Annotated in this window: 51 protein-coding genes (1 of these 51 running past the window's edge); 17 read left to right on the forward strand and 34 right to left on the reverse strand. The window is 64.4% G+C overall.

Translation table 11 applies throughout. The annotated features are described in order from the left end of the window. Nucleotides 1-85: 85 nt before the first annotated feature. Complete coding sequence (locus AC5RTS_RS12040; RefSeq protein WP_493992261.1) at nt 86-2,083, forward strand: APC family permease; 1,998 nt, start codon at nt 86-88, stop codon at nt 2,081-2,083. Between the two features lie 54 nt (nt 2,084-2,137). Here AC5RTS_RS12040 and AC5RTS_RS12045 read toward each other — a convergent pair whose 3' ends face one another. The 14 genes from AC5RTS_RS12045 to AC5RTS_RS12110 all read right to left on the reverse strand — a co-directional run bounded on the left by AC5RTS_RS12045 (nt 2,138) and on the right by AC5RTS_RS12110 (nt 16,166). After that, a complete protein-coding gene (locus AC5RTS_RS12045; RefSeq protein ID WP_493992262.1) occupies nt 2,138-2,779 on the reverse strand; it encodes a hypothetical protein in 642 nt (213 codons plus the stop codon). 52 nt (nt 2,780-2,831) lie between these two features. Then, nucleotides 2,832-4,214, reverse strand: a complete 1,383-nt coding sequence (dnaB, locus tag AC5RTS_RS12050) for a replicative DNA helicase (RefSeq protein WP_227903081.1) — start codon at nt 4,212-4,214, stop codon at nt 2,832-2,834. Nucleotides 4,215-4,886: 672 nt separating this feature from the next. After that, nucleotides 4,887-5,336, reverse strand: a complete 450-nt coding sequence (gene rplI, locus AC5RTS_RS12055; protein ID WP_227903082.1) for a 50S ribosomal protein L9 — start codon at nt 5,334-5,336, stop codon at nt 4,887-4,889. 18 nt (nt 5,337-5,354) lie between these two features. Continuing rightward, a complete protein-coding gene (gene rpsR, locus AC5RTS_RS12060) occupies nt 5,355-5,594 on the reverse strand; it encodes a 30S ribosomal protein S18 (protein WP_007269381.1) in 240 nt (79 codons plus the stop codon). 149 nt (nt 5,595-5,743) lie between these two features. Further along, complete coding sequence (locus AC5RTS_RS12065) at nt 5,744-6,304, reverse strand: single-stranded DNA-binding protein (protein ID WP_227903083.1); 561 nt, start codon at nt 6,302-6,304, stop codon at nt 5,744-5,746. 36 nt (nt 6,305-6,340) lie between these two features. Continuing rightward, nucleotides 6,341-6,691, reverse strand: coding sequence for a 30S ribosomal protein S6 (rpsF, locus tag AC5RTS_RS12070; protein WP_227920298.1), 351 nt, complete (start codon nt 6,689-6,691; stop codon nt 6,341-6,343). Nucleotides 6,692-6,893: 202 nt separating this feature from the next. Next, a complete protein-coding gene (locus AC5RTS_RS12075) occupies nt 6,894-8,174 on the reverse strand; it encodes a M18 family aminopeptidase (RefSeq protein WP_493992263.1) in 1,281 nt (426 codons plus the stop codon). A gap of 162 nt (nt 8,175-8,336) precedes the next feature. After that, entirely contained in the window at nt 8,337-9,212 is an 876-nt protein-coding gene (locus AC5RTS_RS12080; RefSeq protein ID WP_493992264.1) for an ABC-2 transporter permease, read from the reverse strand. Between the two features lie 4 nt (nt 9,213-9,216). After that, complete coding sequence (locus tag AC5RTS_RS12085; RefSeq protein WP_493992265.1) at nt 9,217-10,170, reverse strand: ABC transporter ATP-binding protein; 954 nt, start codon at nt 10,168-10,170, stop codon at nt 9,217-9,219. Between the two features lie 116 nt (nt 10,171-10,286). Next, the gene (locus tag AC5RTS_RS12090; RefSeq protein ID WP_493992266.1) at nt 10,287-11,279 is read right to left on the reverse strand and encodes an ABC transporter ATP-binding protein; all 993 of its coding nucleotides are present in this window, start codon (nt 11,277-11,279) and stop codon (nt 10,287-10,289) included. A gap of 15 nt (nt 11,280-11,294) precedes the next feature. After that, complete coding sequence (locus AC5RTS_RS12095; protein ID WP_493992267.1) at nt 11,295-12,140, reverse strand: ABC transporter permease; 846 nt, start codon at nt 12,138-12,140, stop codon at nt 11,295-11,297. Next, on the reverse strand, nt 12,137-13,198 hold the full coding sequence (locus AC5RTS_RS12100; protein WP_493992268.1) for an ATP-binding cassette domain-containing protein: 1,062 nt from the start codon (nt 13,196-13,198) through the stop codon (nt 12,137-12,139). Before AC5RTS_RS12100 ends, AC5RTS_RS12095 begins: the two co-directional genes overlap by 4 nt. A 68-nt stretch (nt 13,199-13,266) precedes the next feature. Further along, nucleotides 13,267-14,475 (reverse strand): MFS transporter, encoded by a 1,209-nt coding sequence (locus AC5RTS_RS12105; RefSeq protein WP_493992387.1) that lies wholly within the window; start codon nt 14,473-14,475, stop codon nt 13,267-13,269. Nucleotides 14,476-14,483: 8 nt separating this feature from the next. Continuing rightward, complete coding sequence (locus AC5RTS_RS12110) at nt 14,484-16,166, reverse strand: ABC-F family ATP-binding cassette domain-containing protein (protein WP_493992269.1); 1,683 nt, start codon at nt 16,164-16,166, stop codon at nt 14,484-14,486. 82 nt (nt 16,167-16,248) lie between these two features. Between AC5RTS_RS12110 and AC5RTS_RS12115 the strand changes: the two genes are divergently transcribed. Beyond that, entirely contained in the window at nt 16,249-16,569 is a 321-nt protein-coding gene (locus AC5RTS_RS12115) for a putative quinol monooxygenase (RefSeq protein WP_493992270.1), read from the forward strand. Between the two features lie 3 nt (nt 16,570-16,572). Here AC5RTS_RS12115 and AC5RTS_RS12120 read toward each other — a convergent pair whose 3' ends face one another. The 5 genes from AC5RTS_RS12120 to AC5RTS_RS12140 form a co-directional block, all read right to left on the reverse strand. Next, nucleotides 16,573-16,842, reverse strand: a complete 270-nt coding sequence (locus tag AC5RTS_RS12120; RefSeq protein ID WP_493992271.1) for a hypothetical protein — start codon at nt 16,840-16,842, stop codon at nt 16,573-16,575. A 61-nt stretch (nt 16,843-16,903) separates the two neighbouring features. After that, nucleotides 16,904-17,932, reverse strand: coding sequence for a hypothetical protein (locus AC5RTS_RS12125; protein WP_493992272.1), 1,029 nt, complete (start codon nt 17,930-17,932; stop codon nt 16,904-16,906). Nucleotides 17,933-18,209: 277 nt separating this feature from the next. Further along, nucleotides 18,210-19,664, reverse strand: coding sequence for a phytoene desaturase family protein (locus AC5RTS_RS12130; protein WP_493992273.1), 1,455 nt, complete (start codon nt 19,662-19,664; stop codon nt 18,210-18,212). Continuing rightward, complete coding sequence (locus AC5RTS_RS12135; RefSeq protein ID WP_493992274.1) at nt 19,661-20,755, reverse strand: lipid II:glycine glycyltransferase FemX; 1,095 nt, start codon at nt 20,753-20,755, stop codon at nt 19,661-19,663. Before AC5RTS_RS12135 ends, AC5RTS_RS12130 begins: the two co-directional genes overlap by 4 nt. Beyond that, nucleotides 20,752-22,224, reverse strand: a complete 1,473-nt coding sequence (locus AC5RTS_RS12140) for a glycosyltransferase family 87 protein (protein WP_493992275.1) — start codon at nt 22,222-22,224, stop codon at nt 20,752-20,754. Before AC5RTS_RS12140 ends, AC5RTS_RS12135 begins: the two co-directional genes overlap by 4 nt. A 269-nt stretch (nt 22,225-22,493) precedes the next feature. Between AC5RTS_RS12140 and AC5RTS_RS12145 the strand changes: the two genes are divergently transcribed. Further along, nucleotides 22,494-23,579 (forward strand): inositol-3-phosphate synthase, encoded by a 1,086-nt coding sequence (locus AC5RTS_RS12145; RefSeq protein ID WP_493992276.1) that lies wholly within the window; start codon nt 22,494-22,496, stop codon nt 23,577-23,579. Nucleotides 23,580-23,654: 75 nt separating this feature from the next. Here AC5RTS_RS12145 and AC5RTS_RS12150 read toward each other — a convergent pair whose 3' ends face one another. The 5 genes from AC5RTS_RS12150 to AC5RTS_RS12170 all read right to left on the reverse strand — a co-directional run bounded on the left by AC5RTS_RS12150 (nt 23,655) and on the right by AC5RTS_RS12170 (nt 29,940). Next, nucleotides 23,655-25,334, reverse strand: a complete 1,680-nt coding sequence (locus AC5RTS_RS12150) for a formate--tetrahydrofolate ligase (RefSeq protein ID WP_493992277.1) — start codon at nt 25,332-25,334, stop codon at nt 23,655-23,657. 105 nt (nt 25,335-25,439) lie between these two features. Next, nucleotides 25,440-26,684 (reverse strand): D-inositol-3-phosphate glycosyltransferase, encoded by a 1,245-nt coding sequence (mshA, locus tag AC5RTS_RS12155; protein WP_493992388.1) that lies wholly within the window; start codon nt 26,682-26,684, stop codon nt 25,440-25,442. 153 nt (nt 26,685-26,837) lie between these two features. Next, a complete protein-coding gene (locus tag AC5RTS_RS12160) occupies nt 26,838-26,960 on the reverse strand; it encodes a hypothetical protein (RefSeq protein ID WP_493992278.1) in 123 nt (40 codons plus the stop codon). Between the two features lie 802 nt (nt 26,961-27,762). Beyond that, a complete protein-coding gene (locus AC5RTS_RS12165) occupies nt 27,763-28,419 on the reverse strand; it encodes a histidine phosphatase family protein (protein ID WP_493992279.1) in 657 nt (218 codons plus the stop codon). Then, the gene (locus tag AC5RTS_RS12170; RefSeq protein WP_493992280.1) at nt 28,420-29,940 is read right to left on the reverse strand and encodes a CCA tRNA nucleotidyltransferase; all 1,521 of its coding nucleotides are present in this window, start codon (nt 29,938-29,940) and stop codon (nt 28,420-28,422) included. Nucleotides 29,941-30,134: 194 nt separating this feature from the next. Between AC5RTS_RS12170 and AC5RTS_RS12175 the strand changes: the two genes are divergently transcribed. From AC5RTS_RS12175 to AC5RTS_RS12200, 6 genes are all read left to right on the forward strand, one after another. After that, entirely contained in the window at nt 30,135-30,614 is a 480-nt protein-coding gene (locus AC5RTS_RS12175; RefSeq protein ID WP_493992389.1) for an NUDIX hydrolase, read from the forward strand. Nucleotides 30,615-30,678: 64 nt separating this feature from the next. Then, complete coding sequence (gene murJ, locus AC5RTS_RS12180) at nt 30,679-32,340, forward strand: murein biosynthesis integral membrane protein MurJ (protein WP_493992281.1); 1,662 nt, start codon at nt 30,679-30,681, stop codon at nt 32,338-32,340. A gap of 165 nt (nt 32,341-32,505) precedes the next feature. Continuing rightward, a complete protein-coding gene (locus tag AC5RTS_RS12185) occupies nt 32,506-33,996 on the forward strand; it encodes an ABC transporter substrate-binding protein (RefSeq protein ID WP_493992282.1) in 1,491 nt (496 codons plus the stop codon). A gap of 172 nt (nt 33,997-34,168) precedes the next feature. After that, nucleotides 34,169-35,212 (forward strand): thioredoxin-disulfide reductase, encoded by a 1,044-nt coding sequence (gene trxB, locus AC5RTS_RS12190; protein ID WP_493992283.1) that lies wholly within the window; start codon nt 34,169-34,171, stop codon nt 35,210-35,212. 25 nt (nt 35,213-35,237) lie between these two features. Continuing rightward, a complete protein-coding gene (gene trxA / locus AC5RTS_RS12195) occupies nt 35,238-35,564 on the forward strand; it encodes a thioredoxin (protein ID WP_227903108.1) in 327 nt (108 codons plus the stop codon). A 12-nt stretch (nt 35,565-35,576) separates the two neighbouring features. After that, nucleotides 35,577-36,767: a peptidoglycan-binding protein gene (locus AC5RTS_RS12200; protein ID WP_493992284.1), complete on the forward strand. Its 1,191-nt coding sequence runs from the start codon at nt 35,577-35,579 to the stop codon at nt 36,765-36,767. 20 nt (nt 36,768-36,787) lie between these two features. Here AC5RTS_RS12200 and AC5RTS_RS12205 read toward each other — a convergent pair whose 3' ends face one another. Next, nucleotides 36,788-37,696 (reverse strand): LysR family transcriptional regulator, encoded by a 909-nt coding sequence (locus AC5RTS_RS12205; RefSeq protein ID WP_493992285.1) that lies wholly within the window; start codon nt 37,694-37,696, stop codon nt 36,788-36,790. 72 nt (nt 37,697-37,768) lie between these two features. Between AC5RTS_RS12205 and AC5RTS_RS12210 the strand changes: the two genes are divergently transcribed. Further along, the gene (locus tag AC5RTS_RS12210; RefSeq protein ID WP_493992286.1) at nt 37,769-38,767 is read left to right on the forward strand and encodes a DMT family transporter; all 999 of its coding nucleotides are present in this window, start codon (nt 37,769-37,771) and stop codon (nt 38,765-38,767) included. Nucleotides 38,768-40,014: 1,247 nt separating this feature from the next. On the opposite strand, the gene AC5RTS_RS12215 is transcribed toward AC5RTS_RS12210, so the two are convergent. The 9 genes from AC5RTS_RS12215 to rpmH form a co-directional block, all read right to left on the reverse strand. Further along, nucleotides 40,015-40,518, reverse strand: a complete 504-nt coding sequence (locus AC5RTS_RS12215; protein ID WP_493992287.1) for an immunity protein CdiI family protein — start codon at nt 40,516-40,518, stop codon at nt 40,015-40,017. Between the two features lie 2,095 nt (nt 40,519-42,613). Then, complete coding sequence (locus tag AC5RTS_RS12220) at nt 42,614-44,017, reverse strand: ParB/RepB/Spo0J family partition protein (protein ID WP_493992288.1); 1,404 nt, start codon at nt 44,015-44,017, stop codon at nt 42,614-42,616. Between the two features lie 103 nt (nt 44,018-44,120). Continuing rightward, nucleotides 44,121-45,008, reverse strand: a complete 888-nt coding sequence (locus AC5RTS_RS12225; RefSeq protein WP_493992390.1) for a ParA family protein — start codon at nt 45,006-45,008, stop codon at nt 44,121-44,123. A 454-nt stretch (nt 45,009-45,462) separates the two neighbouring features. Further along, nucleotides 45,463-46,095 (reverse strand): 16S rRNA (guanine(527)-N(7))-methyltransferase RsmG, encoded by a 633-nt coding sequence (gene rsmG, locus AC5RTS_RS12230; protein ID WP_493992289.1) that lies wholly within the window; start codon nt 46,093-46,095, stop codon nt 45,463-45,465. A 39-nt stretch (nt 46,096-46,134) separates the two neighbouring features. Further along, nucleotides 46,135-46,680 (reverse strand): Jag family protein, encoded by a 546-nt coding sequence (locus tag AC5RTS_RS12235; protein ID WP_493992290.1) that lies wholly within the window; start codon nt 46,678-46,680, stop codon nt 46,135-46,137. Beyond that, nucleotides 46,677-47,639, reverse strand: a complete 963-nt coding sequence (gene yidC, locus AC5RTS_RS12240) for a membrane protein insertase YidC (protein ID WP_493992291.1) — start codon at nt 47,637-47,639, stop codon at nt 46,677-46,679. The genes AC5RTS_RS12235 and yidC overlap by 4 nt, the downstream gene beginning before the upstream one ends. A 9-nt stretch (nt 47,640-47,648) precedes the next feature. Beyond that, nucleotides 47,649-48,020 carry a membrane protein insertion efficiency factor YidD gene (yidD, locus tag AC5RTS_RS12245; protein ID WP_493992292.1) on the reverse strand — a complete coding sequence of 124 codons (372 nt, stop codon included), beginning with the start codon at nt 48,018-48,020 and terminating at the stop codon, nt 47,649-47,651. A 7-nt stretch (nt 48,021-48,027) separates the two neighbouring features. Next, nucleotides 48,028-48,393 (reverse strand): ribonuclease P protein component, encoded by a 366-nt coding sequence (gene rnpA / locus AC5RTS_RS12250; protein ID WP_493992293.1) that lies wholly within the window; start codon nt 48,391-48,393, stop codon nt 48,028-48,030. Nucleotides 48,394-48,456: 63 nt separating this feature from the next. Then, a complete protein-coding gene (gene rpmH, locus AC5RTS_RS12255; RefSeq protein WP_022892375.1) occupies nt 48,457-48,594 on the reverse strand; it encodes a 50S ribosomal protein L34 in 138 nt (45 codons plus the stop codon). Nucleotides 48,595-49,062: 468 nt separating this feature from the next. On the opposite strand from rpmH, the gene dnaA reads away from it, so the two are divergent. The 7 genes from dnaA to gyrA form a co-directional block, all read left to right on the forward strand. After that, complete coding sequence (dnaA, locus tag AC5RTS_RS12260; protein ID WP_493992294.1) at nt 49,063-50,481, forward strand: chromosomal replication initiator protein DnaA; 1,419 nt, start codon at nt 49,063-49,065, stop codon at nt 50,479-50,481. 575 nt (nt 50,482-51,056) lie between these two features. Beyond that, nucleotides 51,057-52,181, forward strand: a complete 1,125-nt coding sequence (gene dnaN / locus AC5RTS_RS12265) for a DNA polymerase III subunit beta (protein ID WP_227903122.1) — start codon at nt 51,057-51,059, stop codon at nt 52,179-52,181. Between the two features lie 52 nt (nt 52,182-52,233). Then, nucleotides 52,234-53,139 (forward strand): phosphogluconate dehydrogenase (NAD(+)-dependent, decarboxylating), encoded by a 906-nt coding sequence (gnd, locus tag AC5RTS_RS12270; protein ID WP_493992295.1) that lies wholly within the window; start codon nt 52,234-52,236, stop codon nt 53,137-53,139. A 69-nt stretch (nt 53,140-53,208) separates the two neighbouring features. After that, nucleotides 53,209-54,393 (forward strand): DNA replication/repair protein RecF, encoded by a 1,185-nt coding sequence (recF, locus tag AC5RTS_RS12275; protein ID WP_493992296.1) that lies wholly within the window; start codon nt 53,209-53,211, stop codon nt 54,391-54,393. Next, complete coding sequence (locus tag AC5RTS_RS12280; protein WP_493992297.1) at nt 54,386-54,946, forward strand: DciA family protein; 561 nt, start codon at nt 54,386-54,388, stop codon at nt 54,944-54,946. The genes recF and AC5RTS_RS12280 overlap by 8 nt, the downstream gene beginning before the upstream one ends. A gap of 296 nt (nt 54,947-55,242) precedes the next feature. Next, entirely contained in the window at nt 55,243-57,288 is a 2,046-nt protein-coding gene (gene gyrB, locus AC5RTS_RS12285) for a DNA topoisomerase (ATP-hydrolyzing) subunit B (RefSeq protein ID WP_493992391.1), read from the forward strand. Nucleotides 57,289-57,357: 69 nt separating this feature from the next. Then, nucleotides 57,358-57,671, forward strand: the beginning of a protein-coding gene (gyrA, locus tag AC5RTS_RS12290) for a DNA gyrase subunit A (RefSeq protein ID WP_493992298.1). It continues 2,344 nt past the right edge of the window; 314 of the gene's 2,658 nt are visible here — the first part of the coding sequence; its start codon is at nt 57,358-57,360; the stop codon falls past the right edge of the window.

Here is a 57,671-nt window from a genome sequence, read left to right on the forward strand (position 1 = left end):
CCCGGTTCCGCCCCGGCGATGGCCGCGGGCACGCGTTGGGGGACTTCTGGACAGTGCCCGCAGCGCAGGTCTAACGTTGGACCTCGTGCTCACATTCTTCAATGCGTTCAAGCGCATTCTGGTCGGGCGTCCGTACGGGAATGAGCGCCTCGCGCAGACCCTTCTGCCCAAGCGGATTGCGCTTCCCGTTTTTGCCTCGGACGCTCTCTCATCGGCTGCCTATGCACCCGATGAGATTCTGCTGACCCTGGCCCTCGCCGGCGTCACTGCCGTCACGGTCTCACCCTGGGTGGGCCTGGCGGTGATGGTGGTGCTGCTGACCGTGGTGGCCTCCTACCGGCAGAATGTACACGCGTATCCCTCAGGCGGCGGCGACTATGAAATTGCCAGCGCGAATCTCGGGAAGTCCGCCGGCCTCACGGTCGCTTCGGCCCTGCTGGTGGACTATGTGCTCACCGTTGCCGTGTCCATGTCCTCGGCGGCGGCGTATCTGGTCACCGCGGTTCCCGCCCTGCACGGCAATCAGGCAACCATTGCGGTGATCGGCGTCGCCCTGCTGGTACTCATCAACCTCCGCGGCATCCGCGAAGCGGGATCCGTGTTCGCCCTGCCCGCCTACATATTCATGGCGTCCGTGCTGGGCATGTGCATTACGGGCGCCGTCCAGTTCTTCTCCGGAAACCTTAAGCAGGCACCCTCCGCCTCCTTTGACCTCGTTCCCGAGGCCGGACTCGACGGCGGCCTGGTGGGCCTGGCCGGGGCCTTCCTGCTCCTGCGCGCCTTTTCCTCCGGTGCGGCAGCGCTGACCGGTGTTGAAGCCATCAGCAACGGGGTTCCCACGTTCCGCAAACCCAAGAGCGCCAATGCCGCCACCACCCTCCTGCTGCTTGGCATGATTGCCACCGCCATGCTGGGCGGGATCCTGGCCATGGCCAACCTCACCAAGGTCCACGTTGCACAGGACCCGGCCACCCAGCTCACCCTGAACGGTGAAGCGGTGGGCGAGGGCTATGTGCAGCACCCGGTGATCAGCCAGCTGGCGGAGACCATTTTCGGCGGCGGCAGCCTCCCCTTCTACATTGTGGTGGCGGCCACCGGGCTGATTCTGGTCTTTGCCTCCAACACCGCCTTCAACGGCTTCCCGGTCCTGGGCTCCATCCTGGCCCGGGACGGCTACCTGCCCCGCCAGATGCGCACCCGCGGGGACCGCCTGGCCTTCAGCAACGGCATTATCTCCCTGGGCCTGGGCGCGCTGGTGCTGATTGTGGCCTTCGACGCCGATGTGACGCGGCTGATCCAGCTCTACATCGTGGGGGTTTTCGTCTCCTTCACCGCCAGCCAGCTGGGCATGATCCGGCACTGGACGGGAAAGCTGCGCACCGAAAGAAACAAGGACGTCCGACGCCGGATGCAGCGTTCCCGGGCCATCAACACCCTGGGCTTCGGCATGACCGCCCTGGTGCTGCTGATCGTCATCATCACCAAATTCCAGCACGGCGCCTGGATTGCCCTGCTCGCCATGGCCGTCCTTTACGTGATCATGTACAGCATCCGCATGCACTACCAGACGGTGGCACGGGAACTCGCCCTGAAGGAGGACGAGCACAGCCTGGCGCTGCCCTCCCGGATCAACGCGGTGATCCTGATTTCCCAGGTGCACAAGCCCGCGTTGCGGGCCATCGCCTATGCCCGGGCGTCCCGCCCCTCGAGCCTGAATGCCATCACGGTGGACCTTGATCCGGAGGAGACCCGGCGCACCATGGCCGACTGGGAGCGCCTGCAGATTCCCGTGCCGCTCACCATCCTGTCCTCCCCCTACCGGGAAACCATCTCCCCCGTGCTGGCGTACCTGCGCGAGGCGCGCCGGAACGCGCCGCGGGAACTGTTTGTGGTGTACATCCCGGAATATGTGGTGGGGCGCTGGTGGGAGCAGCTGGTCCACAATCAGACCGCTCTGAGGATCAAGGCCCGCCTGCACTTCGAGCCCTCGACCATGGTGGCCAGTGTGCCGTGGCAGCTTGCCTCCAGCCATGACGCCCACGGGGAGCCTGCCGGCGGTCCCGGCGCGGGCAACCGGGGCTAGCCGGGCCGGCCGCCGGCGAGCCCCGGCCTCCGGGTTGGCCCCGGCCTCGGGGGGTTAGCTCCGGCCGGTGGCTGCGGGTCCGGCTGCATCCCGGCCCGCCAGCACGGAACGGTAGGCGTATTCGGTCAGCCGGCCGTCCTGTACCGCCTGCTCCACGGCTGCGAAGGAACGCGGACCGTCTTCGGCGTAGGGGAAGTGGATGAGCTCGGCAATGAGTTCCCATTCTTCCGTGACCGAGTCGATCAAATCTGCCGGGGTCTCCTCGGCGCCCGGTCCGCCGTTCAGGACCGTCCAGGCCCCCTCCGGCACCCGGTAGGCCTCGAGCCGTTCCAGGTCCGCTTCAAGGTCCTCCAGGGTCGCGTACTCGGTCTGGGCCTCCGGGGGCACGGAGCCGTCCGGAGTGGCAAGCTGGGCCACGAAGGTTGTCTCGGAGGACGGGTAGACGGAGGTGGGTACCGGCTCACCCTCTTCCAGGTAGGCCGGCAGCTGCGACGGCATCCAGTACCAGGCATCGCCCTGGTCGGGACCGCCGGGCTGGGCCCGCTCACTGATCCAGCCGCGGGCGGTCAAAAGTGCCTCGGCGTCGTCGCTGAAGTACATGGTTTCCCCGCGCAGCATGGCGTTGACCTCGTGCTCGGCACGGCGGGCCTGCTTCTTCTTGCTGACGGCCTTCTTGCGGGGCTTGGACTTGGGCACGGCTGATCTCCTGGAACGGTGGGGGGAGGCGGCTGGAAAGGTGGAACCGGGGCTAGAACCCGCTTCCGCCTTCCACCGCCATATTCGAGAATCGGGAGTAATGGCCCTGGAAGCCCACCACAATGGTTTTCGTGGGACCGTTACGGTGCTTGGCCACAATCACGTCGGCCTCGCCGGCGCGCGGGGATTCCTTGTCGTAGATGTCCTCGCGGTGCAGCAGGATGACCATGTCGGCGTCCTGCTCAATGGAACCGGATTCACGCAGGTCCGAGACCATCGGCTTCTTGTCGGTGCGCTGCTCGGAGCCACGGTTCAGCTGGGAAAGCGCGATAACGGGCACTTCGAGTTCCTTGGCCAGCAGCTTCAGTGCACGGGAGAACTCGGAGACTTCCTGCTGGCGGGATTCCACGCGTTTGCCGGAGGACATCAGCTGCAGGTAGTCCAGCACTACGAGTTTGAGGTCATGGCGCTGCTTCAGGCGCCGGCATTTGGCCCGGATTTCCATCAGCGACATGTTGGGGCTGTCATCGATGAACAGCGGTGCGTCGTTCATGCGCCCCATGGTGGTGGCAATCTTGCCCCACTGCTCGTCCTTGATGGTGCCCTTGCGCAGATCCTGCAGGCCAATGGTGGCCTCGGCGGAGAGCAGGCGCATGGCAATCTCGTTGCGGCCCATTTCCAGCGAGAAGAACACCGTGGTCATGTTGTTCTTGATGGCGGCGGAACGGGCGAAGTCCAGTGCAAACGTCGATTTACCGACGGCGGGGCGGGCGGCAATAACGATCATCTGGCCGGGGTGCAGGCCCTGGGTGAGCTCGTCGAGTTCGTAGAAGCCGGTGGGGACGCCGGTCATGCCCTCGCCGCGGTGGCCGGCGGACTCAATCTCGTCCACGGTGCCCTCGATGATGTCCTTCAGCGGGACATAGTCCTCGGCGGTGCGGCGTTCAGCCACTGCGTAGACTTCCGCCTGGGCGGCATTGACGATGTCGTCGACTTCCATGCCGTCATTGGAGTAGCCCAGCTGGACGATCTTGGTTCCGGCGTCCACGAGCCGGCGCAGCACCGCCCGCTCTCGGACGATCTCGGCGTAGAACCCGGCGTTGGCGGCGGTGGGAACGGACTGGATCAGCGTGTGCAGGTAGGCCGGTCCGCCAATGCGGCTGATTTCCCCGCGCTTAGTGAGTTCGTCGGAGACGGTGACGGCGTCCGCGGGCTCGCCGCGGCCGTAGAGGTCAATGATGGCTTCGTAGATGGCCTCATGGGCGGGACGGTAGAAATCGATGCCCCGGAGGACTTCGACGCAGTCGGCAATGGCATCCTTGGACAGCATCATGCCGCCGAGCACCGACTGTTCCGCTACCAGGTCCTGGGGCGGTGTCCTCGCGAAATCCGGACTTGATGATGATGCCTTGGAGTCCGTATGCGTGAGCGACACTGTGACCCTTTCCGTTCCTGCCTAAGACGTTAGATCCCTGCCCTGCCGGAGCATTGGACTATCTGTATCAGCAGGCACCGACATCCGTGCGGAGCCTGCTGTGCTGAGTGATCCGGACGCGGCGGGCATGCGTCTGATGAAGGGATTCACCGCAACGTTATGCCCACCCGCACCGGCTCGACAAACGAGTTATCCACAGGTCCTGTGGATAGTTTGTGCATAACGCGGCGTGTCTTGTGCACAGGTTGGGCATAAGGGTGTGGATAAATAATTAGTTTCTAGCCAAACAAGGCTCTGACTAGGGCAAACGTCTGTCCACACCTGTGCAAACAGACTATTTTTCCGGCGCGCCCGGTGAACGGGTGCGTGTTGACAGGCATGGAAAACAGGCATAAAGGACTGAACTATCCACATTGGCGGTCCGGGATATCCACAAGAGGGGGCTGACAGGCTGTGGACAGCGGCATTCCCAGTCCGGCCGGCCTCCGGTACGGCACCGCCGGACGGACCGGCCAGCGCACCGGATAGCGCACCGGACGGACCGGCCAGCGCGCCGGCCAGCCCCTGACTGCTGGCGGGTACATCGATATGCCGGCGCAGGCACTGCTGCCTTAAAGCGAAAAACGCCCCCGGTCCGAGGACCGGGGGCGTTTTGTCCGTCTGCGTCAGACGCTAGCCGGCAACGACCTGAAGGTCGATGACAGCTGCGACGTCGTCGTGCAGGCGAACGTTGGCCTGGAAGGAACCAACCGACTTGATGTGCGTCGGCAGTTCAACCTTGCGCTTGTCGATGGCGCCGAGACCGGCGGCTTCAACAGCAGCAGCAACGTCTGCGGGCTTGACGGTACCGAAGAGGCGTCCGGACTCGCCGGCCTTGACGGTCAGCTTGACCGGCTTGGCGGAGAGAGCTGCGGCCTGCTTCTGAGCATCTTCCAGGGAAGCGTGCTCACGGGCAGCGCGTGCAGCCTTGATGGATTCAACCTGCTTCTCGCCACCCTTGGTCCAGGTCAGAGCGAAGCCGCGGGGCAGGAGGTAGTTACGTGCGTAACCGTCCTTAACCTCGATGACGTCGCCGGCAGCGCCGAGACCGGTTACTTCGTGGGTCAGAATGAGCTTTGCCATGAGTTAGGTTCCTTTCCTTTAGCCGCGGCCAGCGCCGGAGTACGGCAGGAGAGCAACTTCGCGGGCATTCTTGATTGCCTGGGCGATCTTGCGCTGTTCCTGCACGGAAACGCCAGTTACGCGACGAGCGCGGATCTTTCCGCGGTCGGAAATGAACTTGCGCAGCAATGCTACGTCCTTGTAGTCGATGACAGTGATGTCAGCGGCCTTCAAGGGATTGGACTTTGGTTTGGGCTTGCGAAGTTCAGCCTTAGCCATCGTGGAGCTCCTTATGTCTGGTGGAGCCCGTGGATACATTTCCACGGGATGGGCTCGACGGCGGTTGCCGTCTGAGGGTGGCGCCCAAGGGCGCCGGGTGAAGGGCCGCTGCCGCCCGTTGGGGGAAGCCGCTCTTCGGGTGAAGAGGTTTAGAAGGGCGGATCGTTCGAATCCGGACCGTTGCCCCATCCGCCGGAGTTGCCGCCCGCAGGGGCGCCCCAGGGATCGTCAGCGGGTGCGGACTGCGTCTGCTGCTGCTGGCCGCCGCCCCAACCGGAGTTGGAGTTGCCGCCGAAGCCGCCGCCACCGCCGCTGTTGCCGCCGAATCCGCCACCGCCGCCGGAGCGCTGGGTGCGGGTGACCTTGGCAGAGGCATAACGCAGCGAGGGGCCGATTTCGTCGACCTCAAGCTCCATTACGGTGCGCTTTTCGCCTTCTTTGGTTTCGTACGAACGCGACTTCAGGCGGCCCTGGCAAACTACGCGGGTTCCCTTGGTGAGGGACTCGGCGACGTTTTCAGCAGCTTCACGCCAGACAGACGCACGGAGGAACAGCGTTTCGCCGTCCTTCCACTCGTTGGACTGACGGTCGAAGGTCCGCGGGGTCGAAGCAATGGTGAAGTTCGCCACTGCCGAACCGGACGGAGTGAACCGCAGTTCCGGGTCGTTGGTTAGGTTACCGACGACGGTGATTGTTGTCTCGCCTGCCATGAAAGCCTCCTGATATCTGTACGGGTTGTCCGGAAATTACTCTGCGGAAACCTTTGCAGCGTCCTTAGCGGCCTTCTTGGCATCCTTCTTGGAGATCTTCTGCTCTTCCGGGCGGATGATCTTGGTGCGCATGATGGTTTCGTTCAGGCTCAGCTGGCGATCAAGCTCGGCTGCTGCTGCAGGCGTACCGGTGAAGTTAACCACCGCGTAGATGCCTTCAGTCTTCTTCTGGATTTCGTAGGCCAGGCGACGACGGCCCCAGATGTCTACCTTGTCGATGGTTCCACCATCGTTGCGGACGACATTGAGGAACTTATCGAGCGAAGGCTCGACGGTACGCTCTTCGACCTCGGGGTCGATGATTACCATCAGTTCATAAGCACGCATTTGTGAACCCACCTCCTTTGGGCTGTACGGTCACGGTATTTCCGTAACAGGAGGTTCTTTTGCGTTGTCTCCCCGCCGCGTGCGGCTGATCCGCAGCGGCAAGGGAATCTGCCGGCCGAAGCCGACAGCACAGACTTTCCTATCCTATCCGATTTCCGCAGCCCGGAATGACACCCCGTCACCGGCCCGGCGGGACGCTGCGCTACGAGGCGCCCTGAGCGAAGAACAGTTCCGCAACCGCAGCCAGCCGCTGGGGGTCCAGTACGCCTGCCATTTCCCGCGCCGAGTGCATGGACAGGACGGGGATGCCGACATCGACGGTGCGGATGCCCAGCCGGGTGGCGGTGAGCGGACCGATGGTGGAACCGCAGGGAACCGAGTTGTGCGAGACGAACTCCTGGTACGGAACTCCGGCCGAGGCGCAGAGACGGGCCCACGCGGCGGTTCCGGGGGCGTCGGTGGTGTACCGCTGGTTGGCGTTGATCTTCAGCAGCGGTCCGCCGTTGAGTACCGGATGGTTGGCCGGGTCGTGCCGCTCGGCGTAGTTGGGGTGGACGGCGTGCCCGACGTCGGCAGAGATGCAGAAGGACGCGGCCAGCGCGCGGGCCCGCTCCGCCGTGGTTGCGCCCAGTCCGTCGCCGATGCGCAGCAGGATGTCTTCGAGGAACGGGCCGGCGGCACCCGAGCGGCTGCCGCTGCCAACCTCTTCATGGTCAAAGGCGGCCAGCACGGCGATGGGCGCGCCCGGCGCAACGTCTGCCGCCATCAGGGCGGCGACGCCGGCGTGGACGGAGGACAGGTTGTCCAGCCGTCCGGAGGCGAAGAACTCGCCTTCGGCGCCGAAGACCTGCGGCTCCTGGGTGTCTGCGGCAACAATGTCGTAGCCGCCGATCTCGTCAGTGGCCAGTCCCGCCTTGGCGGCCAGGAAGGCCAGCAGATCAGCGGTGGAAGGGTCCCCGAGTCCCCAGACGGGGTTCATGTGCTGCTGCTTATCCAGTTTCAGCCCGTCGTTGACGGCCCGGTCCAGGTGGATGGCCAGCTGCGGGAAGCGCAGCAGCGGACCGGTTTCCACCAGGTGTTCCGTGCCGTCGAGGGTGACCATACGGCCGGCCAGCTGGAGTTCGCGGTCCAGCCAGGAGTTCAACAGCGGCCCGCCGTAGACTTCGACACCGGCCTGCAGCCATCCGTCACGGCCGGTGGTGGGCCGCGGTTTGAGCTTGAACGTGGGTGAATCGGTATGCGTGCCGAAAATGGAGAATCCCGTCGCCGGACCGGCATCCTGCGGTGCCACCCATGCAATGAACGCGCCGTCACGGACGACGAAGTACTTTCCCGCTGTCCGGGGGAAATCCTCCGTTTCGGTGACTTCGGTGAAGCCTGCCCCGGCAAGCCGGCGGGCGCTTTCCCGGACGGCGTGGAAGCTGGAGGGCGAGGCGCTGACAAACGCGCCGAGATCTTTTACGTGGGCCAATGCGTCAGACATGCTCCGATTCAATCAGAGGAGCCCGGGCTCACGTAACCGGCGTCCCGCGACGGACACAAAAACCCCCGGCAGCTATGCGCTGCCGGGGGTTGTTGAGGAGATGTCCGGTGAAGACGCCGCCGGCCGTTCTTCCGCCGCCGCCTCCACCGAAGCTGTAGGTCCCTAGACGTCGCGTCGCTTGGTGACGATCAGGGAGATGATGAGCAGCACGAGCGCCCAGGCCGCCAGGACCAGTCCACCCTCCAGCTGCGTCAGGGCGCCTTCAGCGGGTGCCCCGGCCAGAACCAGCTGGGTGCCCGCGTTGCTCGGCAGGAACCGCGCTGCGTCGGGAATCCAGTCGGCGATGCCCTCGACAATGCTCACCACCAGCGGCAGCACGAAGATGATGCCGATGGCAGTCACCACTCCCCCGGCGGTGTTGCGCAGCAGCGTACCGATCGCCATGGAAAACACCGCGATCAGGGCCAGGCAGGTGCCGGTGTTCAGGATGCTGGCAAGGACACCGCGGTCATCCAGCGACAGGCTCAGGTCTCCGCTGTTCAGGATCGGCTGCGCCACGAGGTAGGAAATGAACGCGGCGCCGGCGCCGATCACGAAGGAAATCACGGCGATGACGAGGTTCTTGGCCAGCAGGGCCGGAATCCGCTTCGGGACGGCGCTGAAGGTCGAGCGGATCATGCCGGTGCCCCACTCCGAGGCAATCAGTACCACGCCAAGCGAGGCGATCAGCAGCTGGCCGAAGAACAGTCCGCTGGCGGGGATTTCAGGCACCAGGTCCTGGTACACCTGCGGGTCGCCGAAGGCCATGGCCTCTTCGGGGGTGCTCGCCGCACTGATCATGTCGATCACGACGACGACCTGCCAGGCCGCGAGCGCGGCCAGACCAACCATCACAACAACCGTGATGGCCAGCAGGATGACGGTGGAGGGGACCGTGTTGACCTTGATCCATTCGGATTTCAGGACACGCATGAAGTTCACGCCGGTGCCGGCAGGGGCGGGTGCGCCGTGCTTTTTGGATTCTGTAGCGGTACTCACGGTGCTAGTTCCCCTTCCCGGAGGCAGTTCCCGCAGGAACAGGTTCCTGCGGCAGGTCCTGGGACCGGTATTCGACGTCGTCCCGTGTCAGTTCCATGTAGGCGTCCTCCAGGGACACCTGCTGGGGTGTCAGCTCGTACACGAGAATCCGCCGTTCCAGTGCGGCCTCGGCGATGCTGCGCGGCTCCGCCCCGGTGATTTCCAGTAGCCCGCCCTCCTGCTCGACGCCGGTGACCCCGGGTGCGTCCAGTGCCAGCAGCAGTTCACGCGGACTGTCGGTGCGGACAAGCGTCCGGACCTTGTCCTGGCCGGAGATGATCTCGCTGATCGGGGCGTCCGCAATGATCCTGCCCCGGCCAATAACAATGAGGTGGTCGGCGGTCTGCGCCATTTCGCTCATGAGGTGCGAAGAGAGGAACACCGTGCGTCCCTCGGAGGCCAGCCCCCGGGCGAGGTGGCGGACCCAGAGGACACCCTCGGGGTCCAGTCCGTTGACCGGTTCATCGAGGATGACGGTATGCGGATCGCCCAGCAGCGCCACGGCAATGCCCAGCCGCTGGCCCATGCCCAGGGAGAAGCCGCCCACCCGCTTCTTCGCCACGGGACCCAGACCGGTCAGCTCAATGACCTCGTTGACCCGCTTGGCGGAAATACCGTGGGTGGCTGCCATGGCACGCAGGTGGTTGTAGGCACTGCGCTTGGTGTGCACGGCCTTGGCGTCCAGCAGGGCCCCCACCTCCCGCAGGGGCGCCTTATGCCGGGCATAGGGCAGCCCGTTGACCAGCACCTTGCCGGACGTGGGGTTGTCCAGACCCACGATCATCCGCATGGTCGTGGACTTACCCGCCCCGTTCGGGCCCAGGAAGCCGGTGACCTTGCCCGGCTGGACAGTAAAGGAAACGTTGTCAACGGCGGATTTTGCGCCGTAGCGTTTCGAGAGGCCGTGTGCCTCGATCATGGTGATCCTCACGTTGGAACGGAAAGCGGGTTCGGGGGGCTGCCTCCAGCCTAGGCCAGCACGGCAGGCACCGGGACCGTTCCAAGGGATGATTCAGGCTAAATCAGTAGTCCCCCTTAGGGATGACTCGGGGTTATCCCTGAGTCATCCTGCCCGGGCACTGACGAACCGTCGCTGCGGGCGCCGGCCCGGTCCCCCGCTCCGTTCATGCGCTGTGACTCGTATTCGACTTCCCCCCGGGTAAGTTCCATGTACGCGTCCTCCAGGGATTCCTGCTGCGGCGTGAGCTCCGTGACCAGGATCCGCCGGGCGAGCGCCGCCTCGGCAATGCGGCGCGGCGGCAGGCCCACCACCTCCAGCACTCCCGGCCCCGTCCGGCGAACCTCCACCTCAGTGGAACCGATGGCGGCAGCCAGGGTGTCGGCGTCGTCGGTCCGGACCAGTGTGCGCGCCCGGCCGCCGCCGATCATCTCCTGCATGGGGGCATCCGTCAGGATCCGGCCCCGGCCGATCACAATCAGGTGGTCCGCGGTCACCGCCATTTCGCTCATGAGGTGTGAGGAAATGAACACCGTCCGGCCCTCCGAGGCCAGGCCCCGGACCAGGTGCCGGACCCACAGCACGCCTTCGGGGTCCAGCCCGTTGACCGGTTCGTCAAGAATCAGGGTTTGTGGATCTCCCAGCAGCGCCACCGCAATGCCCAGCCGCTGCCCCATGCCCATGGAGAAGCTTCCGACGCGTTTCCTCGCCACCGGCCCCAGACCGGCGATTTCGATCACCTCATCGATCCGCTGCTTCGAGATGCCGTGGGTGGCGGCCATGGCGCGCAGATGGTTGTAGGCCGTGCGTTTGGGATGCACTGCCCTGGCTTCCAGCAGCGCTCCGACCTCATGCAGCGGTGCCTTGTGGGCGGCGTAGGGCCGGCCGTTGACGGTCACCGCTCCGGCGGTGGGATGGTCCAGGCCCACGATCATGCGCATGGTGGTGGACTTGCCGGCGCCGTTGGGGCCCAGGAAACCGGTCACCTTCCCCGGCTGGACCGCAAACGTGACACCGTCGACGGCGGTTTTCGGACCGAACCGCTTCGCGAGGTTTACTGCCTCAATCATGGTGTCCTTTCAGGGCTACCGGGAGCTGACCGAGGCGAATTTGCGCACGGACAGGGGGACGAAGGCAACCAGCAGCACCAGCGACCCAATCACTACGGTAGGGATGGCGTTCTGCATCGGCCAGGTGTCCGGAATGGGTGCGGTCCCCAGATTGCCGAATAGTTCCCGGGCCGCTTGGACCAGGGCGGATACCGGGTTCCAGTCCGCAAAGATCCGCAGCGGCGTCGGCAGGGTGGAACTCTGCACAAACGCATTGGAAATGAACGTGATGGGAAACAGGATGATGAAGGATGCGTTGTTGATGGTCTCCGGTGTCCGCACGGACATGCCTAGCAGGGCCATCACCCAGCTGAAGGCGTAGGAGAAGAGCAGGAGCAGTCCCACGGCCGCCAGGAAGGACAGGAAATTCGTATTGACCCGCCAGCCCACCAACAGCCCGGTGCCCATCATGATGATCATGGAAATTGCGTTCAGCGCCAGGTCTGAATTGGTCCGGCCGATCAACACTGCCGAGGGGCTCATGGGCAGGGTCCGGAAGCGGTCGATGATGCCTTCCTTCAAATCCTGTGCCATGGCCGCGCCGGAGAACGTGGACCCAAAGACCACGGTCTGGGCAAAGATCCCGGCCATCAGGTACTGGGTGTAGTCCGTGCCGGCCACACTGATGGAGCCTCCGTAGACCTGGCTGAACAGCAGCACGAACATAATCGGCTGCAGCACGGCAAAGATGATCATGTCCGGCGAGCGCTTGATCTTGATCAGGTTGCGCTTGGTGACAGTCCAGCCGTCGTCGACCCAGTTCAGTGCCGGTGACCGGCCGCGGGTCCCTGTCGACTGCAGGCTGGTAGCGGCGGCGCTCATCGGTGCGCCCCTTCCCCGGCTTTCGCCGTGTTCCTGGTGCCGGCTTCGGTTCCCTCCGGCTCCGGTTCCTCCTCGGCCGGACGGCCGGTGAGCTGGAGGAACACGTCATCAAGGGTGGGCCGGCGGATGCCGGCGTCGTGCAGGCCGATGTGCTGTTCCTGCAGATCCGACAGGACCTGCTGCAGGGATGCCGGTCCGTTTTGGACGGCTACCTCCAGGGTCCTGCCGTCGTCGGAGGTGTGCGGCGGCCCGGCTCCGTGCAGGGTGAGGATGGCGCGCGCGGCACCGGCATCGTTGCCGTCAACGAGGGCCACCGCAACACTGTGTCCGCCGATTCGTGATTTCAGCTGGTCCGAGGTGCCTTCGGCGATCACCCTTCCGCGGTCGATCACCGCCACCGTGTCCGCGAGCTGATCGGCTTCTTCCAGGTACTGGGTGGTGAGCAGCAGCGTGGTGCCCGCTGCGACAAGGTCCTTGATGACCTGCCACAGGGCCAGCCGGCTCCGCGGGTCCAGCCCGGTGGTGGGTTCATCGAGGAACAGCACCCGCGGGCTGTTAACCAGCGCTCCGGCCAGATCCAGGCGCCTCCGCATACCGCCGGAGTATCCCTTGACGGGACGGTTGCCGGCGTCGGTGAGCTCGAACATATCAATCAGTTCCGCCGCACGGGCCCGTGCCTGTTTCGGCGTCAGGTGGTAAAGCCGGCCCACCATCCGCAGATTCTCCTGGCCGGTGAGGTTCTCATCGACGGCGGCGTACTGCCCGGACACTCCGATAATCCGGCGGACACCCTTCGGATCCGCCAGCACATCGATGCCGTCAATCCGGAGGGTGCCGGCATCGGGCTTGATCAGGGTGGTGAGGACCTTCACCGCCGTGGTCTTCCCGGCACCGTTGGGACCCAGCAGCGCCATCACGGTACCTTCGGGGACCGCTATGTCCAGGCCGTCCAGTGCATGCACCGGACCGCTCTTGGACTGGTAGACCTTGGTGACCCCGTGCGCCTGGATCAGCGGAGCCCGGTCAGTGGAGGAAGAACGCTCCAGATAAGGGGACATGGGTTCGAGGGTAGGGCCGGAAGGCATCCCGGCGCCGCCCCTTTGAGGACAATTCCGGTCCGCTGTGCTCAGGTTGTTTCGGAAACGGGCTTCCGTTCAGCCGCTGCCGGCGCAAACACGATGGATACCAGCATGGCCACACCCACCACCAGCAGCGCGTTCCGCACACCCCAGAGCTCCCCCAGGAAACCCAGCACGGGCGGGCCGAGGAAGAACGCGGTGTAGCCGATGGTGGACACCACGGAGATGCGCGCCGGTGCGTGCGCGGGGTCTTCGCCCGCCGCGGACATACCCATCGGGAAGCCGAGCGCCGCGCCGATACCCCACAGCACGGCGCCCAGTCCCGCCAGCACCAGGTTCGGTGCCAGCACAAAGAGCAGCAGGCCGGCCAGGGAGGCGCTCATGCAGATCCGCAGCGCCCGGACGCGGCCCATGCGGTCAATGAGTTTGGCACCGAACCAGCGGGTGAGGGTCATGGCGGCCACGAAAACGGCAAACATCACGGCGCCGGTGGACTCGGTGGCCCCCAGTCCGTCCACAGTGGCCTTGGCCACCCAGTCATTTGCCGCACCCTCGGTCAGGGCGGCGCCGAGTACAACGACGCCGATCAGCAGCGTCCGCCCTTCACGCCAGGCACCGAACCGGGACACGGGTGCCGGAGCCGGGCCGCCGTCTGCCGCCGCGGGCAGGTGCGGCAGCTGCAGGAAGTTCCGCGGCACAATCAGCACGATGATACAAACCACCGTCAGGATGCCCAGCAGGTGCAGTGACAGGGAGACTCCGGCAAAGGACAGCAGCGCGCCGATCATGGCCCCGGTAAAGGACCCGGCGCTGAAGGCACCGTGGAAACGCGGCATGATGTTCCGTCCGAGGCGCCGTTCAACGTCGGCCCCTTCGAGGTTCATCGCCACGTCCCAGCCGGCAATGCCGATGCCGAAGACGAGCAGCCCGGCGCCGGTGATCGGGATGGATCCGAGGTAGAGTCCGGCGGCGACCGCCAGGGAAGCCGCCGACGTCGTGATGCCGCCGGCACGAACGGTGCCCGCGGTGCCGATCCGCTGCGCCACGGACCCGGCCAGCGGCAGCGCCGCCACCGAGCCGATAGCCGAGAACAGCAGCAGCAGCCCGACACCGGCAGCACCGATGCCCAGATCCTGTGCCGCGGCCGGAATGCGCGCCGCCCAGCTGGCGAAGACCAGCCCGTTCAGCCCGAAGCAGACGAAGACCGCGATGAGTGCCTTGTTCAGGGACGATTCGTTGACTTCATGCACGGCAATATTCTCCACTATCGAACCCGGTCGACCCGTTTTTCGTCCCAGACCGGCGTCTCCGATTCGTAGACCTTGCCGTCGGAGCCGAAGACCAGGAACCGGTCAAAGCTGCGGGCAAACCAACGGTCGTGGGTGACGGCCAGGACAGTGCCTTCGAAAGCGTCGATGGCTTTTTCCAACGCTTCGGCCGAATGCAGGTCCAGGTTGTCGGTCGGTTCGTCCAGCAGCAGCAGCGTGGCGCCGGAGAGTTCCAGCAGGAGGATCTGCAGCCGGGCCTGCTGGCCGCCGGACAGGGACTCGTACTTCTGTTCCGAGGAAGCCGCGAGGCCGTACCGGTCCAGCGCGCCGGCGGCGGCTTCGCGCCCCAGCCCGGAACGGTGCTCGTCGCCGCGGTGCAGGATGTCCAGCAGGGTGCGCTCGGCCAGATCGGGCCGCATCATGGTCTGGGCGAAGAAGCCCGGCCGGATGCGGGCACCGAGTTTCACCGTGCCGTTGTGCGGAACCGGCGCAATCTCCACCTCGGACACCGGCTCGTGTTCCCGGTCCGGGTCGGTGCCGCCCAGCGCGAGCAGGCGCAGGAAGTGGGATTTGCCGGACCCGTTGGAGCCCAGCACCCCCACCCGGTCGCCGAACCAGATTTCGGTGCTGAAGGGCTTCATCAGCCCGGTGAGCTCCAGTTTCTCCGCCACCACGGCACGTTTGGCCGTCCGGCCGCCGCGCAGCCGCATCTTGACGTTCTGTTCCACGGGCAGGGCCTCCGGCGGACCGGCTTCGAGGAACTTGGCCAGGCGGGTCTGCGCGGCCTGGTAGCGGTTGGCCATGTCGGAGCGGAACGCGGCCTTGTTCTTGTACATGTTGACGAGTTCCTTGAGCTTGAGGTGCTCCTCGTCCCAGCGCCGCCGCAGCTCCTCGAACCGGGCATTGCGGTCCTCGCGGGCCTTCACGTAGCTGCCGAATCCGCCGCCGTGGATCCAGGCGGAGGCACCGTTGATGCCCGGCTCCAGGGTGACGATCCGGGTGGCGGCGTTGTCCAGCAGTTCCCGGTCGTGGCTGACGAACAGCACCGATTTTTTCGATTCCGCGAGCTTGGCCTCGAGCCAGCGTTTGCCGGGCACGTCCAGGTAGTTGTCCGGTTCATCCAGCAACAGCAGCTCATCGGGGCCGGCGAAGAGCGCCTCCAGGACCAGGCGCTTCTGCTCGCCGCCGGAGAGGGAGGCCGCCTTGCGGTACTGGGCGCGGTCGAAGGGCAGGCCCAGCGCAGCCATGGTCACCTCGTCCCAGACGGTCTCCTGCTCATAGCCGCCCACGTCGCCCCAGTCGGTGATGGCGGTGGCGTAGCGCATCTGGGTGGGCTCGTCGTCGTGCTCCATCATGGCCATCTCGGCAGCGTCGACTTCCCGCGCCGCGGCTGCCAGCGCCGGCGGGGCGGCGGACACCAGCAGGTCCCGCACCGTGCTGTCATCGCGGACCTGGCCGACGAACTGGCGCATGATGCCCATGTTGCCGGACCGGGACACTGTCCCCTCGTCCGGAGCCAGGTCGCCGGAGATAATCCGCAGCAGGGTGGTCTTGCCGGTGCCGTTGGGGCCGATGAGGGCGGTCTTGTGGCCGTCCCCCACCTTGAAACTGACACCGTTGAGCAGCTGCCGGCCGTCGGAGAGGAAATAGTCAATGTTGGATACGTCGAGATGCGCCACATCTCCATACTCGCATCTCCGCCAGCCCGGCCCGGGCGCACCCGCCGTTCAGGGGCATGCCCGCCGGGCATACGATAAAACCATGATCTTTATTACCGTCAAATTCCTTGTTAAGCCCGAATGGACCGAACGCTGGCCGGAGCTGACCGCCGATTTCACCGCCGCAACCCGGCAGGAGCCGGGCAACCTGTGGTTCGACTGGTCCCGCAGCCTGGAGAACCCCAACGAATTCGTGCTCGTGGAAGCGTTCAAGGACGACGCCGCAGAGGCCCACGTGGGCAGCGCGCACTTCCAGCAGGCCATGAAGGACATGGTTCCGGCACTGGTGGAAACGCCCTGGATCATCAACACCGTCATCGACGGCGAAGAGTGGTCCCGGATGGGTGAACTCACCGTCGAATAGCGGTTACTTTCGATCCGGTTCGTAACCGGCGCGGCTCAGCATCTTCCGCAGGTCAACCACGGTCTGTTCGTCGATGTCCTTGCCGTGCGGAACGGACAGGTACTCGGTCTGCCCGGCCAGGGTCACTTCATACTTGCCGTTGTGCTCCCTGGTTGTGTCCGCCACTGCGTCCAGCAGTGACACCACGTCCTTCCACTCGACGTTGCCGCTCGAGGGATGCCGCAGGATCCTGTCCAGCGTGTCCCGGTGGTGATTGTTCAGATGCTCGGTCATGGGGAACCTCCTAGCTATCAGTTCCCCATGACCGGCACCCGAGCGCAAGGCATGCGCCGCCCTACTCGAAAATAAGCTCCAGCTTGTCGCCGTCGATCTTGGCTTCGGCGAACTCGGTGAAGGTGTCACTCTCCTCGAAGGGTTCCCATTTGCCGTTTCCGCCGCGGTTGACTTCGCAGTTCAGCGTGATTTTGATGTCCGTGGCAAGGAACCCGATGGTCTCATCCAGGGCGGTGGTTCCGGCTACCGGGTCGATGCTCGGTCCGGAGGCCAGGGACCACTTGATGTTGCGGTACCGCTCCGGGTATTCCATGTCAGGGACATTGTTCAGGCAGCCCGGGTTCACCAGCTTGGTCGATGCCAGGCAGTTGTCCAGCCAGGCCGTCATCTCCGTCTTCAGTGCCTCATCGGCGGCGTCGCTGAGCTTCGGCCAGTAGCTGAAGATCTGCTGCGGGGAATCCAGTTCCACTTCCACGGTCTCGTTGTCCCCGTAGTCGATGAACTTGCTTCCGGCGATGGGTTCAATCTTGTAGTCACCCGGAAGCACGGCAAGATCAACTGTCTGCAGGCCGCCGTCATCTTTGAACTCCGGCAGTGCCACGGTCACGCCGTTGACGGTCATTTCCTTGGGCCGGTATGAATTCTCCGGAATATCCAGGGTCACCGACCAGTCCATCAGGTCATCCTCGATCTTCCACTTCGGGAAGAGGAGGTTCTGCCGGCCGTCCTTCACCACACGGATGGTGTGCTCGGCGGTGGATCCGGCCCGCGTGACATCCGCGGTGACAACTCCGCCGTTGGCACCGTCGAACCCGGTGATCTTGTAGTCGGAGATGCGGTTCTCGGCCGCCTGGTACACCTCGTTGTTGATCAGAACCGTGTCCAGCCCCTCACCCGCCGGCAGCAGTTCAACGGCCTTTTCCGCATCGCCGTCCTTCAGTGCGCCAAGGTATTCCTCCACCACGCCTTCTGCGCCGTACACGTTCTTCGCCAGATACGAGTAGGTGGCAATTCCGGCGGCCAGCAGCAGGACCAACACGCCGCCAAGGATGGCGAGCAGCGTGAGCTTCTTCTTTTTCTTCGGATCCATCGGCTGGCGCGGGGCAGTGGCTCCCGGCGGATTCCAGCCTCCACCGTTGGATCCGGGCGGCGGCGGAGCCGGTGCCTGCGGCGGTCCCGGAGGCGGCGACTGCGGATACGCTGCTGTCCCCTGTGCTGCTCCCTGTCCTGCTCCGTGTCCTGCCGGCGCGGCCGGGCCTGGATTTTCGTTGCTCAATGTAGTTGTCCCCCCATTATTGTTCCCCCGGTTTTTCTCTTTCCGGCGCGTGCGCCGGAAAGACAAACCTACAATTTTTTGGCGATCTGCGTCACACCGCAGCCGGGGAAGGCGCCAGGTCGGGAACCGGCAGGCCGAATATGTCCTTCAACGCCAGTTCGGCCGCGTGCATCCCGCCCATCCCGTGGACCCCGGGACCCGGAGGGGTGGATGCGGAGCTGAGGTATACCCCGGGCAGGGCTGTACGCCAGGGTGACGGGGAAAGCACCGGGCGCCTCAGCATCTGGGTCAGGGTCACGGCACCGCCGCCGAAATCCCCGCCCACATAGTTTTCGTTATAGCGGGCCAGTTCCGCCGCCGTCGTGACCGAAGAATTCACCACGACGTCGCGGAATCCGGGCGCGAACCGCTCAATCTGGGCGGTCACGGCTTCGGTCATATCCACGCTCGACCCGGCCGGAACGTGGCAGTAGGACCAGAGGATATGGCGTCCGGCCGGCGCGCGGGTGGGATCGAACCCGCTGGGCTGGGACGCGAGTACATACGGCCGGCGCGGGTGCCGCCCGGCCGCGACGTCCGCCTCGGCAGCCGCCAGCTCGGCACGGGTGCCGCCCAGGTGCAGCGTTCCGGTCTGCGCGAGTTCCGGGTTGGACCAGGGCACCGGGCCGGAGAGGATGAAATCCACTTTGCACGCGGCGTTGCCGTACCGGAACTGTTCCAGTGCCCGGGCGTAGCGGGCGGGCAGCCGGTTCCCGGCCAGTTCCAGCAGGACCGACGGCGAGACATCCAGGATAACCGCCCGTGAACCGGCCACTTCGTCCAGGGAGGAGACCCGATGGCCGGTGACAATCCGGCCGCCGTGTGCGCGGACATCTTCGGCCAGCGCGTCGGCTATGGATTGGGAGCCGCCGACGGGAACGGGCCAGCCGACCGAATGGGCGAGGGTGCTGAGCATCAGTCCGCCGCCGGCCGAGGGCAGCGAGGGCATCGGCCCCACCGGGTGGGCCGCCACACCGGAGAGCAGGGCGGGCGCGGCGTCCTCCATGAACCGTCGGTTCCACAGCGGCGTGCCCTGGTCCAGGACAGCGAGACCGAAACGGGCCAGGGCCACGGGATCCCGCGGAATGTTCAGCAGGGAACCCATCAGCAGTTCCGTCACTGCCTCGCTGCGTTTCACCAGGGGTTCCAGCAACCGGCGGTAGGCCGCCCCGTCCCGTCCCAGGCCGTCCACCGTCCGGTCCAGGTCCTTATAGGCCAGCGCTGCGCGGCCGCCGTCGAGCGGTGAGGCGTAGGAAATCTCCGGCACCACCAGGTCAATCCGCTTTTCCAGCCCGAAGCTGCGGAAAAACGGCGAGGCCAGCGCCATCGGATGCACCGCCGAGCAGATGTCATGCAGGTGGCCCGGTTCCATCAGCTCCTTGGTCCGGCTGCCGCCGCCCACCGTACCGCCGGTCTCGAAAACCTCGACCGACAGTCCGGCACGTGCCAGGACCACCGCTGCGGCCAGTCCGTTGGGACCGGCTCCGACCACGCTGACGTCGCTCATTGGGGTGTCTGTCCGCCCTTCCGTCCGGTGATTGCGGCCGCACGCGCCTTGGCCGATGCCGGCAGCGCGCGCAGTTTTTGCGGTGCCTCCCGGCGGATCTTCAGTGCCGCTGCTACCAGAGCGTACCGGCGCGGGTGCAGCGGAATGTCATAAGTGGTGGGAATGGTGACCACGGTCTTGGAGAAATTCCGTTTGAACGTGGTGACGTTGATCAGGCCGGGGTAGTTCTCGCTGACAATGCCGGTCAGCCCGCAGGCCGTGTTGCCGGCCTCCTTGAGCACTTTGAAGGCTTCCCAGAGCAGCAGATACGGGGCGTTGGTCTTGCGGGCACTGTGCGAGCTTGCCGCGAAATAGTAGACCGAGTAGCCGCGGTACTCGGTGGTGATCAGCCAGGACACGGGCCGGTTGTCCACATAGGCCACCATCAGGCGCAGGTACTGGCCCAGCTCGGTCAGCAGTGTTTCGTAGAAGGTTGATTCGAAGCTGGAGAATCCGTCACGGGCAGCGGTTTCCTGCATGATCGGGAACAACTCCGTACGGAAGACCTCTGCCCAGCGTTCGGGTTCAATGGTCCGCACCTCAACACCGAGCTTCTCCGCCTTGCGGATCAGGTTCCGGGCGTTGGAGCGGAAGGAGGCAAAGATGGCGTCCGTGTCCGGCGTCAGGTCAACCACGATTTCCCGCTCGTACCAGCCGTGTTCCAGCGGTCCCGTCACCGGAGGCTGGGGATGGCTCACCTGCATCCGGATGTACAGCGGATCCACCGCCGGATCGTCCCGGAACTGTGCCTGCACTGTCGCCACCAGGCGGGCTTCGGCGTTATGCGTGCGCGTGGTGAACCAGGTGGGCCCGTTGACCACTACCAGGGAGGGGCGCAGCCGTCGCTCTGAGCGGAGGTAACTGGCCATGGCAACCAGCGTGCCGCCGTCGTAATAGGCCCAGATACCGTAGGGGCTGCGGCCGAGTTTCCGTTCGAAATCCGCCCAGTACGGCGTTTGTTCCAGCGGGATCACCACATCGGGATGCGCGGCGGCCAGGGCCTCGAAATCCTCGTGGGAAAGCTGCTCGGAACGGTATGGGACGGGGGTCACTGTGCTTCTTTCGACGGGGCCTCGTGCGCTTCCAAGGGTACCTGAACGCTCTTGGCGCGCCTGAGGACCCAGCGGTCGGGGGCACCGTCAAAGGGTCCTCCCTGCGGGTCGTCAACGCCGTTGCGCCGCACCGGATCTCCGGCGGGGTCAAGGATGTCCGCCACCACTTTGCCCATGAGATAGACCGTGGCCAGAACATGGCCCAGGACGGCCAGCACGTAGTATGGCGAATCGATGTTGTTCTGCGCCGCTCCGCCGGATGTTTCGCGAGCCAGGTACATCCAGATGGCCCACCAGTGCATCACTTCGAAGAACTGCCAGATGAGGAAGTCCCGCCAGCGCGGCCGCGCGAGGGCAACCAACGGCAGGAGCCAGAGGACAAACTGCGGCGAGTAGACCTTGTTCGTGAGGATGAAGGCGGCCACGATCAGGAAGGCCAGCTGGGCCAGCCGGGGTCTGCGTTCGGCGCGCAGGGCCAGCACGGCAATGCCGGCGCAGGCCAGGGCGAACAGGACGTAGGCCCACACATTGATGAAGGCCGCATCCACGGTCGCCCCGCCGTAGCGTTCCACGGTCAGGTTCCAGCCGAACCAGATCGAGGAATAGCCCGCCGGACGCTCGGACGTGAAGCTGAGGAAATACCGCCAGGACTCGTAGTCCCGCAGCAGGAAGGGCAGGTTGACTGCCAGCCAGGCGCCGCCGGCGGCGGCGAACGTAAGGACGGCCGGGCGCAGGCGCAGGGTCCGCAGCGCCAGGACCAGCACGGCACCGAGGATCAATACGGGGTAAAGCTTCAGGGCGGTCCCCAGCCCGATCAGGATTCCCGCCGCGACCGGCCGGTTGCGGGCAAACGCGAGCATGCCCGCGGCGGCCAGCAGCACTGCCCAAATGTCCCAGTTGATAAACACCGCAAGGACGGCGGCGGGTGCCAGGGCAACCATGGCCGCGTCCCACGGCCGGCGGCCGGACATCCGCATGGTCAGCACCACGGTGGCAATCCACGCTCCCGTGGCCAGCAGCGCATTGACGTCGAAGTAGTGAAGGGCCCGCAGTGCGGTGGCGCCGTCCTCCTGCCCGGGGATCAGCAGCGCGGTGGCCCCGGCGAGCAGTCCCAGCAGGACCGGGTATTCAAAGAAGGAACCCTCCGTGAGGAACGGGAAGACCCCCTCCCCCAGGCCGCGCGTACGGAACAGTTCCGGCCAGTCCGAGTAGCATGCCTGATAAAAGTGGCCGGGGGTGCTCCAGCCTCCGGCACGGCAGGGCATCTTGACCAGTACGGCGAGCAGGGCGGAAATGGTGGTGAACAGGATCAGCACCCGTTCCACCGTAAAGAACCCCGGGTTCACGATGCCCGGTGCCGTGAACCGCCCCAGCGGGCCGCCGATGACTTCGCTGAATTTGCGCAGGAACGGGTCATTACGGCTGGGCGCCACTATCCGCATCGGGCGGCGCCGGGGGCTGGGATCCATGTCTCCCAGTATCCAGTAAGCTCCGACCCGCCGGTCAGCCGCCCCGCACGTCGGGGTATGCCCGGGGCCGGAGGCGAAGCATCACCGCGTTCCCGGTGTAGGCTGGCGGCCGTCCCCGTACTCCACCCCCGTACTCCCGCCGCACTCCCCCCGCGTGCCCATCTGCAATTGGGTTTGCCGTCCGGGCCAAACTCCAAGTGTCAGCACGTAGACTATGGGGGTTGTCTGCGCCGGGCGCGCAGCGTTCAACATTTCTTCAAAGGAGAACCGTGTCCGAGAACCCCATCCGGGTGGCAATCGTCGGTGTTGGAAACTGCGCAGCTTCGCTGGTGCAGGGTGTCCAGTACTACCGAAACGCCGACCCCAGCGAGATTGTCCCTGGCCTGATGCACGTGAAGTTCGGCGACTACCACGTCAATGACGTGCAGTTCGTTGCCGCCTTCGACGTCGACAGCAAAAAGGTTGGCCTGGATCTGGCCGACGCCATCGGCGCCAGCGAGAACAACACCATCAAGATTGCCGACGTTCCGGAAACCGGCATTACGGTGCAGCGCGGGCACACCCTCGACGGGCTGGGCAAGTACTACCGGGAAACCATTGTCGAGTCCGACGCCGCCCCCGTGGACATTGTCGCCGCGCTGAAGGACAACGCCGTTGACGTGATGGTCTGCTACCTTCCGGTCGGTTCGGAGCAGGCTGCCAAGTTCTACGCCCAGTGCGCCATTGACGCCGGCGTCGCCTTCGTCAACGCCCTGCCCGTGTTCATCGCCGGCACCAAGGAATGGGCGGACAAGTTCACCGAAGCCGGTGTTCCCATTGTCGGTGACGACATCAAGAGCCAGATCGGCGCCACCATCACGCACCGCGTGATGGCCAAGCTGTTCGAGGACCGCGGCGTGGTGCTGGACCGCACCTACCAGCTCAACGTCGGCGGCAACATGGACTTCAAGAACATGCTCGAACGCGAACGGCTGGAATCAAAGAAGATTTCCAAGACCCAGGCGGTTACCTCCAATACCTCCGCCGATCTCAAGGCGGACGACGTGCATATCGGCCCGTCCGACTATGTCGCCTGGCTGGATGACCGCAAGTGGGCCTTCGTCCGCCTCGAAGGCCGCAACTTCGGCGACGCCCCGGTGTCCCTGGAGTACAAGCTGGAAGTATGGGACTCCCCCAACTCCGCCGGCGTGATCATCGATGCCGTCCGCGCCGCCAAGATCGCGCTTGACCGGGGTGTCGGCGGCCCCATCCTCTCGGCGTCGAGCTACTTCATGAAGTCCCCGCCGGAGCAGTACAACGACGATATTGCCAAGGAAAAGGTGGAGCAGTTCATCCGCGGCGAGGTCGAACGCTAGACAGCATTTCGCAGAACGCCCCCGCACCCCGGTTTTCCGGGGCCGGGGGCGTTCTTGTGTCCGGCGGCATGCGGTTCAGATCAGGCCCGAGGGCGTGCCGTCCGCGGCAACGGACATGTTGAGTGCGGCGGGGGCCTTCGGCAGCCCGGGCATGGTCATGACCGCCCCGGTCAGCGCCACCACGAAGCCGGCGCCGGTTTTGACGGACAGGTCCCGCACATGGATGGTGAATCCGGAAGGCGCCCCCAGGGCCGTGGCGTCGTCGGAGAACGAGTACTGCGTTTTGGCCATGCAGACGGGAAGGTGCTCCAGGCCGCGGGCGGCGATCTCTTCCAGCCGGCGCCGGGCCGGCAGCGCAAACTCAACGTCCGCCGCGCCGTAGATGTCCCGGGCAACGGTGCGGATTTTTTCCTCCACGGGCAGCTCATCCGGATACAGGAACCGGAAGTCGACCGGCCGGGAGAGCGCCTTCAGCACCGTTGCGGCCAGCTCATCCCCGCCCGGCCCGCCGCCGCCGTTCGCCCAGACATCGGCGACGGCGGCATCCACGCCTTCGGTGGCGCACCATTCGCGCAGCCAGCGCAGCTCCGCCTCACTGTCGGTGGTGAAGCGGTTAATCGCGACCACCGGGTTGATGCCGAACCGGCGGATATTTGCCAGGTGGCGCCGCAGGTTGGACGTGCCGGCCTCCAGCGCGGGCAGGTTCTCCTCGGCCAGTTGCTCCCGCGGCACTCCTCCGTGCATCTTCAGGGCGCGGATGGTGGCCACCACCACCACTGCATCCGGGGCGACGTCGGCCACCCGGGACTTGATATCCAGGTACTTCTCGGCGCCCAGATCGGCGCCGAAGCCCGCTTCGGTCACCACAATGTCGGCGAGCCGGCGCGCGGTGGCGGTGGCGATGACCGAGTTGCAGCCGTGTGCGATATTGGCGAAGGGCCCGCCGTGAACCAGCGCCGGCGTCCCGGCCAGGGTCTGTACGAAGTTTGGTTTCAGTGCATCCCGCAGCAGCAGCGTCATGGCTCCCTCGGCGCCCAGGTCCGCCACCGTCACCGGCCGGCGGTCGTAGGTGTAGCCCACGGTGATCCGCGCCAGGCGTTCGGTGAGGTCGGTGAGGTCGCGGGCCAGGCAGAAGACGGCCATCACCTCCGAGGCAACGGTGATGTCGAAGCCGTCCTGCCTCGGCACTCCCTGGGCGGGGCCGCCGAGCCCGATGACGATCTCCCGCAGGGCGCGGTCATTCATGTCCAGGACGCGTTTGATGGTGATCCGCCGCGGGTCCAGCCCCAGCGGATTGCCCTGGAAGATGGAGTTGTCCACGAGGGCGGCCAGCGCATTGTTCGCCGATGTAATGGCGTGGAAGTCGCCGGTGAAGTGCAGGTTAATGTCCTCCATGGGCACCACCTGGGAGTAGCCGCCGCCGGTTGCTCCCCCCTTCATGCCCAGGACCGGGCCCATGGACGGTTCCCGCAGGGCGATAAAGACGTTCTTCCCGGCACCGTGCAGGGCGTCGGCCAGGCCAACGGTGACCGTCGATTTTCCTTCACCGGCAGGGGTCGGGCTCATCGCCGTCACCAGCACCACCCGGCCCGGAGTCCTGTTCCCCGGCAGAAGTACCGGGTCCACCTTGGCCTTATAACGGCCGAAGAGTTCCAAGGCCTCCTCGGGAATGCCGGCCGCTGCTGCCACCTCGGCGACAGGCCGGAGCCGGGCCGCCCGGGAGATTTCCAGGTCCGTCGGAACATTGGTGCGCATATGCCGCGTTTCCTTCCGCTGCGCCGGCAACGGATCGCGTTGGCGGCCGGGTCATTGGATGGAAGCCAAGCTATCAGCCGGGCCGGTGTCCTGCGCGCCTACCGGCTATTTCCGGACGGAGCGGCTGGCAAACTGATCCGCTGCCTCCCGGTAGCTCTCTGCGGTGAGCATCGCGGTGCGCCGCCAGCCGAAGGACTGCGCGTGGGCGGCGGCTCCTTCGCCGAGGGCACGACGGCGCTCGGTGCCGTCGTAGAGGGCCTCGAGTTCCTCGGCCCAGCGTCCGGGGGCGTGTCCGTTGACCAGCACGCCGCTGCGTCCGTGCCGCACTGCCTTGGGCAGGCCGCCCACGTTCGCGGCCAGCACCGGCGTGCCGCAGGCCTGGGCTTCCAAAGCCACCAGGCCGAACGATTCGCTGAAAGAGGGCACCGCCACAACATCTGCGGAGCGGAACCAGTCCGCCAGCTGATGCGGTTGCACGGGCGGGCGCAGCGAGACGGTGTCCTGCAGCCCGAGACCGCGGATCAGCGGGGCCAAGTCAAGGACCTGCGAGCCGCTGCCGGCACCCAGGATGCTCACCCGCAGGGGAATATCGGGGCGCCGTCGCCGCAGCTCGGCCGCGGCCTCCACCAGGATCTGCGGGCCCTTCATCCGCTGGATGCGGCCGGCAAACACCACGTGGAACACTCCGGGCAGGAAACCCCTGCCGGCCCGCACGCCCGGCCTGCCGCGGGGCGAGAACACGTTCAGGTCCACTCCCGGTGCCACGACGTCCACGGTGCGCGGATCCGCGCCGTACAGGGTCTCCAGCTCGGCGGCTTCGGTGCTGGTGTTGGCGATCAGCCGGGTGGCGCCGCGGACTATCTGCTGTTCGCCGTCGATACGGATCGGCGGCTCGGGAGCCTCCCCCGGCTGGGCCTGCAGATTCTTCACGCGCGCCATAGTGTGCATGGTGTGCACCAGCGGCAGGTCCCACTGCCGGGCCACGGTCAGGCCCGCTGTGCCGGAAACCCAGTAGTGGGAGTGGACGACGTCGAAGCCGCCCTCCAGCAGGAAGGGCTGTGCCTCGGCAACCGCGGTGGCCAGGTCCAGATAAGGCAGCTGTTCCTTGGGTACCCGGCGAACCGGACCGGCAGGCACATGGCGTACCGTCACGCCCGGCGCCAGCTGCACGTCGGCCCGCTGTTCCGGATCGGTGGCGCGGGTGAAGATCTCCACCTCGGTGCCCGCACGGGCCAGTTCAAGGGCTACTGAACGGACATAGACATTCATGCCGCCGGCGTCGCCGGAGCCGGGCTGCTCCAGGGGGGAGGTGTGCAGGGAGAGCATGGCCACACGTTTGACCTGGGGCACCTTGCTCCCTTCCATCCTGAAATCTTCTCTATCGACTTTATAACGCCGCGCGCTTCAGCTTTGTTTCCTGTCGGCTAAAACACGTGCGCCGGGCACCGTCAGGTGCCCGGCGCGGCCGGTGCCCAAGCGGATCGGGCGGGAGATGCACACCCGCTACTTCGCGGAATGGAAGTAGTGCAGCAGCAGGTAGCCCTGCTCTCCGGACAGCGCAGCGTCCAGACGCGCGTCGTGGGCTGCGTTGGCACGCAGATAGGAACGGTGCAGGCGCTTCAGCATTGAATACACCCCCTTCAGCGGGTGGTGTTGGACGGTCGGACGTTGTGCGGGAGGCCGCGCAGGAGGTGCCTCCGCCGCCTTCGGCGTTTTCCCGGGCATCAGGTCGGCGGAAGGATCGGAGTGAAGACGGGTTTCGGGCATGGACGTATAAGGCAGGGGATATTCAGGCACTGGAATCTCCAAAAAGGGAGCCCACAATGGGCACAGGAAAATACGGAAAGGTAAATGTCTAAAAAGACAAAGAGGAGGCGGCAAAAGGCAGCAATAATTACGTCAGGGCGATTTGCGGGATGATTACCCGACCAAGACGGAATGATGCCTTAGCCTGCCTTTGCACCCGCGACGCCAGGAGTCCGTGTCGCCCGCCCAGAGCAGGCGGCGAGCACGGAGGCCGGGTGGCCGGAAGCTGGAGCTATCCGGTGCGGGCGGTGCAGTGAGGGGTTAGGCGGCGGCGCTTAGGCGGTGACAGCTGGCCCATGGCCAGCGGTAAACCGGTGCGCGGCGTAGAGCCATCCGGAAAGGGACGGCGCCCACGGAGCCCGGAACCGCGGCCGGAGATTATGACCGGCAATGCCGAAGCCGCTATTAATGCTCATATTCATAACTCTCCACCTCCTGTTCGCGGGTCCTTTTGCGGGGACCTGGACTTAGTTCCGGGTTACTTTCGGTTCTGCCTGGGCGGGCTGGAAAAGCGCCCGCAAAAGAAAGATACAACAGATTTCCCGGCCCTGCCTAGTACTTTTGAATAATTCTTTGGAATTATTTTCCGAGCCAGGGCCGGCGGGCCGGGACAATCTGGAGGTCAGAGGTTCCAGCCGACTACGGCGGGGGTGTGTTTGTCCCAGCCGAGGGTGCAGACGGCGGCGGTGCTGAGGGCGAAGTGGCGGCCGAACTCCGGCGGGAGGCCCAGCCAGCGGGCAGCCAGGATGCGAAGGAAATGCCCGTGTGCCACCAAGAGGACCTTTTCCACCGGGGTGGCCTCCGGATTGCGGTCCATTTCGGTTCCGGAGCCGGCCTGGACGGCGGAAATGATGCGGTCCGCCCGCTCGGCCACCTGGGCCAGGGATTCACCGTTGGGCACCCCGTCCTTCCAGATCAGGTAGCCCGGGTTCTCTTCACGCACCTGCCGGCTGTTGCGGCCCTCGTTGTCTCCGTAATCCCACTCGTGGGCATGGGGAACAATCTCCGCGTCGGGGTAGCCCACCAGCTCCGCGGTCCGGCGGGCCCGGATCAGGGGCGAGGTGAGGACCCGGTCAAACGTCACGGGGCCGATTTTCTCCAGCGCCGCCCTGGCCTGGTTTTCACCTTCGGGCGTCAGCGGAATATCCGTCAGCCCGGTGTAGTTGCCCTCACGGCTCCACTCGGTTTCACCGTGCCGCAGGAGCCACAGGCGGGGCAGCCTGGTCCCGGACGGGGTCAGGTCCGGTACTGCCGGTCCGAAGTTGTCCCCGTTGCTCATTTATTTATCCTTCGCGTTTGTACCTGATCCATCCTGCCCCCGCAGGCCTTCTTTTTCCGTTGTATCAGGTGTCTGGCCAGTCTGCTGCATTGAGCTCTCCGGTTGTGTGGACCACCACGTCCGGAGCAGCTCGGCCGCTTCCGCCTCGCTCCGGGGGCCGTTCTCCATCCGTTCCTCCAAGAGGAAGCGGTAGGCCCGGCCCACCACCGGGCCGGGACGGATGTCCAGCAGGGCCATGATTGCCTCGCCGTCCAGGTCCGGGCGGATGGCGGCGAGTTCTTCCTGTTCGGCCAGCGCGGCAATGCGCTGTTCCAGGTCGTCATAGGCGAACGCCAGCCGCTCGGCCTTCCTCCGGTTCCGGGTGGTGACGTCGGAACGGGTCAGCCGGTGCAGGCGCTCGAGCAGCGGCCCGGCGTCGTTGACGTAACGGCGCACCGCCGAGTCGGTCCAGCCGGCGTCACCGTACCCGTAAAACCGCATGTGCAGTTCCACCAGCCGGGCGACTGACTTGATCGTGTCGGTGTCGAACCGCAGCGCCTTCATCCGTTTGGCCGTGAGCTTGGCGCCGACGGCATCGTGGTGCAGGAAGCTCACCGAACCGGACGGTTCAAAGCGGCGGGTGGACGGCTTGCCCACGTCATGCATCAGGGCAGCGAAGCGCAGCACGAAGTCCGGGCCGGGCACGGCGCCGTCGGCATCCGTTTCCAGTTCGCAGGCCTGGCGCAGGACGGTCAGGGAGTGCTGGTAGACGTCCTTGTGCCGGTGATGCTCATCGATCTCCAGTTTCAATGCGGACACCTCGGGCAGCACATGCTCGGCCAGTCCGCTCTCGACCAGCAGGTCCACCCCGGTCCACGGAGCCTTGCCGTTAATCAGTTTGGTCAGTTCATCGCGCACCCGTTCGGCGGAGATGATTCCGATGCGTCCGGCCATGTCCTGCATGGCCGCGAACACCTCGGGTGCCACCTGTACCTGCAGCTGGGAGGCGAAACGGGCTGCCCGCATCATCCGCAGCGGATCGTCGGAGAACGACGTCGACGGCGCACCGGGCGTCCGCACCATGCCTGCATGCAGGTCCCGGGCGCCCCCGAAGGGATCCACCAGTTCCATGGACGGCAGCCTCAGCGCCATGGCATTCATGGTGAAATCCCGGCGGAACAGGTCGTCTTCGAGTTTGTCCCCGAAGGCCACGGCGGGCTTCCGGGAGGACGGATCGTAGGCGTCGGCCCGGTAGGTGGTGATCTCCACCTGGAAGCCGTCCTTGCGCATGCCGATGGTGCCGAATTCGCGGCCGATTTCCCAGAAGGTGTCCGCCCAGCCCTTGATGATCCGGATGATGTCATCCGGACGGGCGTTGGTGGTGAAATCCAGGTCCGGCGAGACCCGGCCCAGGAACAGGTCCCGCACGGGTCCGCCCACGAGCGAGAGCTCATAACCGGCGTCCTCGAAACGGGTGCCCAGTTCCGGGATGACGCCGGGCAGCGGGGACTTTAAAGCAGAACTATCAAAAAGGTGCGCCATAGTGCTTTAAGCGTGCCAGATAAAACAGCGGGGACCGACAAGGGTGCCGGGTTCCCGGGCGGACACGCCGAGGGTTCCCGCTTCCTCTCCGGCAGGCTGCCCAACAGTCATCATCCCCGGGGAAAGATCGTTACAGTGGGAGTATGGCCCATCCCGTACCGAGCGCCCCCAAGCGGACCCCGTTGACTGCGTCAATGGGTGGCGCGGGTGCGCATTCGGTACATGCCCCCCTGCCCACGGTCGAAGAGGTTTCCGCCGGCGGCATCGTGGTGGACACCTCCGATGAGCAGCTTCCCGTGGCCATCATTGCCCGGCTGAACCGCGGCGGACGGCTGGAGTGGTGCCTGCCCAAGGGCCATCCCGAAAATGACGAGGACAACCCGGAAGCGGCCATCCGGGAGATCGCCGAAGAGACCGGTATTGACGGCCGGATCCTGGCTGCCCTGGGCAGCATTGACTACTGGTTCACGGTCAGCGGGCACCGGGTGCACAAGACGGTGCACCACTACCTGCTCGAAGCCTGCGGCGGTCACCTGACCATCGAAAACGATCCGGATCACGAGGCCGTGGACGTTGCGTGGGTTCCGCTGGCGGAACTGGGCCGGAGGCTCTCCTTCCCCAATGAGCGCCGCATTGCGGACCTGGCGCGGGAGATCCTGCCCCGCCACCTCTGAGCTCCGCCGGTTCGGGCAGGCCGGTTGCGGCAATCCGGACCGGAAGTGAGAACATAGGGTCACGATGGCCGAAAAGAATATAGCCCCCAGTACTGCGCGTTCCAGCGCGGTGATGGCTGCGGGGACCCTGGTATCCCGAGTCCTGGGACTGGTCCGCACTGCCCTGCTGGCAATCGCCATTGGCAACACCGGACTGGTCACCGACATCTTCAGCTCCGCGAACGTGCTGCCGAACTTCATCTACCTGATGGTGGCCGGCGGGGTGTTCAACGCGGTACTGGTTCCGCAGATCATCAGGGCGAGCAAACGCCCGGACCGCGGGTCGGAGTACGTATCCCGGATCCTCACGCTCTGCCTGCTGCTGCTGGGAGTCATCGCCACACTGGCCACACTGGCGGCCCCCCTGATCCTCCCCCTGGTCACGGCGCTGAACCCCTCCCAGCTGCCGCTGGCGACCACCTTCGCCTACTGGCTCTTCCCGCAGATCTTCTTCTACGGTGCCTATGCGGTGATCGGGCAGATCCTCAACGCCAACGGCCGGTTCGGCGCCTATATGTGGGCTCCAGTGGTGAACAACATTGTGTCCATTGCCGGGCTGCTCCTCTTCATTACCTTCATCGGCCGCGAAGAAACGTCCTCCTTCTCCCCGGAAACCTGGACCAGCCAGGCGACCATCCTGCTGGCGGGAAGCACCACCCTCGGCATCGTGCTGCAGGCCGTTGTCCTGCTGATTCCGCTGCGCAAGCTCCGGCTCGGGCTGCGGCCGTCCTTCGGGCTGCGCGGGGTGGGACTGCGCCAGACCGGCAAGGTGGCCAAGTGGACCATCATCACCATGCTGATCGGCAACGGGGCCTACCTGGTCTACACGAAGGTGGCAACCATTGCATCCTCCGCCCGGCCTGAATACCAGGCCATGGGGCAGGAAATCGCGGGCCATCTGAACCTTGAGACAGCCTCCATGCTGTACATCATTCCGCATTCGGTGATCACCCTGTCGCTGGCGACGGTGCTGTTCAACACCATGTCCCACGCATACGCCGAGCAGGATTACGACGGCGTCCGGGCCACCCTCTCGCAGGGGCTGAGGGCCATCGGCGTGGCCACCGTGTTCTGCTCCGCGGTGCTGATCGTCCTCGCCGGGCCCATCAGCATCTGGTTCAGCGGCGGCTCGAATGTGTCCGCCACACTGCAGGCACAGGTCCTGGTTCTCCTGGCCTGCACTGCGCCTTTCCTCAGCGCGACGTTCCTGATGAACCGCGCGTTCTACGCCAATGAGGATGCGAAAACGCCGCTGATCATGCAGGTCATTCTCTCGGCGTTCGGTGTGGCACTGGCGCTGGCCGCTGCCAGGCTGCCCGCAGATAAGATCATCTTCGCCCTCGCCGTGGCGTACTCCCTGGGCAACATTGCCGCCGTCGTCGTCAGCCACATCTTCCTCACCCGCCGCCTGGGCAACTACGGTGCGGCCCGTGTGTTTGATGTCCACGTCCGGCTGGTTGTTGCCGCCCTCGGTGCGGCCCTCGTCGGATCGGTGGCGCTGCGGCTGATGGGCGGCTATGCGGTGGACGGTTTCGCGTGGCAGTCACTGGGCGCCGCCACGGTGGCCATGCTGGTCTGCGGCGTACTGATGGCAGGGACGTACTACCTGATGCTGCGCTGGCTCAAGGTCACCGAGCTGGATGCCTTCCTCGCGCCCGTCCTTGCCAAAATCCGCCGGTCTGCCTAAAGTGCCGACGCCGGGATTCGGCACGGACGCAGGTAGCATGGGAACAAAGCAGGCAGTTCAGGGCTGCGGCAGGCTGCCGCGTACCGTGTCCGTGAACGAACATCCATATACGCAGTTGTCAGCTCGCCTGACGCAGTCTTATTGCCGTTTTCATGGGAGGAACACGTGCCACAGTCGGTAGACGTCGGTTCAGTGCTGGGCGGACGGTACAAAGTGACCGCGCAGGTGCTGGCCTCAGCGGAGCAGGACCTCGTACTCGATGGTGTGGACCAGGTCCTCAACCGTTCCGTCAGCATCCTCGTGGCTGCCCCCGTTAACGCCAGCCAGGTTTCGGCCAGTGCCCGCGAAATCGCCACAGGTGAACGCCACGGCAACGTCCAGGTCCTGGACCTCGGTGTCAGCGACGGCCGCACCTACCTCGTCACCAACAACGCCAACGCCGCTGATCTGCTGGATCTCGTCATTGAGCGCGATGCCCCGTACGTTGAACCGTTCTTCACCGACACCCTGGGCTCAGAAATCTTCGGCATGCCCCGCTCCCACGAACCCGAGACGGTCGAGGATGACCGTTATGTGGAGGAAAGGGCGCCCCGCAAACCCCTGATCACCGGCGCGCACCTGCCGAAGCTGCCCCGGTTCGGCCGCAGCGGCGCAGCCGGGGGCACGTTGGCGGGCGCCGAGTCCGCTGCTGCCGAGCGCGACCTCGAGTTCGGCGAAGCCGAAGAGGCACCCGCCGAAGCAGCCACCGGCGGTGCGAATGTTCCCCCTCCCCCCACCAGCCGGCCCGGGGCCTTCACGGCACGCACACCCAAGGTCACCAAATGGGAGGATGACGAGCCCGAGCACGCTTCGGCGGCTGCCCCCGGCGCCCGCTCGGCCTCGAACTTCCCGAAATCGGCCCTGGCCGCAGGAAACTACGACGCCGATTACGAGTACGGTTCCACCGACACCGATGACGGCGATACCGGCTACGCGGACGACGGCGACGAGGACCGGAAGGACAACCGCAAATCCGGCCGCGTGCTGATCGGCGCCATCCTGAGCCTGGTCCTGGTCCTCGCCGTGGTCCTCGCCGTCAGCAACCTTGGGAAAATGGGCGAGCTGTTCAGCTCCACCCCGGAGGCCGGGTCCGCCACCACCGCGCCTGTCACCGAGGCGCCCGCCCCGGCGGAAAGCGAGGCAGCGCCCGCCGCGGCGCCGGAGATGGCCGGCATCACCCGCCTGGTTCCCGGCAACGAGCTGCTGGACTCGGCCAATGACGGCGCCCTGCCCCAGATCGTGGACGGGAACCCGTCCTCCTACTGGTCAAGCTACGTCTATGCCAGCGATACCTTCGGCGGGCTCGCCCCCAGCCTGGCATTGGTGGTGGACCTGGGCGCTGAATCCGCGGTGAACGAGGTGAACATCACCCAGCTCAACGGCAGCGGCGGCAGCTTCTCGGTAATGCTCAATGACACACCGGACCTGGAAGGCGCACGGACGGTGGCCCAGACCGGCTTCACCGGGCCTACCACCAGCATCCCCGTGCCCGAGGTTGATGGAACCGCTGCCACGGCGCGGTACGTCATCATCAATTTCACCCAGCTGCCCCGGCTCAGCGGGGTCCAGGCCGCCTACCCGTGGGGACTCCGGATCGCCGAAATCGGCGTTTCCTGACCCGCATGTCCAATCCTGCTCCCGGCACTCCGGGAGCAGGGCCTGAGCATGTCCCCGGTACCGCTGCCGGAATAAGCTGGACCCGGCAGTGGTTGTGCCGGGTGATCCATATGGAGCGTTCCCGCAAGGGGCCGCGTCCGCAAAGTTCAACAAGGAAGAGGTTCACCGCCCAGTGAGCACCGCAAACTCCGCAGCCAATGACGGCTCCGCTGCTGCCGGCAACGTCCGGGATGTCATCATTGTCGGTTCCGGCCCCTCCGGTTACACCGCTGCCATCTATACGGCGCGCGCCAACCTCAAACCGCTGGTGATTGCCGGTTCGGTTACCGCCGGCGGCGAACTGATGAACACCACCGATGTGGAGAACTTCCCCGGTTTCCCGGAGGGCATCATGGGCCCGGACCTGATGGCTAATTTCGAGAAGCAGGCCGCGCGCTTCGGCACGGAAATCCTCTTTGAAGACGTCACCGAGGTTGAGCTCGACGGCGACATCAAGCGGGTAACCATCGGTACCGGCGAGACCTTCCAGGCGCGCGCCGTCATTATCTCCACCGGTTCCGCATACCGGGAACTGGGGCTGGCCGATGAGAAGCGGCTCTCCGGCCGCGGCGTGAGCTGGTGCGCCACCTGTGACGGCTTCTTCTTCAAGGGACAGGACATCGCCGTGATCGGCGGCGGCGACTCCGCCCTCGAAGAGGCCCTGTTCCTCACCAAGTTCGCAGCCTCCGTGACTGTGGTGCATCGGCGTGACAGCCTGCGTGCCTCCAAGATCATGCAGGACCGTGCGCTGACGCACGAAAAGATCCGCTTCGCCTGGGATTCGGAAGTTGCCGCCATCCACGGCGAGGACAAGGTGACCGGCCTGACCCTGCGCAGCACCAAGGACGGCACGGAGTCCGAACTCAACGTCACCGGCGTTTTCGTCGCCATCGGCAACGATCCCCGGGTGGACCTCGTCCGCGGGCAGCTGGAACTCACCGAAGAGGGCACCATCGCCGTCCTCGGCCGGACCTCCAAGACCTCCCTGCCGGGCGTTTTCGCCGCAGGCGACGTCATCGATCCCACCTACCGCCAGGCGATCACCGCTTCCGGCTCCGGCTGCGTGGCCGCCGTCGACGTCGAACACTACCTTGCGGACCTCGGTGACTCCGTGCCCACGGCCGCGGAGGTCCCCACCCCGCCGGCCGAGGCCGTTTCCGAACACGCAGCCCTTTAGTTCCGTTTCTCGTAAGGAGAGCAAAATGAGCAGTGCAAAAGCAGTAACCGACGCTTCTTTCGGTACCGACGTCCTGCAGGCGGACAAGCCGGTCATCGTGGACTTCTGGGCCGAATGGTGCGGCCCGTGCCGCATGCTGTCCCCCATCCTCGATGACATTGCTGCCCAGTACAGCGAGAAGGTGGATGTGGTGAAGGTGAACGTGGATGACAATCCCGCCATCGCCGCCCAGTACGGCATCACCTCCATTCCCGCCGTCTACGTCTTCCAGGGCGGTGAAGTGGCCGCAACGTCCATCGGCGCGAAGCCCAAGCAGGTCCTGGAACAGGAATTCGCGGCCTTCCTGAAGTAAGCACCAAGAACCATGCACGGCGATAGCCTGCGCAGGCGGGATGCCAGCCGGCGTGTAGTAACGCTTCGTGAAGCGTTACTACACGCCGGCGTCACCCTGTCCTATCTGGCACCGGATTCCGTTAACGACCCCACGATTTTCGATGACCATGTGGATGCTGCCGTCCGCGCTTTCCAGCAGAGCCGCGGGCTCATTGTGGACGGCGTAGCCGGCCCGGATACCCAGCGGGCGCTGCAGGAGGCTCAGTTCAAGTTCGGGGACCGCACCCTGAGCCACATCGAAGGTTCACCGCTGCGGGGCGACGACGTCGCTGAGCTGCAGCGCCACCTTTCTCACCTGGGGTTCTACTACGGGCACATCGACGGCAGTTTCGGTGTACGCACCCGCTACGCCGTTGCCGAGCTGCAGCACAATCTGGGCCTGCCCGGCAGCGGTGTCTGTGACGGCGACACCATGACCGCAATGTCCCGGGTCAACCGCGCTATTTCGCCCAGCCAGGCGTTTGCCCTGCGGGACTACGAGCGGCTCGACCGGTCCACAGCCGCCCTGCGCGGCCGGCTCATCTCCGTCAATATCGGCCGCTCCGAGCTTCCCTCGCCGCATACCGCCGAACGCCTCAGCGGCGAACCCCTGACCGGGCAGCTCGTCACCACTGACATCGCCGGCCGGGTGGGACGCATCCTCCGGGAGTTCGGTGCCCGGCTGGTTCCGCCCGTATCCGAAGCAGCACCCGACTCCCCCGGAGCACGGTCAAGCGTGCCCAGCCTGAACCTGGACATCCACTGCGACTGGCTGGACCAGCAGGCCGCCTCCGGCATTGCCGCCTACTACTGGGGCCTGCCGGGCACCGGCGAGGCACGCTCCCCCATCGGGCACCGCGCCGCCGTGCTGCTGATGAAGGAACTCAGTGCGCGCACCGACATGGACAACCTGGGTGTCCATGCCCGCACCTGGGACACCTTGAAGGTCCCTGGCGTCCCGTCGGTGGGACTGGATCTGGGCTACCTGAGCAACGCGCACGACGCCGAACGGCTGGCCGATCCGGTCTTCCGCCAGACCGTGGCCGATTCCATTGTCATCGGCATCCAGCGGCTGTACCTGTTGGAGGAAGAGGACCAGCCCACGGGCACCCTCGCCCTCGATGACGTCCTGAAGTTCAACCCCATGGAAGAGGCCGATTCCCGGCGGGTTTCCGGGCTCTGAGCCCGTCCTTCACACCGGTGTCAGTCTGCTGCGCGGGCCGGAGCCGCAATCTGCTGGAGGATGCTGAGAACCTGCCGCACAGCAGTCCGGTGGAGGGCTTCCGGCCTGCATAGGATGTCTACGTGCCGGGCCAGGGGCAGGTCATGAATGGGTTTGAGAACCACACCGCTGTCTTGAGGCGGAGATGCCGTGTAACGGGGCATCAGCGCAATCGCAGAGCCGGCAGCGACAACCGAGGCCGCAATGAAAAACTCGTTAATCCGATGCGTGATGTTCAGGGGCTGCCGCGCGGAAACGGCAAGTGCCTGCAGAGCCGGCTGAAGCGGAAAACCGTCCTGGACCGACACCCAGTCTTCATTAGCCACATCAGCAACACTGACATCCGGTGCCCCGGCGAGCCGGTGCCCGTCCGACATGGCGACGTCGAGGGGTTCCCGCAGCAGCGGCAGCACACTGATTGATTCGGGCCAGGGATTGCTGTGCTCCAGACGGTGCGCAATGACAAGATCGAAGTCGGCAGCCAGAGCCGGGAAGCCCTCCTGTCCCACATCGCGGTCATGGCAGATAAGTTGCGGGCTTCCCTCTGCGGACAGTGCTTCGAGCAGGGGGCGGAAGTACGTAAGGCCGGCGCTGTTGAACGCGCAGATCCGGACCGTCGCTCGAGGGTTCTGCAGGTAGCCGGCCACGGCCTGTTCGGCGGAGCTCATCGCAACGCTGATGTCCACCGCTGCCCGGGCCAGGGCCTGACCGGCGTCCGTGAGAACGAGGTTCCGCCCCCTCCGTTCGGTCAGCGGAACCTCAACACGGCGCTGCAGAGCGGTGAGTTGCTGGGAAACCGCTGACGCGGAAACGTGGAACGCCCGGGCCACGGCGGAGAGACTGCCCCGCTCGCCCAACTCACGAAGCAGTTGCAGCTGATGCAGATCCATAAGTAGAGACTAAACCGACATTTCAGAATTTGCCCCCTAGTCTTATGAATTGCTCTGTCCCAGACTCGAAGGGTGCCTTCCTCACTACTGATCCCCGACACAAATACACGCGGTGAACAACGCCGCCGGGTCGCTTCGTTCCTTGCTTTGCGCAAAGTGGACCTGATGCTGCTCCTGGTCGCCATCGTCTGGGGCAGCAGTTACCTGGCCGCCAAAAACCTCACCGGCACAGTTGGTGTAAGCGTCATCCTCTCGCTGCGTTTCCTGATCACCGCCCTGGCGCTGTCGGTAATCTGTCTGATCTGGAGCCGCCGCCGGACAACGCGCCGCGAACTTGCTGTCGGCGTCGTTCTGGGCTGTACCCAGGCGGCTGTGCTTCTTCTTGAGACGCACGGGATTGCGGGTACGAGCGCTACGAACGCCGGGCTGATCATCAGCCTCGTCATCGTTTTCACCCCGCTTACCGAGAGCATTGCCTTCCGGGTGAAGGTTCCCCGCACGGTATTCATAGCGGGCATCGTCGCCGTTGTGGGAGTCTGCCTGCTCGTCTCCGACGACGGATTCGCCGCGCCCGGCCTCGGGGACATGCTCGTCCTCTCCGCCGCCCTTGTCCGCGCCATCCACGTCACTGCCGTCTCGGCGTTGACCCGGGGGCGCGGCTTCAGCGCACTGAACCTTACCCTGACCCAAAGTGCCGTCTGCGCGGGGGTCTACACCCTTGCCGATTATCGGGGCGTACTTCAGGCCGTGCAGGGATTCGAACTGCGTGAATGGAGCGGTGTCCTCTACCTCGGGTTGGCATGCACCGTTTTCGCGTTCCTCGTCCAGACGTGGGCCATCCAGCAAACCTCGGGCTCCCGGGCCAGCCTCCTCATGGGCACCGAACCCATTTGGGCCGTCCTGATAGGGATCACCCTCGGCCGGGAAACGCTGGCAGTTCCCGGCCTTGTGGGAGCGGCCCTCATTATCCTTGGTACCTACGTCGGGTTGCGGGCGGAAGCACGTCACCGTAGGGCACACAAACCGGTCCCGGCCGGGAGGCCTGCAGAATCCCTGCCGGGCACGGTTTGATCCTGCCTGCGCGCATCCCCCGTGCCATTCAGGGAGCTCCTGGGTGTGCTGCTAGCCGGAGACGGGAGACGCCCAAGCCAGCCACGACGCGGCATCCGCATCGATCCCCTGGAGACGGATACGACAAGCATCGCCGGGCGTGCGTGCAGTGGCGCAAAGACTGTAGGACCTGCCGCTGGCCGTGGAACGTATCCATTCGATCACCTCATACAAGTCAGCTTCTGAAAGCTCCCACTCTTCCTTCGCCCGGTTGCCGGCCCAGAAGTACACCCGGTAGGTGGGCGCATCGACCTGCGTGGTTTGGTCCCGGGGTCAATCAGTTCTGCTCGCATCCACCGAGGGTACCCCCGGTGAAACGGCGTGGGGCATTGTTCTCGGCTCTTGCCTCCTGCCGGGGACTGCGGTCGTTGTTCCCGTTCGTGAGCCGGCTACGGGGTACCTGTGCTGCGATGAGTGCGCCCGTGCCCCGTGACTTTCCCACCGCCTCCCCCGCCGTGATCGTCGGCGTGGTGGAGCGGACCGAGCAGGCTGTGAAGACCATGCCGCCACTGCGAAAGCCTGGACCGGATCGATGGGGACCGGCGTACCTGCCGCTACAGATCCCGATGCCCGGCAGGAAACACCAAGACCCGCGAACCCGCATAGACCACCCCGCTGGATGGCCGCGATCCAGAACCGGCACCCGTTCTCCCAGGCAGGTTCGAGGCAAAAGCACTGTCCGCCAGGCTGACGCATGAACGCGTTGACACCTGCGAAACGCGGTGCATTGATTGCCGACAGGCGGTGTCCCTCCAAGGAGTGAATCCACCTGGTTAAGTGGTCGCTGCAGGGACTCAGCGCACTGCGCAGTAGCATGGTGGGCAGTGCCGCAGCCAGTGCCAGGGTCTCGGCTCACTGGTGGTCAGGAACCCCCACACAGGATCCCACGCGTTCCATGCCCGCGCCGTCAGTATGTGGTGGCACTGCCCGCCGCAGGAACTAACAGCAAGAGCCGGAGCGATGCCGGATGGTGGACAAACACGGCGTGCATCGCAGTCGGATGATCGCGCGCCTTTGCCTTTCTCGCGGACGTTGTGGGAAACCGGGTAGCCGGCACCCGAGGCAACATCACTGCGATGCCCGCACCACCACGAGTTGGATACAAGATCGAGGCGGCACAGGAGCAGTGAGCTCCGGGGAGGTTGGCAGTTAGCCCAGCGCGAGCCGGACAGGTGTTTGCCGGCCGTGATCGACCTTGGGTCGGTCGATTACCTGCGCCCCCTTCGTCGTCCCTTGAAAGAAGTTCCTGTCAGTGGCGCCCATGCGAACCACCCTTTACCCCGCTGTCGGTCAGCGTGCGCTTTGCTGCCCTCGTCCACCTGTTCCTGCAGTGCGGTGGCGAGGGCATTGAACCTGGCAACCGCTTCGGTGTTGCGTGCTTGACCGGCGGAGCGGAATAGGCGGACAGGTGCTCTGCCTTTTTCGTAGGACGTGAACTCAATTTGGTACCCCTCACCGAGTTCGTCCGCCAACCACCCTGCGAGGTGTTCACCCGTGGCAATGAACCGCTGGGCGGCTTCTGCAGACACCCAATCCAAGTCCGAGGTCAGAGACTGGTAGTAGGACCCTTCCCATGCCCGGAGTGCGCTGATGAGTCCCGGCGTCAGTCCGCTGGTCTCATATCCAACAGGACCGGCCAGCCAAAGCACCGTCCCGGCATAGTCCGGGAACATGCGCACAGTCAGCGGGTGACCGGAATCCGGGGGTGTCATGGCAGGAGCCTACCGCCGTGTTCGCGCATTGGATGCGTAACCACACCTGCTGCCTCGATAATCCTCCCAGGGTGCGGGCGTTGCAGCGGAGCAGATTCCTTACGCGTCGGATCCCCCGCGGCGGCAGAGGTTCGAGTCTCTCTGCTCGCAGGATCCCTGTACCGGTGGGATAACCGAGCCGCACTGACATGAGCCAAAGGTTTGACGGACCGGGTTCTCGGTATTCTCTGTCGTCACGCGCACGGCCGGTAGGACGCCCGATCGTTACGCTCTCTCACGCATACTTGTCCCGGCCCCCTCTACGCACAATGCCGTGAACGGCTCGGCGGGTGCGTGGCACACTCAAGCGCGCTCTACACCTTCCGCTAACGGTAGGCCTCCCTGCATGAAAGCGAGGGGTGCCAAAGCGCGAGTACAGAACTGAGGTCAAGGTTTTCAGAAGGCACTCCGTTTGCGTCCCGGGTGACGCGTCACGGTTCGCACTCCGTTTCACGTGAAACTATGTTCTCCCAGCCGAGCTGAGTTATGGAGAATTACTCTAATGACACGGCCGATCATCTTGGAGCGGCCCTGCAACAAACACCGCTGGTGCACATCCTGGGTGGGTCTGTTAGTGAGAGTGCCGCATGTATCACGGGGCGCGTACGAAGTATTGAGAGTCCGTCACGGCGCAGGGTTCGGAGACGCAATGGCATGCGGTCTGACGTCGATACCTTCATTCAGTCGGGTAGATGTTCCACGTGAAACTTGTACCCGTGAGCAGGCTGCTGCGTATGCAAGCCGGCATCGCATAGAGAAAACTCAGGCATTTTCCGGGGTGATGAACCGAACAGCGTGCTGGGGCTTGGCCCTTGGACGATACCTGGTTCGGAGAAGTACAGTCCATAACTGCTGAGGCAGCGTTTGCGGCACCGGACAACAGCGTTCACTGCCACAGGACCTGGCCCTGCTTCTGGCTCCATGTGTGAGATGGCACCGATACAGTCTGGACGTGTCAGGTGGACGTGTCAGGAGACCCATTATCACCGTCACATGCTCCCGCACCGGGCTGCCACAAGCATGCGGAAACCCCGATCTCCTTGGGTTCTGCACGTGTTTCACGTGGAACATGTTCCGATTAGTGCCGTCTTGGGCAGCTTTCCCACGGCCTAGCCGACTACTGTCTATTGCAGCTCAAGCAATTGCATGACCAACAATGCGACGACCGCCAGGCCAGCCTTGCCTCTGTTGGACGAGAATGACAGGGTTTGCCGCGGTCCAGCAGGGGTAGAACGCATCCCCCTCCACCGTGCCGGCGCACCGAAAACCTTGGTTCAATGTCCAGTTCAGTCGTTCTTCTAATGCCCTAACTTGTCACATTTCCCGCCAAGAATCGCGTACGGGGCGGGGCAGCGCTCCGGGACCGGGTGGCGTCTGTTCCCGGGTTCGCCAGCACTCCAGACCTATGGCTTTTGAAGACGCCCGCGTCCATACAGTTTCACGTGAAACTCTGGGTTGATGGGCGGCGACCACCCGCATAGTCTTGCAATCGAACTGGTTTTCATGAGGGCGGCCTGCCCTGAAGTACCGTGACGCTCAGGCCGAGGACCCAAGAAATCCGGGTGTGGGCGTTGTTTCCGCATCACAGCTAGCCGGGACAGGCACATGGCATCCTGATACAAGCGGTCCAGTACAGGAGTCTAGTACAGGCGTCTAGTGTGCTTATCATGAGCAACCGGCCGGCTATTTGGGTAGCCACCTGGTCGGAACCATCTTCAAGGTGTCAATACCGGTGCGGGCCCGAGTGCCTATAACCTTCATGGAGGGGCGCTTAGCCTGACACCGGGTGCCGCAAAATACACCGTTTCACGTGAAACCACACGGCACCAATACCTGCGTCGACTCAGGGCCTAAGACGGTTTACGGGGTCGTTGTTTACGGGTTATTGGGGTTCAACGACCCGCAGACTCCGAGCATAGGCCTCCGTCCATCATTAGCACTGCCGGGGCACCGCATAGTCTGTACCCGTGCCTGCGCCCTGCGCCCCCTGGAAACCACAATGGCCGCTGTTTCACGTGAAACAGCGGCCATTCGACGCTTACTGGAGGCGTGGATGCTACGAATTGGGTGGAGCCAGAACTCCCATGATTCGGTTCAGGTCATCAACGCTGGCAAACTCAATGCTGACCTTGCCCTTGCGGGCGCCGAGGGTGATCTTCACATTCGTGTCCAGCCGATCAGACAGGGACGAGGCCAGGTAATCCAGGCGCTCGTGCCGGGCGCCCAGTTTCGGCTTTGCGTTCTTTGCCGGCTTCTTCAATCCGTCTGCAAGGGAGACAATCTCCTCTGTCGCGCGGACAGACAAGCCCTCAGCTACGATTCGCTGTGCAAGTTTCTCCATCTCGGCGGGGTCACCCAGGCCTAGCAGTGCACGGGCGTGACCGGCGGAGAGGATACCTGCGGCCAGACGCCTCTGGACCAGCGGAGGAAGTTTCATCAACCGCAGGGTGTTGGTTACCTGCGGGCGGGACCGGCCGATCCGGTCAGCAAGTTCTTCGTGTGAGCACTCGAAGTCGTCCAGCAGCTGCTGATAGGCAGCTGCTTCTTCGAGAGGATTCAGCTGGCTCCGGTGCAGGTTTTCCAGGAGTGCGTCGCGCAGGAGATCCACGTCCTGCGTGGACCGGATGATTGCAGGAACAAACTCCAGTCCCGCCTCACGGGTTGCCCGCCACCGACGCTCACCCATAACGAGTTCGTAGGGGTGTTCCGGATCTCCCTCGGCAGAAGGCCGCACCACGATGGGCTGCAGCACGCCGATTTCACGGATGGAGTGGACCAGCTCCGCCATATCGTCTTCATCAAAGACCGACCGGGGCTGCTTCCGGTTCGGGTGAATGGAATCGATGGGCAGTTCGGCGAACGTCGCACCGGGTACCTGAACGAGACCCTCGGGCAAAGCCGCCGGCTCGGCCTTATCGGCCAATGTTTCACGGGAAACATCACTCGCAGCGGACTCAACGGGTGCCTGAGCCTCCGGCACGGAGGTTTCCGTCAGTCCTTGGGCGGACTTGACGGGCTGCTTGGCCGCCTTTGAGGCCTTGCCGGAGGGCTTACTGGCCGTCGCCGCGGTCTTAGCTTCGCTGGCGCCCTCCTGGCCCTCCACCGCGCGTGCGGCGGACTTACGTGCCGGCTTGGCAGGTGCGGAGATCGCCGGAGCTACCGCCTCACTCGCGGCATGCGCGGTTTCAGCAGCCGTACCGGTGCCGGATTTGGTCATGGAACCGCGAGTGGTCGCCCTTTTCGCAGGTCCACGCAGTGCTTCTTTGTTAATTCCTGCACCGCGGCGGGGTCCGGCACCGCCGGCCTGGGCACGGGAATCATCCGCAGCCGCGAAAAACAGATCCACGGGACGTCCGCTGCCCGAAGCGGACTGCCCGGCGTTTGACGATTCTTCGGGCTCCGCACTGCTAGGAATCAAAGCTCCCAGACCGCGGCCTAAACCACGACGCTTTTCGGCCATGGGTAAGTCCTTCCCTTATGCACACTACAAGCGGCACGGATTGATTGTGAGAGTATTCTAAGCCGCGGCCGGACGTTGTCCGGTGAACCGGGCCGGGGTGTCTCTAGGCGCGCTGGGCGATTTCCGCGGCGGCTTCGAGGTAGGACAGCGCCCCGCTGGACGAGGGGTCATATGTCATCACGGTCTGCTGGTAACTGGGAGCCTCAGAGATCCGCACCGATCGAGGAACCACCGCTCCGAGCACCTGCTCGGGGAAGTGCTCGCGCACTTCCGCCGCCACCTGGGCGGCGAGGTTGGTTCGGCCGTCGTACATAGTAAGCAGAATCGTGGAAACAACCAGATCGGCGTTGAGGTGCTTCTGGATCATCTCAATGTTCTTCAGCAGCTGGCTCAAGCCTTCGAGTGCGTAGTATTCGCACTGGATGGGAATCAGCACCTCACGGGCCGCAACGAAGGCATTCACGGTCAGCAGCCCCAGGCTGGGCGGGCAATCGATGAAGATGTAGTCCAGCCGCTCAAGACCCTGCTTTTCGCGTTCCGCGGCATACACGTCGATGGCCCGGCGCAGCCGCTGCTCGCGCGCCACCAGGGACACCAACTCGATTTCGGCACCGGCCAGGTGGATGGTGGCGGGAGCGCAGATGAGGTTGTTGATGTCCGGGCACGGCGCGACCACGTTCGACAGGGGCAGGTCGTTGATCAGCACATCGTAGATGCTCTCCACGTCCGCACGGTGGTCGATGCCAAGCGCGGTTGAGGCGTTGCCCTGCGGATCGATGTCGATCACAAGTACATTCTGGCCGGCGGTGGCCAGCGCGGCGGCAAGGTTCACCGTCGTCGTCGTTTTACCCACGCCGCCCTTCTGGTTGCTGACCGTCATGATTCTGGTCTGGGCAGGGCGCGGCAGGACACGGCCCCGGAGTTTCTCCCGGCGCTTGCTTTCGCTGGCCAATTCACGTGCCAGCGGGGTGCTCTCGTCCATCAAGTCCATAACGTCTACCGATGATGACACCGCTAAGGCGTCTCCATCGGATACACCACCTTCGATAGCTTGGGGCGCCGGCACGAGTTCGGCACTGCTTTCAGTTTGGGCGGGCTGCCGCGGTTCTGATGTTTCGGTTTCACGTGAAACAACAACAGCCGGTATTTCCTGCTCGACAACCTCAGGAGCGGGCATTTCCTGTTCGACGACGACCTCGCTGGGGCCGGTAGGAACCGGAACTTCCTGCTTAGCAATCACCTGGGGTTGCTTCCTGCCAAATGAGAAGGCCGAACCGAGTGCGGCGAAGGGGGGAATTCGTTTTGCGGCAGAATCGCGCACACTCACCGGGTCTTGCTCACTTTCCAACATAAAGCGTTAAGGCATTAGTCCATCTAGACTATCTGCTCCCTGCCCAATAGCAGGGATCAGCGCCGGTGTGTGCAAAGAGCTGAATGCCGGCAGGCTAGCCGACGGTGATTCGCACCACAGTGGTCGGTTCCTCGAGCAGGTCTCCGCCCGCCGTCACAACGGAAGTATCCCGGCCTCCGAGCTTGCGGATGGTCTTGGCGGCCTTCAGCACTTCCTCTTCTGCACTGCGGCCCTTGATGGCCAGAACCTGTCCCTTCCCATGCAGCAGCGGGACGGTAAGTCCGGCCAGCCCGCCAAGCGCAGAGACGGCCCGGGCGGTGGCAACATCAACGTTGACGTCGTCCACTACCTGCTCCGCCCTGCCCCGCAGGATGCGCACGTTATCGAGGCCAAGGTCCTCCACCACCTCGTTCAGCCAGATCACCCGGCGTTCCAAGGGTTCGATCAGCGTCATGGAGATGTCCGGACGTGCAATGGCCAGGCACAGTCCGGGCAGCCCGGCACCGCTGCCGACATCGGCCACCGTGGCCCCGGCAGGAATGAGCTCAGCCACCACTGCACAGTTCAGTACATGCCGGCTCCAGAGCCTGGGCACCTCCCGGGGGCCAAGCAACCCGCGTTCCATACCCGAGGTCGCCAGGTGTTCTACGTACCGCTCAGCGAGCTCCATGCGGTCGCCGAAAATCTTCCGGGCGGCGTCCTGTTCGGCGGGTGTTGATTCGACCACTGGCTCTGGTATTCCTTGTCTGCGCTGCTGTGTGAGTGTCTAGGATGCAGGCAGGGAAACGACGATGTGGCGGCCTGCGCCCTCACCTTCGGATTCACTGACCAGGCCGAGCTCGGCCACTGCGTCATGGACAATCTTGCGTTCGTAGGCGCTCATCGGCGCCAGCGAAATTTCCTGACCGGTGTCCTTGGCCCGGCGGGCGGCATCTTCAGCAATGGACTGAAGCTGCTCTCCGCGCTCCACGCGGTATCCGGTGATGTCCAGCACCAGGCGGGACCGGTTCTCCGTGGCCGTCAGGACCGACAGGCGCGTCAGTTCCTGCAGTGCCTCCAGCACCTCGCCGTCACGGCCCACCAGGGCCTGGAGCGCGGTGTCGCCTTCTTCCTCGGAGACCACGGAAATGTAGGTCCGGCCGTTGCGGACCTCTATGTCGATATCGCCGTCGATATCCGCGATGTCCAGCAGTTCCTCGAGGTAGTCAGCGGCGACATCGCCCTCTTCCTCCAGCCGGCCCGGACGCTCCGGGGTTGGTTCCACCGCATCTTCGACGGCGACTGCTGGCTCATCCACGTGCTCCGGGCTCATCTTTTTTTCCTGTTCTTCCGCTGGGGCTGAACGCGCTGGCCTTTGGCTGCGGCCGGTACCTCGACAGGGGCTTCGCCCTTCTTCTCTCCGAGCAGGGGGACCATCGGCAGGCCCTTGCGCGCACGGCGCTCGGCCATGGCCTTGGCGGCGGGGGAACCCGGCGTCGGCATGCGGCGAATAACGAAGAACTGCTGACCCATGGTCCACAGGTTGGTGGTGGTCCAGTAGATCAGGACACCGATCGGGAAGTTGATGCCGCCCACGCCGAAGACGATCGGCAGTACGTAAAGCATCATCTTCTGCTGCTTCATGAAGGGGCTGGCAAGGGCCTCTTCGGACATGTTCTTGGACATAATCTGCTTCTGCGTAATGAACTGCGAAGCGGTCATGGCCAGGATCATGACAATCGAGAGGATGACAACGGCCAGCTGCCCGTCGCCGCCGCCGCCGTGCAGCAGCGAGGAGGAGAGCGGTGCGCCGAGGATGGTGGCCTCGTCAAACTGCTGGATGGCCTGCGACGACAGGGCGCCAATGTGTTCGCCGTTGTCACTGGCCTTGGAAACCCCGTTCAGCACCTGGAACAGGGCAAAGAAGAACGGCATCTGGATCAGCATGGGAAGGCAGGCGGCAAACGGGTTGGTGCCGTGCTTCTTGTACAGGGCCATCTGCTCCTGCGTCATGGCCTGACGGGAGAGCTGGTCGGTCTTGCCCTTGTACTTCTGCTGCAGCTTCTTCAGGTCAGGCTGCAGCGACTGCATGCCTCGCTGCGCCTTGATCTGCTTGACGAAGACAGGAATCAGCGCCGCACGGATCACAATCACCAGGCCGATGATGGACAGCGTCCACGTCCAGCCGGATGCTTCATCCATCCCGAGGAAGACAAACCCCTCGTGGAAGATCCACATGATCCATGACACGACCCATTTAAAGGGGAACAGTATCGTCTCGAAGAAACCCATTTACACTCCTCAGGCCGCCGAGCGGCTGTCTTCGTCGGCTGGAATCACGGGGTGATTCAGCACAATGATCCTCGGGACCTTCTTCGTGTCCCAAATCCGGTGTCCCTCAGGCACATGGTCCACGCCGCCGCTGTTCCACGGGTGGCAGCGGATCAGCCGTCGGAAAGCCAGCCAGGAGCCTTTAACGGCTCCATGCACGGTGACTGCTTCGAGGGCATAGGCGGAACATGAGGGAAAAAATCGGCAGACCGAGCCGTAGAGCGGCGACACAAGCCTGCGGTAGGTAATGAGAAAGCCAATCAGGACCGTCCGCGGAAGATTCCACACAAAACGGGCAACGGCGATCAAGGCCCTCAACGGATACGATCCGGAGTCCCTCATCGCTGGCTCATCCTCCCTGCCTGGCATGTTTCTGCGAAAGTTTGGCGGTACAGGTACTCAAGGCACTGCGGTAATCGGCGCTGAGCTCAGCCCACGACGCCGAAGCCGACGGAGGCAGCGCCCGTACCACTACGTCCAATCCCGCCGGGTTCTGAGCAAGGCTCTGCGCTGCCGCTTCCCTCAGTCTTCTCTTAACGAGGTTGCGTGTCACCGCGTTCCCAACGGATTTGGCCACGATAAAGCCAAAGCGGGACGGCTGTTCGCCGGTTTCCACTGCGTATAGCACTACGTTCCGGCGCCCACTTCGGGCACCGGAACGTACAGTACGAGAAAAGTCCGCCGATACCCTTACCCGATTCCTTACGGCCAGCATTGAGACCACCTGGAATCCGGGCTAGAGCTGCTTAGTGGCAGCATCGACAAACTTTGAGGTTATTTAGGCCGACAGTTCGGTACGGCCCTTGCCACGGCGTGCGGAAAGGATGGCACGGCCGGCACGGGTACGCATGCGAAGGCGGAAGCCGTGCTTCTTGGCACGACGGCGGTTATTCGGCTGAAAAGTCCGCTTGCTCACGGTAGTTACTCCAAGACAATCTTGAGTCGCGCCGGCACTTGTTGCGACAAGGGGGAAGAACAAGCGGCGCTTTTTTCATGTGTCTGTCTGTACTCGCCCGGACCTGGACCCTGATTTCCAGAACCCCTGCAGGGCATGTGTGAGTACAGATAGCAGACACAAAGGACTACTCAACGTTAGGTGACACCCGGGCACCAGTCAAACCGGCGGTCCACCGGCTGTGTACGCGGTTTTTTCAACACCTGTGGACAACTGCTGTGGGTATCCGGCCGCACACCGGCCTGTGAGACAGCCGACAGCCCCTTGATCCGGCGGATTTCCAGCTACCACGACGGTAAATCATCCTCTAGGCTTGGCGACGGGTACTTTATCCACCAACTGTGTATAACTCTGTGGATGAAGTGCCATGGGTCCCCGCCGGGATCCCTGGTTTTCTTAGACAGCCGCGAGGCGTCGTGAGAGGTTTTTGTGGGTACGGACGAAATCAACGATGTTGGCAGCTCCTGGCGCAAGGTCATTCGGACCCTGGAGACAGACGACAGGGTCACCCCGCGGCAGCGAGGATTCGTTGTGCTTGCCCAGGCACAGGGCCTGATCGGGACCACCCTGCTGGTGGCTGTACCCAATGAGCTCACCCGCGAAGTCCTGCAGACCCAGCTGAAGAACATCCTCGACGAAGTACTGCGCGGGGTCTTCCAGGCGGACATCCAGTGCGCTTTCGTTATCGACGCCGATCTCACCCCGGTTGCGGAGCCGGAGCCGGAACCGGAAGAACAGCCCGCCGCCGCCAGCCCCGTGCCGTCGGGGGAAAGCGCGCCGTCACCCACTCCGCCGAGCACGAGCCAGGAATTCGGCCGGCTCAACCCAAAGTACATCTTTGAGACGTTCGTCATCGGTTCCTCCAACCGATTCGCCCATGCCGCGGCAGTGGCGGTAGCGGAGGCGCCGGCGAAGGCGTACAACCCGTTGTTCATCTACGGTGACTCGGGACTGGGCAAGACCCACCTGCTGCACGCCATCGGGCACTATGCCCGCCACCTCTATACCGGTATCCGGGTGCGCTATGTGAATTCGGAAGAGTTCACCAACGACTTCATCAACTCCATCCGGTATGACGAGGGCGCCAGCTTCAAGCAGCTTTACCGGAACGTGGACATCCTGCTCATTGATGACATCCAGTTCCTGGCCAACAAGGACGCCACCCAGGAAGAGTTCTTCCATACGTTCAATGCGCTCCACAACCACAACAAGCAAGTTGTCATCACCTCGGACCTTCCGCCCAAGCAGCTCTCCGGGTTTGAGGAGCGGATGCGGTCCCGGTTCGAATGGGGCCTGCTGACCGATGTGCAGCCGCCGGAACTGGAAACCCGGATCGCGATCCTGCGGAAAAAAGCCATCGGGGACAGCCTCAGCGCCCCGGACGATGTGCTGGAGTACATCGCCTCGAAAATCTCCACCAACATCCGCGAGCTCGAGGGCGCCCTGATCCGCGTGACGGCGTTCGCCAGCCTGAACCGGCAGCAGGTCGACGTTGGACTGGCTGAAATCGTGCTCAAGGACCTGATTACCGACGACGGCGCGCAGGAAATCACCGCTGCATCGATCCTGGGACAGACGGCTGCGTACTTCCAGATCAGTCTGGAAGAGCTCTGCAGCAAGTCACGGACCCGCACCCTGGTAACCGCCCGCCAGATCGCCATGTACCTGTGCCGGGAGCTGACGGACATGTCACTTCCCAAAATCGGCCAGGAACTGGGCGGACGGGACCACACCACGGTGATCCACGCGGACCGGAAGATCCGCGAACTCATGGCTGAGCGCCGGGCCATCTACAACCAGGTCACGGAGCTGACCAACCGCATCAAGCAACAGCAGCGCGAGGCCTGAACCACGGTGTGGAGAGCCCCGCAGGGGCTCAAAATTAACATTTGTGGACAAGGGTGTGGATAACTCGGTGGACAACCGGTGGTTACCCACACTTCCCTGTGGATACACGGAATCCCAAAAAAGTTTCCAACAGCGCCGCGGACAGCCGGTGCGGCGGATCCACAGGTTATCAACAGGCTTAAACAGCCGGGACGCGGCTCTGGGGCAGGTTATCCACAGTATCCACAGAAGTTATTAACACTACGGATCTTAAGAAATTCGGTTCCACCAAATAACAACTAAGCTCAAGCACCCCTCGGACCAACCGACACGAACACCAAAAAACGCCTAGACCGGATAGCCTCCTTCCTCCGGCAGCTCCAGCTCCTGCAGCTAGAAGAACTCCGGTGCGATCCGGCACCGGACCGGGCTAAGCTGTCACAGAGTATGGTTGTCATTCGCATGCACCTCGGTACGGCTCCTTAGGCCGTACCGCAGCGCGGATGCTGCCCAAGTACCACCCACCACAGCTCAAGATGAGTTGCAGACAGATTCAGTTGTACTGAGAAGTACGTTGCGAAAGGCGGCACCCTTCAGTGAAGTTCAGAGTTGAGCGGGATGTCCTGGCTGAGGCCGTTACGTGGACAGCACGTTCCCTGTCCCCGCGTCCGCCGGTTCCGGTCCTTTCGGGGCTGCTGATCAAGGCTGAAAACGGTTCACTGAGCCTTGCAAGCTTCGACTACGAAATCTCCGCACGTCTTCAGATCCCTGCCGATGTGGCTGAAGAGGGCACCATCCTGGTGTCCGGCCGCCTCCTCGCGGAAATCTGCCGGAGCCTTCCTTCCGCTCCCGTTGAGGTGGAAACCGACGGTGCAAAGGTGACGTTGACCTGCCGCAACAGCCGGTTCAACCTGGCCACCATGCCTGAAGCTGAGTATCCGGAGCTGCCGGCACTGCCTGACGTCAGCGGCGTGGTGGACGGCGATGCTTTTGCACAGGCCGTATCCCAGGTGATCATTGCGGCAAGCCGCGACGACACCCTGCCGATTCTCACCGGTGTCCGGATGGAAATCGAAGATGATCTGATCACTTTCCTGGCCACTGACCGCTACCGGCTGGCCCTTCGCGAACTGGCTTGGAAGCCCACCACTCCGGGGATTTCCACCAGCGCCCTGGTCAAGGCAAAGACCCTGAACGAGGTGGCGAAAACCCTTGGCGGAGCAGGCGACCTGAACATTGCACTGTCCGAGGACAGCGAACTGATCGGCTTCGAAAGCGGCGGCCGGCGGACCACGTCCCTGCTGGTGGACGGTGACTACCCCAAAATCCGTTCCCTCTTCCCGGAAAACACGCCTATCCACGCCACCGTGGAAACCCATGCCCTGGTCGAAGCTGTCCGCCGTGTTTCCCTCGTCGCCGAACGCAATACGCCGGTACGGCTGGCCTTTACCGACGGTCAGCTCACCCTTGATGCAGGCACGGGTGAGGATGCCCAGGCCTCGGAAGCATTGGAAGCAGCACTGGTTGGCGACGACATCACGGTTGCCTTCAATCCTCACTACCTGAGCGAGGGCCTGGGCGCGTTCCCGAGCAAATACGTTCGTTTTTCCTTCACTACACCTCCCAAGCCGGCGGTTATCTCGGCGCAGGAAGAACTCACTGGTGATGATCAGGCCGATTACCGTTACCTGCTGATGCCGGTGCGCCTGCCAAACCAGTAGTCCGCCGCGGCGCGCAACCGCCGACCCGGGAGCCCAACAGAGAGAAGCTGACATGCACATCGGCCTCATCGGACTCGGGAAAATGGGCTTCGGCATGCGCGACCGATTGCGGCGTAACAATGTCGACGTAACAGGATTTGACAGAGACCCTGTTCATAGTGATGTGTCCTCACTTGCAGAACTGGTCACTGACATTCCCTCCCCGCGGATTGTCTGGGTGATGGTGCCGGCCGGGGATCCTACCGCCGGAACCATCACCGCGTTATCCGAGGTTCTGGGTCCGGGGGACCTGGTGATTGACGGAGGCAACTCCAGGTTCACTGAGGACATCAGGAACGCCCGGATACTGGGAGACCGGGGCATTCGCTTCCTTGACTGCGGTGTCTCCGGAGGCATCCGGGGCCAGCATCAGGGCTACGGGCTGATGGTGGGCGGTGACGCCGATGACGTGCACCGGGCCATGCCGCTCTTTGACGCCCTGCGGCCGGCAGGAGAGCGCGGTGAGAGCTTTGTCCACGCAGGGAAAACCGGTGCCGGGCACTACGCCAAAATGGTGCACAACGGCATCGAATACGGTCTGATGCAGTCCTATGCCGAGGGATACGAACTCCTTGCAGGCCAGGATGTCATTGAGGACGTTCCCGGGATCCTCGCTGCTTGGCAGCACGGGACCGTGGTGCGGTCCTGGCTGTTGGAACTCGCTGTCCAGGCCCTGGCGGAGGATCCGGATCTGGCCGGTACCGGGGGATACGTTGAGGATTCCGGTGAGGGCCGCTGGGCGGTGGAGGAAGCCATTGCCAGTGGCATTCCCGCACCGGCCATAACGGCAGCCCTCTACGCACGGTTTGCCTCCCGCCGGCAGGATGCACCCTCCCTGCGGATGGTGGCTGCTTTGCGCCGCCAATTCGGCGGCCATGAGGTTCGCCGGCCGGAGCGCGGCGGGCCGGATGAAGGATAAGCGGGCCGCGTACAGTGGATAGAGAGCCTGCACGGGCCCCGGGGACGGGAAAGGACGAAAGAAGCACAAATGTACGTTGACCACCTGTCCCTGACCGGATACCGGAGTTATCCCCAGCTGGATGTCCGGCTCGAGCCGGGAGTGACAGTGTTCGTCGGGCCGAACGGCACCGGTAAAACCAACATTGTGGAAGCGATCGGCTATCTGGCGGGCCTTTCCTCGCATCGCGTCAGCAGCGACGCGCCCCTGGTCAACTTTGACGCCGCGCAGGCTCTGATCCGGGCCCGGCTGGTCCGCGGGTCCCAGGCCACCGGCGTCGAACTGGAAATCAATCCCGGACGCAGCAACCGCGCCCGCATCAACCGTGCCAACCCCGTCCGTGCGCGCGACATTCTGGGCCTGTGCAAAACGGTGCTTTTCGCGCCGGAGGACCTTGCCCTGGTCAAGGGCGATCCGGGGAACAGACGACGTTTCCTTGACGAGCTGATAGTGTCCCTGGTCCCCCGACATGCGGCGACCCGTTCGGATTATGAGCGGGTCCTCAAACAGCGCAACGCCCTGCTGAAATCCGCACGGGCGGCAGGCCGTTTCACCTCTGCCCACGAGGCAACGCTGGAAGTGTGGGACCAGCACATGGCAGTCGCCGGCGCACAGCTGGTGGCGGCCCGGCTGGAGGCACTGCAGCGTCTGCAGCCGCACCTGTCGGAGGCCTACCGGGATCTGACGGACGGTTCGAAAACCGCCCGGGCCGTCTACCGGTCCACGCTGCAGGGATCGGTCAACGACGACGGCGCCGTGGAAGGCGAGCAGGATCCGGACGAGTTGTACGGCCTGGACGTGCCCGCCCTGACCGAGCGGTTCCTTGCGGCCTTCACTGCCAACCGGCGGCGCGAACTCGACCGGGGCATCTCCCTGGTCGGTCCCCACCGTGACGAGCTGGAACTGATCCTGGGCCAGGCACCGGCAAAGGGTTATGCCTCGCACGGGGAAACCTGGTCCTTCGCCCTCGCGCTGCGGCTGGGCTCGTATTACCTGCTCACCAGCGACGATCCCACTCCGGGGGCGGGCCCCATCCTGATCCTGGATGATGTTTTTGCCGAGCTGGACGTGCAGAGGCGGCGCCGGCTTGCCGGAATCGTCGCCGGCGCGGAACAGGTCCTGGTCACGGCTGCCGTGGGCGATGACATCCCCGAGGCCCTGGCCGGACGGGTCATCAATGTGGTCCCCGGAGGCATCAGTGTGCCCGTTGCCTGAAACAGACCCGCCGCTGCCCCCGTCTGCGGCAAACGGTCCCCGGTTTGAGGACGCCGATGACCGGCCGGATGCCGCCCGGGAGCAGCTGAACCGGATGCGCCAGGCCGCCCAGGCCCGCGGAAACCAGCGGACCCCGGCGACACGGCGCAAAACCGGCCGCCGCCAGCAGACGCCGTTTGTCCCCGGTGAATACGTTGGACGAGACCCGCAGGGACTGGGGAAGGTCTTTACGCGTTTTGTCAGTGAACGCGGCTGGAACTCCCCCGTGGCCGTGGGGTCGGTGATTTCCCGGTGGGAGGAACTGGTGGGCAGCGAGGTCAGCGCCCACTGCACCCCGGAATCCTTCTCCGACACCACGGTGCAGGTACGCTGCGATTCGACCGCCTGGGCCACCCAGCTGCGCCTGTTGCGGGACACACTGATTGCGCGGTTTGATGCGGAACTGGGTCCCGGCGTCGTGACGAAAATAGACGTGATCGGCCCGGCCGCCCCCAACTGGCGCAAGGGTATGCGCAGCGTCAAGGGCCGAGGCCCCCGGGACACGTACGGATAAGCGCAGATAGGCCGGAACCCCGCCACTCCGGCTCCTATTGCAGCACGACGGGGCCGAAAACCGCGCCCGGACAGGAGCCGCCTGGGGGCCGGGAAACCCCCTGGGGCGTATCCGGCCCTATCAAGGGCGCTCCGATTCCCTGCAAAGCGTCATTATTGGCTTGTCAGAGGGTGTTTTGGACAGGTTTGCCACCTCCGGCGCGGTAGAATTGAGAGTGGAGATGCCTGTCCGCTGGGGAGGCTCAATTCTGACGAACACAAGAGGAGTCGACAGCACCTGTGGCTAACGACAATGAGATGGACAACTCAGAGGTAACACCAGAGGACCATAGCGCCCCGGAAAAGGCCACCCCCGTGGAATACGGCGCGAATGAAATCACGGTTCTTGAAGGCCTCGAGGCCGTCCGTAAACGCCCCGGCATGTACATCGGTTCCACCGGCCCGCGCGGCCTACACCACCTGGTCTATGAAGTGGTGGACAACTCCGTTGATGAGGCGCTGGCAGGCTACTGCGACCATATCGAGGTGGTCCTGCAGGCCGACGGCGGCGTGCGCGTCACGGATAACGGGCGCGGTATTCCCGTGGACCTGCACCCCACCGAGGGAATCCCCACGGTGCAGGTGGTCATGACCATCCTGCACGCGGGCGGCAAGTTCGGCGGCGGCGGCTACGCCGTGTCCGGCGGCCTGCACGGCGTGGGCATCTCCGTGGTCAACGCACTCTCCGCACGGGTGGAGACCGAAGTGCGCCGGCAGGGCTTCGTCTGGCGCCAGAGCTTCGCCAACGGCGGTCATCCTGTGGGTGAGCTGCGCCAGGGCGAGCAGACCGAGGAAACCGGCACCACCCAGACCTTCTACCCGGACCCGGAGATTTTCGAAACCACCGAGTTCGACTTTGAAACGCTGCGCGCGCGTTTCCAGCAGATGGCCTTCCTGAACAAGGGCCTGCGGATCCGGCTGACGGATGAGCGCACGCTGGAGGAGGAGGCCGAGGAGATCACGGATGCCTCCGAAACCGCCGAAGACGCCGCGCCGAAGCACCGCAGCGTGGACTACCTCTACGCCGACGGGCTGCTGGATTACGTCAAGCACCTGAACTCCTCCAAGAAGGTCGAGGTTGTGCACAACGACGTCATTGCCTTCGAGACCGAGGATTCGGATAAGAAAATGGCCGTGGAAATGGCCATGCAGTGGACCACCGCGTACTCCGAGAGCGTCCACACCTACGCGAACACGATCAACACCCATGAAGGCGGAACCCACGAAGAGGGTTTCCGTGCCGCCATGACGTCCCTGATCAACCGGTATGCGCGCGAGAAGAACATCATCAAGGAAAAGGATGACAACCTCACGGGCGACGACATCCGTGAGGGCCTGACCGCCGTCATCTCGGTCAAGCTCGCCGAGCCGCAGTTCGAAGGCCAGACGAAGACCAAGCTGGGCAACTCCGAGGTCAAGGGCTTTGTCCAGCGCGTGGTCACCGACCAGCTCGGTGACTGGCTGGAACGCAACCCGGGTCCGGCCCGCGATGTCATTCGCAAGTCCATCCAGGCTTCCCAGGCCCGGCTGGCGGCCCGCAAGGCGCGCGAATCCACCCGCCGCAAGGGCCTGCTGGAGTCCGGCGGCATGCCGGGCAAGCTCAAGGACTGCTCCTCGAAGGACCCCTCGAAGTCCGAAATCTACATTGTGGAGGGTGACTCGGCCGGCGGCTCCGCCGTCCGCGGCCGCAACCCGGAAACCCAGGCCATCCTGCCGCTGCGCGGCAAGATCCTGAACGTGGAACGCGCCCGCCTTGACCGCGCCCTCAGCAACGCCGAAGTCCAGGCCATGATCACCGCCTTTGGTGCGGGTATCGGCGAGGACTTCGACGTGGAGAAGGCCCGCTATCACAAGATCGTGCTGATGGCCGATGCCGACGTTGACGGCCAGCACATCACCACGCTGCTGCTGACGCTGCTGTTCCGCTACATGCGTCCGCTGATTGAAAACGGCTACGTGTACCTGGCCCAGCCGCCGCTGTACCGCATCAAGTGGTCCAACCACGCTCACGACTACGTCTACAGCGACCGGGAACGGGACGAGGTCATTGCCCGCGGCCTGGCCAACAACCAGCGCCTGCCCAAGGACAACGGCATCCAGCGTTACAAGGGCCTGGGCGAGATGGACTACACCGAGCTCTGGGACACCACCATGGACCCGGATCACCGCACGCTGCTGCAGGTCACCATGGATGACGCGGCCGCCGTGGACCAGGTCTTCTCGGTCCTGATGGGCGAAGACGTCGAGTCCCGCCGCAGCTTTATCCAGCAGAACGCCAAGGACGTGCGCTTCCTGGACATCTAGCGGTACCGGGAACCGGCCCCGCAGCCGGTGGGCAAGGACTTTAGCGAACTTAGAACGGAAGCAGAACCAATGAGTGATGAGACTCCCGAGGTAACCGGGGACGAGACTCCCCTGGCCGGGACCGCACTGACTGACCGGGTCGAGCAGATTGACCTGCAGACCGAGATGCAGCGCTCCTACCTTGACTACGCCATGGCGGTGATCGTCGGCCGCGCCCTGCCGGACGTACGCGACGGCCTGAAGCCGGTGCACCGGCGCGTGCTCTACGCGATGTTCGACGGCGGCTACCGCCCGGACCGCTCCTTCAACAAGTGTGCCCGCGTGGTCGGCGAAGTCATGGGCCAGTACCACCCGCACGGCGACTCGGCCATTTATGATGCACT

The sequence above is a fragment of the Arthrobacter sp. MDT1-49-2 genome, assembly GCF_059090185.1.

Excerpts from the sequence above, each read along its gene's own strand:
- AC5RTS_RS12200 (WP_493992284.1), top strand. The coding sequence starts at position 35,577 with ATGCACGGCGATAGCCTGCGCAGGCGGGATGCCAGCCGGCGTGTAGTA.
- rpsF (WP_227920298.1), bottom strand. The coding sequence starts at position 6,691 with ATGCGTGCTTATGAACTGATGGTAATCATCGACCCCGAGGTCGAAGAG.
- rpsR (WP_007269381.1), bottom strand. The coding sequence starts at position 5,594 with ATGGCTAAGGCTGAACTTCGCAAGCCCAAACCAAAGTCCAATCCCTTG.
- AC5RTS_RS12115 (WP_493992270.1), top strand. The coding sequence starts at position 16,249 with ATGATCTTTATTACCGTCAAATTCCTTGTTAAGCCCGAATGGACCGAA.
- yidC (WP_493992291.1), bottom strand. The coding sequence starts at position 47,639 with ATGGGTTTCTTCGAGACGATACTGTTCCCCTTTAAATGGGTCGTGTCA.
- murJ (WP_493992281.1), top strand. The coding sequence starts at position 30,679 with ATGGCCGAAAAGAATATAGCCCCCAGTACTGCGCGTTCCAGCGCGGTG.
- AC5RTS_RS12235 (WP_493992290.1), bottom strand. The coding sequence starts at position 46,680 with ATGAGCCCGGAGCACGTGGATGAGCCAGCAGTCGCCGTCGAAGATGCG.
- AC5RTS_RS12225 (WP_493992390.1), bottom strand. The coding sequence starts at position 45,008 with ATGGACTTGATGGACGAGAGCACCCCGCTGGCACGTGAATTGGCCAGC.
- AC5RTS_RS12120 (WP_493992271.1), bottom strand. The coding sequence starts at position 16,842 with ATGACCGAGCATCTGAACAATCACCACCGGGACACGCTGGACAGGATC.
- AC5RTS_RS12100 (WP_493992268.1), bottom strand. The coding sequence starts at position 13,198 with ATGTCCCCTTATCTGGAGCGTTCTTCCTCCACTGACCGGGCTCCGCTG.
- AC5RTS_RS12095 (WP_493992267.1), bottom strand. The coding sequence starts at position 12,140 with ATGAGCGCCGCCGCTACCAGCCTGCAGTCGACAGGGACCCGCGGCCGG.
- AC5RTS_RS12150 (WP_493992277.1), bottom strand. The coding sequence starts at position 25,334 with ATGCGCACCAATGTTCCGACGGACCTGGAAATCTCCCGGGCGGCCCGG.
- AC5RTS_RS12170 (WP_493992280.1), bottom strand. The coding sequence starts at position 29,940 with ATGGCGCACCTTTTTGATAGTTCTGCTTTAAAGTCCCCGCTGCCCGGC.
- AC5RTS_RS12220 (WP_493992288.1), bottom strand. The coding sequence starts at position 44,017 with ATGGCCGAAAAGCGTCGTGGTTTAGGCCGCGGTCTGGGAGCTTTGATT.
- AC5RTS_RS12075 (WP_493992263.1), bottom strand. The coding sequence starts at position 8,174 with ATGTCTGACGCATTGGCCCACGTAAAAGATCTCGGCGCGTTTGTCAGC.
- AC5RTS_RS12140 (WP_493992275.1), bottom strand. The coding sequence starts at position 22,224 with ATGGATCCCAGCCCCCGGCGCCGCCCGATGCGGATAGTGGCGCCCAGC.
- AC5RTS_RS12065 (WP_227903083.1), bottom strand. The coding sequence starts at position 6,304 with ATGGCAGGCGAGACAACAATCACCGTCGTCGGTAACCTAACCAACGAC.
- AC5RTS_RS12085 (WP_493992265.1), bottom strand. The coding sequence starts at position 10,170 with ATGATCGAGGCACACGGCCTCTCGAAACGCTACGGCGCAAAATCCGCC.
- gyrB (WP_493992391.1), top strand. The coding sequence starts at position 55,243 with ATGGACAACTCAGAGGTAACACCAGAGGACCATAGCGCCCCGGAAAAG.
- yidD (WP_493992292.1), bottom strand. The coding sequence starts at position 48,020 with ATGAGGGACTCCGGATCGTATCCGTTGAGGGCCTTGATCGCCGTTGCC.
- gnd (WP_493992295.1), top strand. The coding sequence starts at position 52,234 with ATGCACATCGGCCTCATCGGACTCGGGAAAATGGGCTTCGGCATGCGC.
- AC5RTS_RS12160 (WP_493992278.1), bottom strand. The coding sequence starts at position 26,960 with ATGCTGAAGCGCCTGCACCGTTCCTATCTGCGTGCCAACGCAGCCCAC.
- AC5RTS_RS12215 (WP_493992287.1), bottom strand. The coding sequence starts at position 40,518 with ATGACACCCCCGGATTCCGGTCACCCGCTGACTGTGCGCATGTTCCCG.
- AC5RTS_RS12090 (WP_493992266.1), bottom strand. The coding sequence starts at position 11,279 with ATGATTGAGGCAGTAAACCTCGCGAAGCGGTTCGGTCCGAAAACCGCC.
- rnpA (WP_493992293.1), bottom strand. The coding sequence starts at position 48,393 with ATGCTGGCCGTAAGGAATCGGGTAAGGGTATCGGCGGACTTTTCTCGT.
- recF (WP_493992296.1), top strand. The coding sequence starts at position 53,209 with ATGTACGTTGACCACCTGTCCCTGACCGGATACCGGAGTTATCCCCAG.
- AC5RTS_RS12165 (WP_493992279.1), bottom strand. The coding sequence starts at position 28,419 with ATGAGCAACGGGGACAACTTCGGACCGGCAGTACCGGACCTGACCCCG.
- AC5RTS_RS12125 (WP_493992272.1), bottom strand. The coding sequence starts at position 17,932 with ATGGATCCGAAGAAAAAGAAGAAGCTCACGCTGCTCGCCATCCTTGGC.
- trxA (WP_227903108.1), top strand. The coding sequence starts at position 35,238 with ATGAGCAGTGCAAAAGCAGTAACCGACGCTTCTTTCGGTACCGACGTC.
- AC5RTS_RS12175 (WP_493992389.1), top strand. The coding sequence starts at position 30,135 with ATGGGTGGCGCGGGTGCGCATTCGGTACATGCCCCCCTGCCCACGGTC.
- AC5RTS_RS12205 (WP_493992285.1), bottom strand. The coding sequence starts at position 37,696 with ATGGATCTGCATCAGCTGCAACTGCTTCGTGAGTTGGGCGAGCGGGGC.
- AC5RTS_RS12130 (WP_493992273.1), bottom strand. The coding sequence starts at position 19,664 with ATGAGCGACGTCAGCGTGGTCGGAGCCGGTCCCAACGGACTGGCCGCA.
- rplI (WP_227903082.1), bottom strand. The coding sequence starts at position 5,336 with ATGGCAAAGCTCATTCTGACCCACGAAGTAACCGGTCTCGGCGCTGCC.